Here is a 49,691-nt window from a genome sequence, read left to right as displayed (position 1 = left end):
CCACAGGGTTTGAAGGTTGTGGTGGACTTGTGGGAGCGGGCAAGCCCGCGAAGAGGCCGCCACAGGAGCAGCCCTTCTAGCGGATCAACCCAATCCCGACATCAGAAATGCACGCTGGTGGTCAACAGTGCAGTCCGCCCGGCCGCCTGGTTGGCGAAGTGGGTGGAGAAGGCCTTGTCGTAGTACACCTCGTTGGTCAGGTTCTGCACGTTCAGTTGCAGGTCGACGTTCTTGGTCAGCTTGTAGGCGGCCATGGCGTCGTAGCGTACGTAGCTGTCGACCATGGTGGTGTTGGCCACGCTGCCGTACACGTCATCCACGTAGAACGCACCACCGCCCACGGTCAGCTTTGGCGTGATCGAGTAGGTGGTCCACAGGCTGGCGCTGTTGTTCGGCGTGTTCGGCAGCTGATTGCCGTCGTTGGCCTTGCCCAGCGGGCCGCCGTCGATCTGGCGAGCCTGCATGTAGGTGTAGCCGGCAAACACCTGCCACTTGTCGGTGAGCTTGCCGCTGGCGGACAGCTCGATACCCTGCACGCGGGTTTCGCCGACGTTCTCGTAGGTAGTGGTGTCCACCTGGACGCGGGCGTTTTCCTTCTCGGTGCGGAACAGCGCAGCGGTCAGCGACAGGCGCTGGTCGAGCAGGTCCCATTTGGTGCCGATTTCGTAGTTGGTGGTTTCTTCCGGCTCCATGTCGCTGGCCAGCAGGTTGCCGTTACGGTCCGGGGTGCCACCCAGCGGGTTGCCTTCGGTACCTTCGCCGAGCATGGCGCCTGGTGGCGTTGCGGAGGTGGCATAGGAGACGTAGATGCTGCCGTTTTCGGCCGGCTTCCACACCAGGCCCAGTTGGCCGGTGACGAACTCGCTGACATCTTTGCCTTTGGCGGTGGTGGTGCCAGCGGCGTTGTAGGTCTTGTAGTCGGTGTCAAAGTGGTCGTAGCGCAGGCCCATGTTGACCAGCCACTCCGGGGTAAGCTCCAGGGTGTCGAACACGTAGATTGCACGGGTCTTGCTGTTGGTGGTGGTGCCGGCATAGTTGCGCGAGATGGCACCGTTCCACGGATCATCCGGGTTCGGGTTGCTCAGCGAAGTGCAGTTATAGCCACTGGTGGCGCCGATCATGCCTGGGGTGCAGTTGCTGTTGGCAGACCCGCCTGGCACGGTGTCGGTGTCGACGGTGTAGCTTGAGCGCTCGCTCTCTTCACGGCTCAGTTCGATACCGGTCGAGAAGCTGTTTTTCATGCCGCCAACGTAAAACTCGCCGAACAGATCGGTCTGGTTGGTGGTAGTGGCGGTGTTGCCGACACGGGTGTTGGCGCGGCGCCAGACACTGCCGTTGTTGACGTTGCCCTTGCTGTCGTCGGGCTGGGTCAGGATGTAGTCCTGCATGCTGTTGCCGTGACGCAGGGTGTTCTTGATGGTCAGCGACTCGGTCAGGTCGTGCTCGACGGCGAAGGTTGCGATATCCACTCGGGTCTTGCGGAAGTCGCGGCCGGTCAGGCCGTAGAAGTTGTCACTGTCGCCGCCATCATTCGGCTTGCTCGGGTGTGCCGAGGTGCGCCCGGCGCTGCCGTTGGTCGGGATGGTGTAAGGGATGCCCGAATCCGGCAGGTCGTCGCTTTCCAGGTGGTAGTAGTCAAGGTTGACGCGGGTCGGCGTGCCCAGGCCAAAGGCCAGCGACGGGGCGATACCCCAGCGGTCGTAGTTGACCTTGTCGCGGCCGGCGACGTTGCTTTCGTGGGTCATCAGGTTCAGGCGACCGGCAACGGTATCGCTGAACTGGTAGTTGCCATCGAAGGTGTAGCGCTGGGTCTGGTCGCTGCCCCAGGTCCAGGCGCCGTCCAGCGAGTTGCCCAGATGCGCGCGCTTGCTTACCAGGTTGATGGTACCGCCGGCCGCGCCGCGGCCACCGATGGCCGAGTTCGGCCCCTTGGCCACTTCAACAGATTCGATGGCGAAGATTTCGCGGGTTTGGGCGCCAGTGTCACGCACGCCGTCCAGGTAAGTATCGCCCTGGGCGTCGAAGCCGCGGATGAACGGGCGGTCACCTTGCGGGTTGCCGCCTTCGCCAGCGCCGAAAGTAATGCCGGGCACGGTGCGCAGGGCATCCTGCAGGGTCAGGGCGTTGGTGTCCTTGATCACTTGCTGCGGGATAACGGTTACCGAGCGCGGGGTGTCTACCAGCGGCGCGGTGTACTTCTGCGAGGCGGCCTTCTCCACCTTGTAATCGGTGCTGGCTTGTTCAGCCTTGCCGTTGACGCTGGTGGCATCGAGAGTGATGGCGCTGTTGGCGGCCGGATCGGCGGCATATACCGACGAGGCACTCAGGGCGACACCGATGGCAGACACGATCAGGCGTGGCGAACTCACAGCAGATGGTACGTACTGGCGCATTGCAAAGAACCTTCCCCAAGGTATTGAGGCGGTGGATCTTAATGTAAGCAATTTTGACTAACAATTGAGAGTCGTTACCATTCGTGAAGAATTTACAATCTTTACAATTTGTCTTTACGGTTTCATGCCGCTGAAACGTCTTAAGCGGCGAATGGGGCTTGTGTAGCGTAAAAGGGAATCAATATCATTGCGCCTTTACATTTCCTAACGGTGCTGTTGCCATGCTGCTTCACATTCCAGGCCTGTTCGACGCTGATGAACTGGCCCGTATCCGCGAGGCGCTGGAGCGGGCCGACTGGGCCGATGGCAAGGTTACGGCGGGTTATCAGTCGGCCAAGGCCAAGCACAACCTGCAGCTGCCGGAAGGCCATGCACTGGCCAAGGAAATCGGCACTGCGCTGATCGACCGCCTGTGGAAGACCCCGCGCTTCATGTCGGCAGCCTTGCCGCACAAGGTGTTCCCGCCGCTGATCAACTGCTACCGCGATGGCGGCAACTTTGGTTTCCACATCGACAATGCCCTGCGCCAGCCCAAGGGCAGCCCGGAGCGGGTGCGTACCGACCTGTCTTCCACGCTGTTCCTCAGCGACCCGGAAAGCTACGACGGCGGTGAGCTGGTGATCCAGGACACCTATGGCGTGCAGCAGATCAAGCTGGCCGCCGGTGACATGGTGCTGTACCCCGGCACAAGCCTGCACAAGGTCAACCCGGTGACCCGTGGCCAACGTTATGCCGCATTCTTCTGGACCCAGAGCCTGGTGCGCGATGACAGCCAGCGGGCGCTGCTGTTCGAGATGGACAACGCAATCCAGCAACTGACTGCCGATGTGCCGGACCATCCTTCGCTTTTGCAGCTGACGGGCACCTACCATAATTTGCTGCGCCGCTGGGCTGAGGTCTGAGCCGTGTCCTACCTGCTGCGACGTGAGGAAGTGGTGGATGTGGCCGGCTTGCAGGCCATGCTCGAGGAAACTCCCGGCAAGGCCGCCCAGGCGATTCTGGCGGCAGCGGGGCAGGGTGTGGTCGAGGCGCAGTTGCTGCTGGGGCAGATCCTGCTGGATGGGCGTGGCATCCAGCAGGATGCCACGGTTGCCCGGCGTTGGTTCGGTATCGCTGCACAGGGTGGCAGTGCCATGGCGCACAACATGCTCGGGCGTTGCCTGGAGCATGGCTGGGGTGGCGAGGTGAATTTGGTGCAGGCGGCCGTTCACTACGCCCGTGCGGCCGATTCTGGTTTGGACTGGGGCCTATATAACCTGGGCAACCTTCTGGCGACCGGGCGTGGGGTGCCGGCCAATCAGGTGCAGGCACTGATGTGCTACGAGAAGGCTGCGCAGCTGGGGCATGCCAAGTCGATGAACCTGTATGGGCGTTACCTGGAGCAGGGCATTGCCACGGCGCCCAGCCCGGCGCGGGCGGTGCGCTGGTATCGGCGTTCGGCCGAGGCGGGGGATTTTCGTGGGATGTTCAGCCTGGCGCTGGTGCTGGTCGAGCGTGGGCAGTTGGCCGAGGCAGGGCAGTGGCTGGAGCAGGCCCGGGTTGCGGGGAACATGAATTTCCTGCGTGCTGCGTTGGTAACCCTGCAGGACGCGGGGCCGGTGTTGATGGCCTTTGCGGCGCGGTATGCCGAGGAAATCGATCGGCGCGAAGAGGCCGGTACAGGAGAGCACACATGAAAACGGGGCCTTTCGGCCCCGTCGTGCATTACAGGTAGTAAGCCTTCAGCGGCGGGAAGCCGTTGAATTCCACTGCGCTGTAGCTGGTGGTGTAGGCGCCGGTCGACAGCCAGTACAGGCGGTCACCGATGGCCAGGTTCAGCGGCAGCCCGTACTTGTAGTTCTCGTACATGATGTCGGCGCTGTCGCAGGTCGGGCCGGCGATGACCACTTCCTCGGCTTCGCCTTTCTTCTCGGTCCAGATCGGGAACTTGATGGCTTCGTCCATGGTTTCGATCAGGCCGGAGAACTTGCCCACGTCGGTGTAGATCCAGCGCTCGACGGCGGTACGCGACTTGCGTGCGACCAGCACCACTTCGCTGACCAGGATGCCGGCGTTGGCGATCAGCGAACGGCCGGGCTCGAGGATGATCTCCGGCAGTTCGTCACCGAAGTCTTCCTTGAGGAAGCGGATGATTTCTTCGGCGTAGGTTTCCAGGCTGTTGGTACGGGTGATGTAGTTGGCCGGGAAGCCACCACCCATGTTGATCAGCTTCAGTTCGATGCCGTCTTCTTCTTTCAGACGTTCGAAGATTACCTTGACCTTGGCGATGGCGGCGTCCCACACGCTGATGTCGCGTTGCTGCGAGCCCACGTGGAAGGAGATGCCGTATGGCACCAGACCCAGGTCGCGAGCGAGGATCAGCAGGTCCATGGCCATGTCGGTCTGGCAGCCGAACTTGCGGGACAGTGGCCAGTCGGCAGTGGTGGAGCCTTCAGTCAGAATACGCACATACACTTTCGAGCCCGGTGCGGCCTTGGCGATGTTGCGCAGGTCGGCTTCCGAGTCGGTGGCGTACAGGCGCACGCCCTTCTCGTAGAAGTAGCGGATGTCCTTGGACTTCTTGATGGTGTTGCCGTAGCTGATGCGGTCGGCGCTGACACCGCGGCCCATCACTTTGTCCAGCTCGTAGATCGAGGCGATGTCGAAGCTCGAACCTTTCTCTTTGAGCAGGTCGATGATTTCAACGGCCGGGTTGGCCTTGACCGCGTAGTAGACCTTGGCGAATTCGAAACCGGCGCGCAGGTCGTCGTACGCCTGGCTGATCATCTGGGTGTCGATGAGTACGAACGGGGTTTCCTGCTTGTCAGCGAACGCCTTCATTTTCTGGAAGGTTTCACGCGCGAAATAGTCTTCGACCTGGATCGACATGCTCAGGGACTCCATGGGCAAACTGAAAGATTAAGTGGCTGCAAACTGAACGTCCTCCGTATCCCCACTTTGGTTCGCCTACTCAGTACTTGAGCCGGATGGATCGTTTCCAGCATGGACGTTCGGCGCGCACTTTAGGGCGTGAAGAATGCAGAATCAACAGGCAATCCGGGCGTGATCGACGTGGATCGACGACCAGCCATTTGAATAACCGACTCGTGTGACCGGCTGATGTTCCCTGCGATCTTTCAAGCGTAAAAAATTGTGGAATGGAGCGTGTTGGGCCCTTCGCGGGCAAGCCCGCTTCTACAGGGGATACCCGTTCATTGTGGGAGCGGGCTTGCCCGCGAAAGGGCCGGAGGTGTTCATATTTATGGCCACATTTTCCTGGTACCCCCGTACAGGAAATCGCCCATAAATTTTTTGTTACCGACTGGCGGATTTGCTGCTTTTGATGAGAAACATTACTATTCGCACCCTTATCTGCCTCCCTGATGACCCCCGACCGTGTCCGGACACAAAGGCTTCCTCGACCACTACCATGAGCTGATCGGCACCTGGACGCGCAAGCTGCGCAGTCGTCAGCAGGCCGAGGACCTCACCCACGATGCCTTTGTCCGGGTACTGGAAACCCCGCGCGAGCAGGTTGAGCAGCCACGCGCCTACCTGCATCAGGCTGCGCGCAATATCGCTGTGGATGGCTTCCGTCGCGAAGACCGGCGCCAGGCCCTGGAGCGGGAAGCCTTCGAAGAAGGCGCAACCGGCAGTGGCGACCCGGAAGCCTACGTGCATGCCCTGGAGCTGGCCGACAGCGTTGAGCGGGCCCTGGCCGAGCTGCCTCTCAACTGCCGGCAGGTGTTCATCTGGCAGAAGCTCGAAGGCCTGACCCAGGCCGAGATTGCCGAGCGCATGGGGTTGAGCAAGAACATGGTCGAAAAGTATATGATCCGCACGCTTCGGCACCTGCGTGAGCACCTGGATGTGTCGGCATGAAGAGTCAGGAGGCCTTTTCGATGAAACAGCACGGTACCGATGCCGTCCGCGAGCAGGCGGCCGCATGGTTCGCCCGCGTGCAGGACGCACCTCGGGATGCCGGGCTGCACAAGCAGTTGCATGCCTGGCTGGCGAGCGACGAGCACCACCGGGAAGAATATGAGCATCTCTGCCGCGTGTGGCAGGCCGCCGACTTCATTCCACGCCAGCACCTGGAGGCGCTGTGCCGGCCAGACCCGGTGCAGCAACTGCCACGACGGCGTTTCATGCGCCAGGCGTTGGCCGCCAGTGTCGCGGTAGTGGCGCTGGGCCTGGGCTGGAGCGGCTGGCACCACCTGCAACTGAACCATCAGGGCAGCCTGCAGACGGCCTTCAATGAGCGCCGTCAGGTCGAACTGCCGGATGGCTCGCATCTGGAGCTCAATGGCAACACGCAGTTGCAGGTCGAGTTCAGCGCCGGCCAGCGGCACGTGCGCCTGAACGCTGGTGAAGTGATGTTCAGCGTCGCCCATGACAGTAACCGGCCGTTTGTGGTCGACACTGCCCAGGGCAGTGTGATCGTCACAGGTACCCGCTTTGACGTCCGCCTGGACCCAGCCAGCACCCGTGTGGCGGTGGAACAGGGGTCGGTGCGGGTGCAGGGCAAGGGCGACTCGCCGGCGCAACTGACGGCCGGGCAGGGGTCGCATATAGATGCACAGGGCCTGGTCGCCGCACCCTATGCGGTCAACACCGGCGCCATTACCGCATGGCGACAGGGCAAGCTGGTGTTCGACAACGCAACCCTCGCCGAAGTAGTGGCCGAAACCTCGCGCTACCGTCGCCAGCCATTGCGGGTCGCCCCTGGGAAAGTCGCGCGGCTGCGCCTGTCCGGCACCTTCAGTACCAACGATACAGACGCTCTGCTGCGGGCCTTGCCGAGCATCCTCCCGGTGGCCATCAAAGCCCATGAAGACGGCTCCAGCGAAATAATCGCCAAATAGATTCAGGTTTTTTTTCACTCGTTCGTCTTCCTCGCCAGCTGCAACTGCCAAGCATTTCCATTTGCACGCGGTTGGCGTTTATTCCGCATTCCAGGATGTTTCGACGACGTGAACAACAACAAACCCTTCCCACGCTTTCGCGCCCTGGCGCTGGCCCTGGCGGTCAGCACCGTGGCCGTTGACAGCCAGGCCGCAGAGGCCGGCAATACCCTCCAGATCCAGGCCCAGCCGTTGGATTCGGCGCTGAACCAGCTCGGCCAGCAGACCAGCCTGCAGCTGTTTTTCAGCCCCGAGCTGGTCGCCGGCAAACAGGCCCCGGCGGTATCGGGCAACCTCGCGCCGGTGCAGGCGCTGCAACAGCTGTTGCAAGGCAGCGGGCTCACCTTCGAGATGACCGGGGACACCGTTGTGGTGAAGCCTCTGCCGACTACCCTTGACCTGGGCAGCGGCAGCCTGGAGCTGGCACCCACCGACATCAAGGTGGTCGGTGACTGGCTGGGTGATGCCCAGCAGAGCGTGGTACAGAACCACCCTGGGGCACGCACTGTGGTACGCCGCGAGGCAATGGTGGAGAAGGGCGCAATGAACGTGCGCGACGTGCTGCGCGGCATCCCCGGCGTGCAAGTGCAGGACTCCAACGGGACCGGTGGCAGCGACCTGTCGCTGAACGTGGGCGTACGCGGCCTCACTTCGCGCCTGTCGCCGCGCTCCACGGTACTGATCGATGGCATCCCGGCCGCCTTCGCGCCGTATGGCCAGCCACAGCTGTCGATGGCACCGATTTCTTCTGGCAACCTCGACAGCATCGACGTCGTGCGCGGTGCCGGCTCGGTGCGCTATGGCCCGCAGAACGTGGGCGGCGTGATCAACTTTGTAACCCGGGCGATTCCGGAAAAGGCCTCGGCAGAGCTGTCCACCACCCTGGAGACCTCTCAGCACGGTGGCTGGAAACACACCGAGTCAGCCTTCGTCGGTGGCACGGCCGACAATGGCATGGGCGTGGCGCTGTTGTACACCGGGGTAAATGGCAACGGTTACCGTGAAAGCAACAACGGCAACGACATCGACGACGTTATCCTCAAGACGCATTGGGCGCCAACCGATGTCGATGAGTTCTGGCTCAACTTCCATTATTACGATGGCCGTGCCGACATGCCGGGTGGCTTGACCCAGGCCCAATACGACAGCAACCCGTACCAGTCGCTGCGCGATTACGACTACTTCGCGGGCCGGCGCAAGGATGTGTCGTTCAAATGGCAGCGGCAGCTCGACGATGCCACCCAGTTCGAAGTGCTGACCTACTACACCGACAGCTTCCGCGGCAGCACAATAGCCTCGCGGGACATGAAGACGTTGTCGTCGTACCCGCGCAACTACCACACCTTCGCCATTGAACCCCGTGTGTCGCGCATCTTCTTTGCCGGCCCAACCACCCAGGAAGTCAGTGTCGGTTACCGTTACCTGAAGGAAGCGATGCGCGAACAGTCGACTCGCCTGGCGCTGATCGACAACGTGCCGACGGTGACCCCGACTTCCGACGGCCACGTGTTCCAGGACCGCAGCGGTGGCACCGAGGCCAGCGCCTACTACATCGACGACAAGATCGACGTGGGCAACTGGACCATCACCCCTGGCGTGCGCTTCGAGCACATCAATACCGACTGGCGCGACCGCCCGGTGCTGGACGCCAACAACCGCCCGGTAGCCGAGAAGAAGCGCAGCATCACCAGCAACGAGCCTTTGCCGGCACTGAGCGTGATGTACCACGTTTCCGATGCCTGGAAGGTATTCGCCAACTACGAGACGTCGTTCGGTAGCCTGCAGTACTTCCAGCTGGGCCAGGGCGGTTCTGGCAACAGTACGGCCAATGGCCTGGAGCCGGAAAAAGCCAAGACCTACGAAATCGGTACCCGTTATGACAATGGCGGCTTTGCCGGTGAGCTGACGGCGTTCTACATCGACTTCGATGATGAGCTGCAGTACATCAGCAACGACGTGGGCTGGACCAACCTCGGTGCGACCAAGCACCAGGGTATCGAGGCTTCGGTGCGTTATGACCTGGCCGGGCTGGACCCGCGCCTGGACGGGCTGTCGGTGAGCGGTGGCTACACCTATACCCGCGCGACCTATGAAGGGGATATTCCAGGGTTCAAGGGCCGAGACCTGCCGTTCTATTCACGCCAGGTGGCCACTGCCGGGGTGCGTTACGCAGTTAACCGCTGGACCTGGAACCTGGACGCCTATGCCCAATCGAAGCAGCGTGCGCCGGGAACCGGGATCAATGCCGATGGCAGTTTCAATGGCGACTACATCACCGAGCCGAGTGCTGACGGGCAGTATGGCGATATTCCAGGCTACGTGACCTGGCATGCCCGTGGCGGTTATGAGTTCGGGCCGGACATGTCCAACCTGAAGCTGGCGGCGGGGGTGAAGAACCTGTTCGACAAGCAGTACTTCACCCGCTCCAGTGACAACAATGCCGGCCTTTACGTGGGGGAGCCGCGGACCTTCTACGTGCAGGCCAGTGTTGGGTTTTGATCCGAGACTGTCGGGGCCGCTTTGCGGCCCTTCGCTCGCTCTTGTAGGAGCGGGTTTACCCGCGAAGGGGCGCAAAGCGCCCCCGGCGATTACGAAACCACCGCCTCGGCCGGCGAAACGATACTGCTCTTCGCCCCCCGCGATCTCCCCGAGCTCAGGTACGCGGCAATCGACTCCTGCGTCACCTCGCCCAGGAACACCTGCTCGGCATCCAGCACCGGCAACCACGCGCGGTTGAACTCGTACATGCGCGACAACAGGATGCGCAAATGCTCATCGTGCGACGCGGTGGCATTGAACGGCCGCAGGAAATCGCCACACGTCCCTTGCTGGCGGTGCATGTCGCGCCGGCGCACATAGCCCAGCGCCTTGTTCTGCGCATCGGTCACCACCACGTAGCGGCGGTCGTGCTCATCGAGCAGCTCCAGCGCGTCGCCCACCGGTGTTTCCGGGCTCACCGACGGCGCGTTGTCCGCTGCATCCTCGGCACGCACCAGCAACAGGCGTTTGAGGGTGCTGTCCTGGCCCACAAAGTTGCTGACGAAATCATCCGCCGGGTGCGCCAACAGGGTATCCGGGTGATCCAGCTGCAACAGCTTGCCGGCACGGAAAATGGCAATCTTGTCGCCCAGTTTGATCGCTTCGTCGATGTCGTGGCTGACCATGATTACCGTCTTGTTCAGCGCCCGCTGCATTTCGAAGAACTCGTTCTGGATCATCTCGCGGTTGATCGGGTCGACCGCGCCGAACGGCTCGTCCATCAACAGCACGGGTGCATCTGCTGCCAGGGCGCGAATCACGCCGATACGCTGTTGCTGGCCGCCAGACAGCTCGCGTGGGTAGCGTTGCAGGTACTGCTTGGGTTCGAGCTTGATCATGTGCATCAGCTCGCGAGCCCGCTCGTGGCATTTCTGTTTGTCCCAGCCAAGCAGGCGCGGGACCACGGTAATGTTCTCCTCGATGGTCATGTTGGGGAACAGACCGATCTGCTGAATCACATAGCCGATGTGCCGGCGCAGGGTAACTTCGTCCAGCCCGGTGGTGTCTTCGCCATTGATGAACACCTGGCCCGAGGTGGGCGTGATCAGGCGGTTGATCATTTTCAGCGTGGTGCTCTTGCCGCAGCCCGACGGGCCGAGGAACACGCAGATTTCCCCTTCATTGACGGTGAGGCTTACCGAGTCGACGGCTTTGACGTCCTTGCCGTTGACGTTGAAGGTTTTGCTGAGGTTCTTCAGTTCGATCATGAGCGCAGTCCTTCTGGAGTCAGGGCACGTTGCAGGGTTTGCAGCAGCAGGTCGGCGATGATCGCCAGCAGGCTGACCAGTACGGCGCCGACCAGCAGCATCGACATGTCGCTGCGGCTGATGGAGGTAAGGATCAGCACGCCGAGGCCGCCGGCGCCGATGGTGGCGGCAATGGTCATGACGCCGATGTTCATCACCACGGCGGTGCGCACGCCGGCGAGGATTACCGGTACGGCGATGGGCAGCTCGACCATGCGCAGGCGCTGGCCGAAGGTCATGCCAATGCCACGCGCGGCTTCACGGATACCGGGCTCGACATTGGTCAGGGCCAGGTAGGTGTTGCGCAGGATGGGCAGCAGCGAATAAAGAAACACGGCAGTGATCGCCGGCAAGGGGCCCAGCCCTTGGCCGAACTTGGAGTAGAACGGCAGCAGAAGGCCGAACAACGCAATCGATGGGATGGTCAGCAGCACTGTGGCGCTGGCCTGCAGCGGGCCGGCCACTGCCGGGAAGCGGGTCATCAGGATGCCCAGCGGCACGCCAACGAGGATCGCCAGGCCGACGGCGATGCCGACCAGCATGATGTGCTGCCAGGTCAGTTGCAGCACCTGGGCCCAGTCGAGGTGGGCGAACGTGTCGAGCAGGCTCATGGCTGTACCTCCTTGAGGGGATGCTCTCGCAGGAATGCGGCGGCCACTGCGGTCGGGTTCTGGTGGTCTACGTCAACCTTGGCATTGAGCTGGCGCATGGTCTCGTCATCGAGCTGCTCGGCCAGTGGCTTGAGCAGGGCGACCAGTTGCGGGTTGGCGTCGAGCACGGCCTTGCGCACCACCGGGGCGGCGGTGTAGTCGGGGAAGTAGTGCTTGTCGTCTTCGAGCAGCTTGAGGTTGAACGCGCTCAGGCGACCGTCGGTGGTGTAGACCAGGCCTGCGAACACCTGGTTGTTGTGCATGGCCGTGTAGACCAGGCCCGCGTCCATCTGGCGGATGTTGGCGCGGCCGACCTGCAGGTCGTACATTTCCTTGAGCCCGACCAGGCCGTCGGGGCGGTTGGCGAACTCGGTGTCCAGAGCCACCAGGTGATTACGCTTGCGCTCGTCGCGCAGCACCTGGTTGAGGTCGCTGATCGAGTTGATCTGCGGGTAGGCCTCGGCGACCTGCTTCGGCAAGCCGAGGGCATAGGTGTTGCTGAATTTCGACGGGGTCAGCCAGATCAGGTCTTTTTTGGCATCCAGCTCCTTGACCTTGGCGTAGGTGGCCTCGGCGCTGGGCATACGCTCATCGATGTGGTTGTAGGACACCAGCGACACCCCGGTGTATTCCCACATCAGGTCGAGCTGGCCGGTTTCCTGGGCCTGACGTGCGAGGCTGCTGCCAAGCCCGCCGATGACACGCACATCGAAGCCATTGGCGCGCAGGTACTGCGCGGTGATTTCGGCGAGCACGGTCTGTTCGGTGAACACCCGCGCGCCGATGCGGATCAGCGGTTTTTCCGCTGCCTGGGCAAATCCTGCGAACAGCAGGGCCGCGCCCAGCAGCAAGGCGATTCTCTTCTTCATGCGTTTCCTATCCTTATTGGGCCAGGCCACGTTCCAGCCAGCGCCTGCTGGAGAAACTCACCGCCGCGTCCAGTACCAGTGCCAGTAGCGCGGTGCAGGCGGCCCCCAGCAGCAGCTGCGGCTGGTTGTTCAGGGCGATGCCGGGGAAGATCAGGCTGCCCAGGCTGTTGGCACCGATCAGGAACGCCAGCGGTGCGGTGCCCACGTTCAGCGCCAGGGCCACACGTACGCCGCCGACGATGATCGGCACGGCGTTGGGCAGTTCCACTTGCCAGAGTTGCTGGCGCGGGGTCATGCCAATGCCGGTAGCGGCTTCCTTGAGCGATGCGGGGACGTTTTTCAGGCCTTCGTAGGTGTTGCGCACGATGGGCAGGAGGGACGCGAGGAACAGTGCGAAGATCGCAGGCCCGGCGCCGATGCCCAGGATACTCAGGGCGATGGCCAGAACGGCCAGAGGGGGGATGGTGTTGCCAACGTTGAAGAACTGCATGAAGCGCTCGGCTTTGTCGACCCGGTGCGGTCGACTTAACGCAATGCCGGCGGGGATGCCCACGGCCAGCGCCGCCGCCATCGAAGCCAGCACCAATACCAGGTGCGCTTGCAGGTAGAACCCAAGATCGTCGCGATAACGCGCGATCGTGTCGATGCCGATCCAGTGGACCAGCAGGGCCAGGATGACGAGCACGGCGGCCCATCCCAACAGCCCCTTTCCGTAGCGTTTAGCCACAGGTGGACTCCTTGTGTAGTCGGCGAGCACACTTCTTGGTTGCCGGCCAGTCCTGGCGGCGGGTGGTGTGTTCGCGAGTAGCAGCGTGATGCAAACCGAGGGCTGCGATCAGGCCATGAGCCGAACCCCGTCGGGCCCGAAAATGCTGATGAAACCAGTCCCCAACCGAAGCGGGTTGCAGGGGAGTGGACGTCTCCGTGGGCGTAAAGGTTCCCATCTGAGGCGGCATTTGGCCAGTGTTAATCGCTGGGTTGCGGGTTTTTGGGCGAGAAAAACAGCGACTTGATGTGCTGCAGGCGTTGAAATAACTGCGTTTTGGTTATTTGTCGTGATAAAGCGATTGCCTGTTGGGTTTGTTTTGTTTGTGCCGGCCTCTTCGCGGGTAAACTCGCTCCTACGAAGACTGCACCGCATCCGAACCCTGTGTCGTACCTGTAGGCGCGGGTTTACCCGCGAAGGGGCCGGCACAGGCGCCATTCATTCGGCAGATTTTGGTCCAGGCCCAACTTCAGGTATGATACTGCCCCTTTCAAATCCCCCAGTCAGGCGATTTCCCATGACCAACCAGGCCGCCGAAGTCGCGAAGCGCCGCACTTTCGCAATCATTTCCCACCCCGACGCCGGTAAGACCACCATCACCGAGAAGCTGCTGCTGATGGGCAAGGCCATTGCCGTCGCCGGTACCGTGAAGTCGCGCAAGTCCGACCGCCACGCCACCTCCGACTGGATGGAAATGGAGAAGCAGCGCGGCATCTCCATCACCACCTCGGTGATGCAGTTCCCGTACCGCGAGCACATGATCAACCTGCTCGACACCCCCGGCCACGAAGACTTCTCGGAAGACACCTACCGCACCCTGACCGCGGTGGACTCGGCGCTGATGGTGCTCGACGGCGGTAAAGGTGTAGAGCCGCGTACCATCGCCCTGATGGACGTGTGCCGCCTGCGCGACACGCCCATCGTCAGCTTCATCAACAAACTCGACCGAGACATCCGCGACCCGATCGAACTGCTCGACGAGATCGAAGCCGTTTTGAAGATCAAGGCCGCGCCAATCACCTGGCCGATCGGTTGCTACCGCGACTTCAAGGGCGTGTACCACCTGACCGGTGACTACATCGTGGTGTACACCCCGGGCCACGGCCACGAGCGCACCGAAGCCAAGATCATCCAGAAGCTGGACTCGGACGAAGCCCGCGCGCACCTGGGCGACCAGTACGATTCGTTCGTCGAGCAACTGGAGCTGGTGCAGGGCGCTTGCCACGAGTTCAACCAGGAAGAGTTCATCAACGGTCAGCTGACCCCTGTGTTCTTCGGTACTGCACTGGGCAACTTCGGTGTCGACCACGTGCTCGACGCCGTGGTCGACTGGGCGCCGCGTCCGCTTGGCCGTGTGGCCCACGAGCGCACCGTGGAGCCTGTGGAAGAGAAGTTCACAGGCTTCGTGTTCAAGATCCAGGCGAACATGGACCCGAAACACCGTGACCGTATCGCCTTCATGCGCATCTGCTCGGGCAAGTACGAGAAAGGCATGAAAATGCGCCACGTGCGCCTGAACAAAGACCTGCGTATCGGCGATGCGCTGACGTTCTTCTCCTCCGAGCGTGAGCAGCTGGAAGAAGCCTTTGCCGGTGACATCATCGGCCTGCACAACCACGGCACCATCCAGATCGGCGACACCTTCACCGAAGGCGAAGCGCTGGGCTTCACCGGTATCCCGCACTTCGCGCCGGAGCTGTTCCGCCGCGTACGCCTGAAAGACCCGCTGAAATCCAAGCAACTGCGTCAAGGCCTGCAGCAGCTGGCCGAAGAAGGTGCTACTCAGGTGTTCTTCCCTGAGCGCAGCAACGACATCATCCTGGGTGCGGTCGGTGTGCTGCAGTTTGACGTGGTCGCCAGCCGCTTGAAGGAAGAGTACAAGGTGGAGTGTGCCTACGAGCCTATCACCGTCTGGTCGGCGCGCTGGATCAGTTGCGATGACAAGAAGAAGCTCGAGGAATTCCAGACCAAGGCCATGGAAAACCTGGCCATCGACGGCGGCGGTCACCTGACCTACCTGGCGCCGACCCGGGTCAACCTGGCGCTGATGGAAGAGCGCTGGCCGGACATCAAGTTCCGCGCTACCCGCGAGCACCATTAAGGCCTGAAATCGGGGCCGCCTAGCGGCCCTTCGCGGGCACGCCCGCTCCCACAGGAATCACCAGACCTGGAGGTCATGTGATACCTGTGGGAGCGGGCGTGCCCGCGAAGGGCCGCTAGGCGGCCCCATTTCAATTTCCGGCTTTGATACTGGTCCAGATTCGCGTACGAATACGGTCGATCTTCGCCGGCATCGCCTCCAGCGCATACAGCTTGCCCATCACCTCGTCGCTCGGGTAAATCATCGTATTACCCTTCATCGCCGGGTCCACCAGCCCGTCCGCCTTGAGGTTGCCGTTGGCGTACTGGACGTGGTTGCTGATGTTGGCCATCACTTCCGGCTGCAGCAGGTAGTTCATGTAGGCATATCCGGCCTTTTCATCCGGCGCATCGACGGGCATGGCAACCATGTCGAACCACATCGGCGCGCCCTCCTTGGGTATCGAATAGCCCACCTTCACGCCATTGTTCGCCTCGTCGGCGCGGTTCTTCGCCTGCAGCACATCCCCTGAGAACCCCACTACCACGCAGATATCGCCGTTGGCCAGGTCGCCCGTGTACTTGGACGAGTGGAAATAGCTGATGTAAGGCCGCACTTTCATCAGCAGGTCCTTGGCCTTCTCGTAGTCCTTGGGGTCTTGGCTGTGATGGGGCAAGCCCAGGTAGTGCAGGGCGATCGGCAGCAGTTCGGGGCCATTGTCCAGCACCGCGACGCCACAGCTTTTCAGCTTGCTCATGTACTCGGGCTTGAAGATCAGGTCCCAGGAGTCCACGGGCGCGTTGTCGCCGAGCACCGCCTTGACCTTGTCGATGTTGTAGCCAATACCGGTACTGCCCCACAGGTACGGGAAGCCGTACTGGTTGCCCGGGTCGTTCACCTCCAGCGCCTTGAGCAGCACCGGGTTGAGGTTGTGCCAGTTAGGCAGCTGGGATTTGTCCAGGCGCTTCAAGGCCTTGCCCTGGATCTGCCGGGCCATGAAATGGTTGGAGGGGAACACCACGTCGTAGCCGGAATTGCCGGTCATCAACTTGCCATCGAGGGTTTCATTGCTGTCGTACACGTCATAGGTCGGCACGATGCCGCTGGCTTGCTGGAAGTTTTTCAACGTATCGGGGGCCACGTAGCTGGACCAGTTGTAGATCTTCACCGTTTCAGCGGCGCTGGCCACGCTGGCGGCCAGCATCAGGGGGGCGAGGAGGAAGGTGCGCATGTCGGGTTTACCTTGCTTTGTCTGTTGTTATCGAAGGCAGGCGATCAGCGGATCAGAAAATAAGCACGTAGGTTTTGCGCACGGTCTCCTGGATGTCCCAGGTGCCGGTGCTGTTGGCCGGTAGCATCAATGCGTCTCCGGCTTCTATGACCAGGGGCTCGCCACCGTCGGGGATGAACGTGCAGCGGCCCTTGATGAAATGGCAGAACTCCTGTTGCACGATCTGCCGCCGCCAGCGCCCTGGGGTGCATTCCCAGATGCCGGTTTCAACGCCATCGCTGCGCTCCACGCAGGTGACTGACGTGACTGCCACGGGTTCGCCGAGCGGTACCGCGACCGGGTTGGAGCTGTCGAGCACGGCAAATTCGGTGTTCTTGAACTGGGTGATGCTCATGACCGGTGGATCCTGTACGAGTGAAAAGGGAAGTCAGTGCATGAAGCCTTCCATGAAGTCCGCAACCGAGATGGCCAGGCGCCGCCTCCACGGTGCACTGGCGGGGTTGGCGAGGGTCCGGTCCTCGTGGACGAAGCTCTGGATGATCGCGTTGTAGCCCAGCCAGCGGCAGGGCTCGGGAGGCCAGCTTGCCAGGCTCGATAGCGGGCGGTTGTCGAGCACCCAGGGTTGCGCCGTCAGTTCGTTGTGCTGGTTGAGGATCAGCGCCGCCAGGGTGCGCCCACCCAGGTTGGTAGCCCCGACGCCTTCGCCGCCGTAGCCGCCGGCAAGGGCGATGCCGCGCTGGCGGTCGCAAAGCATGTGTGGGCGGAAGCGTCGCGCCATGCCGAGGTTGCCGCCCCAGGTATGAGTGATGCGTACCTGTTTGAGCTGCGGGAACAGTTCGCCGAACAGGTAGCGGCGCAGTTCGACTTCGTGTTCGTCGAGGTTGAAGTTCTCGCGCAGACGCCCACCGAAGCGATAGCCACCGCGAGCACCGAAGACCAGACGGTTGTCGGCAGTGCGCTGGCCGTAGGTGACCTGGCGGCTGCTTTCACTGAAGGCTTGGCCCTTGCTCAGGCCAATTTGCTCCCAGGTGGCCTCTGGCAGCGGCTCGGTGGCCACCAGCAGGCTCTGTACTGGCAATTGGTGTTTGCCCAGTGGCGGCAGGCTGGCGGCGTAACCCTCCACGGCAGGTACCATCCACTGGCAGCGAATCTGTGCCAGCGGGGTACGCACCTCGCTCGGCTGCCAGTCGATGGCCGGGGTATTTTCGTAGATCGATACGCCCAGCGCCTCCACTGCCCGGGCAAGGCCGCGCACCAGCTTGGCTGGCTGGATGGTCGCCGTGTGCGGGCTGTAGATGGCTCCAAACGCATTGCTGACCCGCAGCTGGCTCCCCAGCTGCTCGGGGCTCAGCCAGCGGTAGTCGTCCTCGGTCATGCCTTGGCGATACAAGTCGTCGAGGTAGGCGCGCAGGCTGCGTTCCTGCTCCGGGTAGCGCGCCGCGCAATAAAGGACGCCGCCTTTGCGGTAGTCGCAGTCGATGCCTTCGCTTTGCAGCACGTGATGCACTTCATCCGGGATGCCGTGCAGCAGGTCGATGCTGGCGCGGCGCTGTTGCGGCGAGAGGGTGCCGAGCAGGCGGTCTTCGCCGAGCAGGTTGCCCATCAGCCAGCCCCCATTACGGCCGGAGGCGCCGAAGCCGGCGATTTGGGCTTCAATCACCGCGATGTTCAGCTGGGGGGCCTGGCGCTTGAGGTAGTACGCGGTCCAAAGGCCGGTATAGCCGGCACCGATGATGCACACGTCAACGTCGAGGTCATTGCGCAGTGCCGGGCGCGCGCACAGCGGCTCGTCGAGCTGGTCCATCCACAGGCTGAGCGTGCGCAGGGGTTGCATCGGGTTTGGCTCCACATCCGTCAAGGTCTGTGGGCGATGCTAGTGGTGTCAGTGGGCGGCTGTCTTACGTGCGTGCACGCAGGGAAATTTGCTTCAGGTAGGCCTTGGGCGTGAACCCGGTGTGTTCGCGGAAGCACTTGTAGAACGCCGACAGCGAGTTGAAGCCGGCACTGAAGGCCAGCTCGTCGATCGTCGCCTCGACGCTGTCGTCGCCGAGGCTGGCCATCAGGTGCTGCAGGCGTGCCTGGTTGACGTAGCGGTAGAAGCTTTGCCCCAGCACCTGGTTGAGCAGGTAGGAAATCTGGTTGCGGCTGTAGCCGCTGGCGTCGGCGACCTGTTGCAGGTCGAGCTCCGGGTCGAGGTAGGGGCGTTGACGCCGGAAGTAATGCTCCAGGTCCTGGGCCATGGTCGACAACTGCCGAGGCGACAAGCCCAGGCGGCTGGTGGCGGGGCGCGGACCGCTGTTGGCGTGGCCTGTGCCGTTCTGGCGGACCAGCGTGGCGTATTCGTTGACCCGCCAGATCAGCCCGTCCCTGACGGTGATCGCCTCGCTGGACTGGAACGCAACCAGGCCGTCACCGCCCTGGACCGTGACCTGATACTGGATGAATGCGGTGCTGCCATCGACGCGGATGCGGTCGCTGTGGACGATGTCCTCGCCGGCTTCATGGGGCAGGCAGGCGCGTACGTAGTCGCGCAGTTCCTGATGGCCGAGCACGCGGTTCTGAAAGAAGTCGTGGTACTGGATATCGGGGTGGTAGAGCGCCATGACACCGTCGAGGTCGCGATGCTTCCAGCAGAGGTGGTAGCGCAGCACGATTTCGGCGGTAAGCGGGGTTTGCTCGGGGCCGTCGGGGAGGGTGGTGGCGATCATGGGTGGATAGTGCATTGCAGAACACCCAGGTGCAAGGGCGTGGATCCTGCATATTGCACGGTTTGCTCAGGCGGCTTGGAGGGTAAGCCTTTGATTCTTATGAATGTAGTTTTTTGATACAACTGGCATGGCGGCTGCACCTTTCTTGTCACCATCGATCAAGGAGAAAGGCCATGCGCTCGATACTGCTTTGGATGATTGGGGTGCCGATTCCGGTGATCATTCTGATCTGGTTCTTTATGCATTGAGATTTTGGGGGCCGCTTTGCGGCCCTTTTGCTACAACTCTTCGCTACAAAAGGCGTGTGCAAGGCAGGGCCCGGATGTCGGGCTTGAGATCAATAAATCCAGTTTGGTGTTCTGATGAACACCAAAGGCCTCGTGACATTTTCTTCGGTATATAAATTGTAGATTTTTGGGGGAGTGTGCCAATGGCGTATTTTTCGCTGCGGGCCTGTAGATATGAGTGCTCATAGTAATGGACTATCAAATCTATCTTGCAAAAGTCATGTTGATATGTTGCCTTGCATGGCAGCATTTGCGGTAGTGGTGAAACTGGAAGTTTTGTAGACGCATCTGCCCGATTAGGCTTGACGGCGTCTGCAGTCAGCAAGCAGGTATCAAAGCATTGAAAATGCCTTGTCCCGTACACAAAAAAACTGACACTCCCCTGATAGTCGAATCCCGGTATCCGTCCGGCCAACACATCTTCCTGACGAAACCGGCGAAGGCCATGGTGTCCACCTAAAAGTGGACACCATTTCTGGCCCATCAAGCGGATTTTCCAGGCATCCTCAGCGCCGTACCTACAATAAACCTTTCAAAGCCCAGAGTGCGACGAGCCCGGCGCCTCCATCGCAAACATCGCCTTGGGCCACAGCCTCAATGGCAACCTCGTCCACAAATGGATTCAGCTCCACAATCAAAAAGCCTTGGCACTTCAGCTGGGCAGCGCAGCAAACTGCTGTTTTTCGCACTGAGGGCTGCCCAGTTTTCTAACAGTTAAAGAAACTGCTCCGCATAGTGGCACGCAACCTGCCGCGTACTCACCTGCCTCAGTGCCGGCACCTCCTTGGCACACCGCTCGGTCGCATACGGGCAGCGTTTGTGAAACGCACACCCATCCGGCGGGTTCAGCGGGTTGGGCAGCTCCCCGACGATACGAATTTTCGGCTTCAACGGGTCTGGATGAATCGCGGGTGTCGCCGACAGCAGCGCCTGGGTATACGGGTGCAGCGGCTTCGCGTAGATGTCCTCCTTCGGCCCCATCTCCGCCGGCCGCCCCAGGTACATCACCAGTACCTGATCCGCCACATGCCGCACCACCGCCAGGTTGTGCGAGATGAACACGTAGGCGGTGTTGAACTCCTTCTGCAGATCCATGAACAGGTTCAGCACCTGCGCCTGAATCGACACGTCCAGCGCAGAGGTCGGTTCGTCGGCCACCAGCACCTTGGGTTGCAGCATCATCGCCCGGGCCAGGGCGATACGCTGGCGCTGGCCGCCGGAGAACATGTGTGGGTAGCGCTGGTAGTGCTCGGGGCGCAGGCCGACCTGCTCCATCATCTTCTGCACTTTGTCGCGGCGCTCGGCCTTGCTCAGCGAGGTGTTGATCAGCAGCGGTTCGGCCAGTTGGTCACCGATCTTCTGCCGTGGGTTGAGCGAGGCGTAGGGGCTCTGGAACACCATCTGCACATCGCGGCGCAGTTGTTTGCGCTCTGCCTTGCTGGCGCCCTTCACCTCGGTGCCGGCAATTTGCAGCGATCCGGACGACGGCTCTTCGATCAGGGTCAGGGCGCGGGCCAGGGTCGACTTGCCGCAGCCCGACTCGCCGACCACGGCCAGGGTCTTGCCGGCCTCCAGTTCGAACGACACGCCATTGAGCGCGCGCACCAGCGCATGGCCCTTGAACAGCCCGCGGGAGACTTCGTAATGCCGGGTCAGCTCCCGGGCGGATAGAACGACGGCCATCACGCCACCTCCTGGTTCAGCGGGTAGAAGCAACGCACCAGGCTGTGGGCCTGAGGGTCGAGGGGCGGGCGCTGGCGCCGGCAATTGTCCTGTACATAGGGGCAGCGTGGTGACAGCAGGCAACCGACCGGGCGGTCGTAGCGGCCGGGGACGATGCCAGGCAGGGTGGCCAGGCGTTCGGCGCCAATGCTGTGCTCGGGGATCGCGGCGAGCAGGGCTTCGCTGTAAGGGTGGGCGGGCACATCGAACAGTTCTGGCACCTGGCCCACTTCCACGGCTTGGCCGGCGTACATCACGCACACCCGCCTGGCGGTTTCGGCGACCACGGCGAGGTCGTGGGTGATCAGGATGAGCGCCATGTTGCGCTCCTTCTGCAGGTTGACCAGCAGTTCCATGATCTGTGCCTGGATCGTCACGTCGAGGGCCGTGGTCGGTTCGTCTGCGATCAGCAGCTTGGGCTCGCCGGCAATGGCCATGGCGATCGCCACACGTTGGCTCATGCCGCCTGACAGCTGGTGCGGGTAAGCGTCCAGGCGGCTTTCTGCGGCCGGGATCTCGACCTTTTTCAAGAGCTCCAGAGCACGCTGGCGTGCAGCCTTGCCTTTCAGGCCCAGGTGCTGTCGTAGCACTTCCTCGATCTGGAAGCCTACGGTGTAGCTGGGGTTGAGCGCGGTCATCGGGTCCTGGAAGACCATGGCGATGTCCTTGCCCACCACCTTGCGCCGCTGACGGCCGCTGAGCTTGAGCATATCAGTGCCGTCGAAGGTCAGTGAGTCGGCGGTGATGCGCCCGGGAGCGTCGATCAGGCCCATCAGGGCCATCATGGTGACCGACTTGCCCGAGCCGGACTCGCCGACGATGGCCAGGATCTCGCCAGCGTCCACTTTCAGGTCCAGGCCGTCTACCACCGGTACTGCATTGGCGTCGCCGAAGCGCACATTCAGGTTGTTGATCTGCAACAGTGACATGGCGTTCTCCTCAGGCGGCATTCTTGAGTTTCGGGTCCAGCGCATCGCGCAGGCCGTCGCCCATCAGGTTGATTGCCAGCACACTGAGCAGGATGGTCAGGCCGGGCAGGCTTACCACCCACCAGGCGCGCTCGATGTAATCCCGGGCCGAAGCCAGCATGGTGCCCCACTCGGGGGTAGGCGGCTGCACGCCGAGGCCGAGGAAACCCAGCGCAGCGGCGTCGAGGATCGCCGAGGAAAAACTCAGGGTCGCCTGCACGATCAGCGGTGCCATGCAGTTGGGCAGCACGGTGACGAACATCAGCCGGGGCAAGCCGGCGCCGGCCAGGCGGGCAGCGGTGACGTAGTCGCGGTTCAGTTCGCCCATCACCGCGGCGCGGGTCAGGCGCACGTAGGACGGCAGGGAAACGATGGCGATGGCGATCACGGTGTTGATCAGGCCAGGGCCGAGGATGGCGACGATGGCCACAGCCAGCAGCAGTGACGGCAGCGCCAGCATCACGTCCATCAGGCGCATGATCGACGGGCCGAGCAACTGCGGGAAAAAGCCGGCCAGCAGGCCAAGGAGAATGCCCGGGATCAGTGACATCACCACTGACGACAGGCCGATCAGCAGCGATAGCCGTGCACCCTGAATCAGCCGCGAAAGCAGATCACGGCCCAGTTCGTCGGTGCCCAGGATGAACTGCCAGGTGCCGCCTTCCAGCCACACCGGCGGGGTCAGCAGGAAGTCGCGGTACTGCTCGCTCGGGTCATGCGGGGCGACCCAAGGCGCGAACAGCGCGCAGAACACCACCAGGCACATGAAGGCCAGGCCCATGACCGCGCCCTTGTTGCGCGCGAAGGCTTGCCAGAATTCTTTGTACGGGGAGGGGTAGAGCAGGCTCTGGTCCACCGGGCTGGCCGGTGACACGGATTTTGGAATCGGGCTAGTCATGGCAAGGGCCTCAGCGCTGATGACGGATGCGTGGGTTGGCCAGGCCGTAGAGGATGTCCACGACGAAGTTGACCAGAATCACCAGGCAGGCGATCAACAGGATGCCGTTCTGGACCACGGGGTAGTCACGGGCACCGATGGCTTCGATCAGCCATTTGCCGATGCCCGGCCAGGAAAAGATGGTTTCGGTCAGCACCGCACCGGCCAGCAGCGTGCCGACCTGCAGGCCGAACACGGTCAGCACCGGGATCAGCGCATTGCGCAGGCCATGGACGAACACCACACGGGCCGGCGACAGGCCTTTGGCGCGGGCGGTGCGGATGTAGTCTTCGCGCAGTACTTCAAGCATCGACGAGCGGGTCATGCGGGCGATCACTGCCAGCGGGATGGTGCCGAGCACGATGGCCGGCAGGATCAGGTGCATCACAGCGTCCTTGAACGCGCCTTCTTCATCGCTGAGCAGGGTGTCGATAAGCATGAAGCCGGTCTTCGGCTCGATGTCGTAGAGCAGGTCGATGCGCCCGGAAACCGGGGTCCAGCCCAGGCTCACGGAGAAGAACATGATCAGGATCAGGCCCCACCAGAAAATCGGCATCGAGTAGCCGGCCAGTGATATGCCCATGACCCCGTGGTCGAACAGCGAACCGCGCTTGAGTGCGGCGATTACACCGGCCAGCAGGCCGACGACGCCGGCGAACAGCAGGGCGGCGAAGGCCAGTTCCAGGGTGGCCGGGAACAGGGTGAGGAACTCGCGCCACACGCTTTCGCGGGTGCGCAGCGATTCGCCAAGGTCACCCTGGGCAAGTTTGCCGACGTAGTCCAGGTACTGGACCGGCAGTGGCTTGTTCAGGCCCAGGCGTTCCATGGCCTGGGCATGCATTTCGGGGTCGACCCTGCGCTCGCCCATCATCACTTCCACCGGGTCGCCGGGGATCAGGCGTATGAGCGCGAAGGTCAGCAAGGTGATGCCGAAAAAGGTCGGTATCAGCAGGCCAAGGCGCCGGGCAATAAAACTCAACATTGTCGGGGTTACCTCATCAGGCCGTGGGGCGATCAGCCCGGTACGGCAGTGCCGCCGGTCCCCGTGTGGGTGGCCGGCGGTCGTTGTTGTTCTACTTCACCTTGGTGGTGGCGAAGTTGTTGTTGGTCAGAGGGTTGATCACGTAGCCCTCCACGTTGTCACGCATGGCGGTGAACATCTTTGGATGAGCCATGCTGATCCAGGGTTGTTCGTCATCGTACACTTTCAATGCCTCGTTATAGAGCCTTGCACGCTCGTCGTTGTCGATCACTTCGCGGGCGCGGCTGATCAGCTCCTGGAACTTGGGGTTGCACCAGCGCGCATAGTTCTCGCCACTTTTCACGGCATCGCAACTGAGCAGTGGGCTGAGGAAGTTGTCCGGGTCGCCGTTGTCGCCGGCCCAGCCGGTGGACACCAGGTCGGCTTCGCCGTTCTTCGCCCGGCGCAGCATCTCGGCCCATTCCATGACGCGGATATCCAGCTTGAGGCCGATCTGTTTGAGATCGGCCTGCAGCATCTCGGCAGACAGGCGCGGGTTGGGGTTGGTCGGGCCGCCGCCGTTGCGGGTGAACAGGGTGATTACCGTGCCCTCGGGTACACCGGCCTGGCTGAGCAGTGCGCGGGCTTTATCGAGGTCGCGCGGTGGGTTCTGGTTATGGGTGTTGTAGCCGATCATGGTGGGTGGGTAAGGGTTTACACCCACCAGTGCGTTGCCTTTGCCAAACAGTTGGTCGACATGGGTCTGGCGGTCGAAGGCCATGTTGATGGCTTTACGCACGCGCACGTCGTTGAGGTATTTGTGCTGGGTATTCATGGCGATGTAGCCGGTGACCAGGGCCTCGATTTCTTCAACCTTGAGTTTCGGGTCTTGCTTGATCGATGGCACGTCATCGGGCTTGGGATAGAGCGCCACCTGGCACTCGTTGGCGCGCAGTTTCTGCAGGCGCACGTTGCTGTCGATGGCGATGGCGAACACCAGCGCATCGGCCGGCGGCTTGCCGCGGAAATAGTCCGGGTTGGGCTTGAAGCGGACCTGGGCGTCCTTGTTGTAACGCTGGAAGATGAAAGGGCCGGTGCCGATCGGCTTGCTGTTCAGCTCGGCGGTCTTGCCAGACTTGAGCAACTGGTCGCCGTATTCGGCGGAGTAGATCGAGGTAAAGCCCATGGCCATGTCGCGCAGGAACGGCGCTTCCGGTCGGCTGAGGGTAATCACCACGGTGTGCTCGTCAGCCTTGCTGACCGACTTGAGCAGTTCCTTGAACCCCATGCTTTCGAAGTACGGGTAGCCGACGCTGGTCTTGTCATGCCAGGGGTGGTTCGGGTCGAGCTGGCGATTGAGGCTCCACAGCACGTCATCGGCGTTCAAGTCACGGGTGGGCTTGAAGTAGTCGGTGGTGTGGAACTTCACCCCCTGACGCAGATGGAAGGTGTAGGTCAGGCCGTCGGCTGAAATGTCCCAGCGCTCGGCCAGGGCTGGCTGGATCTCGGTGGTGCCGGGTTTGAAGTCGACCAGGCGGTTGAACACTGTCTCGGCCGAGGCATCGGCGGTGACTGCGGTGGTGTACTGGACGATGTCGAACCCTTCCGGGCTGGCTTCTGTACACACCACCAGCGGCTTGGCCGCCAGTTGCGTGGCGCCGCCCAGAAGCAGCGCGACCAGGGCTAGGCGCAACGGCCGCGATTTCATGAAAGCTCTGTGCATGTGTTGAAAACTCCCTGCTTGCATTGGTTCCAGCGTAGCCGCCCCGGCCCGCAGCGAAACGGGCCAGGGCGCCGACGGTCAGAGAATGTTGAACGGAATGGTGGTGACCACGCGGAACTCATCCAGGCTGCCATCGCCCTGGGCCTTGCTGGCGCGATGGGTGGTGTAGGTGGCGCGGATGCTGGTGTCTTTCAGCGGCCCGCTCTGCAACGCGTAGCTGGTGCCGATACCCCACTCATAGTGGGTTTCGCCATCCAGGCCATTCACGTCGTAGGCAGTGCCGCGGTAGTGGGTGCCGTCGATACCCCAGCCGCGGGCGTTGTACAGGTTGAACTTCAGGCCAGGCACGCCATAGGGCGCCATGTTCAGCACATAGGAAAGCTGCAGCGATTTCTCGTTGGGGCCGTTGAAGTCCGACAGCAGCGAGTTGGCCAGGAAGATGCCGTTGGTTTCGTGCAGGTAGTCGAAGTACTCATTGCCGTTGACCTGCTGCCAGGAGGCGCTGAGGGTGTGGGCTTGATGGGTCAGGCCCAGTGACAGGCTGTAAGTGTCGTTGTCGATCTTGCCCATTTTCTGGCTGCCGGCGTCGACGGTCTTGTAGTAGTTCAGGCCGGTGCTCAGGCTGAGCACTGCGCTGTCGCCGAGCACATGGTTGGCGCCGAAGTAGTACTGGTTCCAGAAGTCCTCGACCTTGGTGGCGTACAGGCTGGTACTCAGGCTCTTGAACGGCTGGTAGTTGATGCCGGCGGTGCTGGCACGGTCGGTTTCCACGCCGGTGGCGCTGTACTCGCTGCGGAACTTGCTGAGGCTCTGTTCGGTACGTGGCGAGACGCGGTCGAAGGTGCCCAGGTCGATGCTGAGGTTGTCGAATTCAGCGCTGTGCAGGAACGCGCCCTGGAAGCTCGAGGGCAGGGCGCGGTTGCCGATGTAGGCGATCATCGGCGTGTCCACCGACTGGCGGCCAAGGGTAAGGGTGGTGTTGGACACGCGCGCCTTGATATTGCCCAGGCCCAGTTTGCTCCACTGGCCGACGGGGTCGCCATCGCTGTGGGTGAGGGTGCGGTTGTTGGGGCCGGCGATGGCTTCGCGGCTCTGCTGCAGGGCGATGGCGTTGTAGCCGGCAGCCTCGACGGCGAAGCCCACGGTGCCCTGGGTGAAGCCGGAGCTGTAATTGAGGATGGTGCCCTGGACCCAGTTTTCACGGCTGTGGGTGTCGTGGCGGGTGCCGTCGTTCTTGTAGTACTTCCACAGCGGCGCGCGTGCGGCACGTTCGCGGGCATACCAGTTGCGGGTGCTACCGGACAGGCTTTGGCCGTCGATGAAGCCGCTGGCTTGCGCTTGCTCGCTGCTGCTTTTGAGGGTGAGCGGGAGGTAGTCCTGGCTCTGCGGATCTGCCTGGGCCACCGTGGAAAAGGCACTGATGGATAACGCCAGTGCGGTCAAGGTGAATACTTTCAAGGTTAAAGCTCCCTTTCTTTTCTAGTTATGGCCGGCCTTGTGGGCCGGGTGATTGCTGCGGTGTTGCCAGGGGTGCCGCGGGATCGCCGGGCAGAATCGGGGCGTTGTGTTGGCCGTTCTGGCCTCTTCGCGGGCAAGCCCGCTCCCTCAGGTAGGGCGCAGTGTCCGAACCTGTCGAGATCCTGTGGGAGCGGGCTTGCCCGCGAAGAGGCCGGTACTGGCTAACGCTTAATCAACACTCACACCGGAAAAATCATTGCGCCCAAACGGGCTGACCTTGAACTGGGAAACCTTGACGCTAAGCGGCTGGCTCACGGTGGAATGCGCCACCGGCGTAATCGGTACCTGCTGCTTGAGCCGCTGCTGGGCCTGCTGGTACAGGGCGGTGCGTTGCGTACGGTCGGTCACTTGCTTGGCCTGCTTGACCAGGCTGTCGTACTGCGGATCGCACCACTGCGAGTAGTTGTTGCTGCCGATGGCATCGCAGCTGTAGAGGGTACCCAGCCAGTTGTCCGGGTCGCCGTTGTCACCGGTCCAGCCGATCAGGGCGATGTCGTGCTCACCGTTTTTCATGCGCTTGAGGTATTCGCCCCATTCGTAGCTGACGATGCGCACCTTGAATCCGAGCTTGCTCCAGTCCGCCTGGAGCATTTCGGCCATCAGCTTGGCATTGGGGTTGTACGGGCGTTGCACCGGCATGGCCCACAGGGTGATCTCGGTGCCAGGTTTGACACCCGCCTGCTGGATCAGCTGTCTGGCCTTTTCCGGCGCGTACGGGGCGTCCTTGATGCTGTCGTCATAGGACCACTGGGTCGGTGGCATGGCGTTGACCGCCCGTTGGCCGGCGTCCTGGTACACCGCCTGGAGGATGGCTTCCTTGTTGACCGCCATGTCCATTGCCTGGCGCACTTCCAGGCGGTCGAATGGCGGGTGCTGGGTGTTGTAGGCGATGTAGCCGAGGTTGAAGCCTGGTTGCTGGAGCACCTGCAGCGTGCTGTCGGCCTTGAGCGCCGGCAGGTCGGCCGGGCGTGGGTGCAGGGTCACCTGGCATTCATTGCGGCGCAGCTTCTGGATACGCACCGACGGGTCGGTATTGATCGAGAACACCAGGTTGTCGATCTTCACCTCGTTCGCTGCCCAATAGTCCTTGTTGCCCTTGTAGCGGATCTGCGAATCCTTCTGGTAGCGCTGGAACACGAACGGCCCGGTACCGATAGGCTGCTGATTGATGTCGCTGGGGCGTCCACTGGCCAGTAGCTGCTCGGCGTATTCAGCGGAGAGGATGGAGGCGAAGCTCATGGCCAGGTTCTGGATGAACGCGGCATCGACGGTGTTCAGGGTGAACACCACGGTCAATGGGTCGGTCTTCTCGACACGGGCGATGTTCTTGTCCAGGCCCATGCCGTTGAAATAGGGAAACTCGGTAGGGTAGGCCTGACGGAACCGATGACCCTTGTCGAGCATGCGGTTGAAGGTGAACAGCACATCGTCGGCGTTGAACGTGCGGCTCGGGCTGAAGGCCTTGTTGCTGTGGAACCTGACCCCTTCACGCAGGTGGAAGGTGTAGCGCAGGCCGTTGTCGGACACCTCCCAGTGCGTCGCCAGGGCCGGATGCACGGCGGTGCCGCCACGTTCGAACTCGACCAGGCGGTTGTAGATGGGTTCGGCGGCGTCGTTGTCGGTGGCGCTGGTGTACTGGGCGGTGTCGAAACCGGCGGGGCTACCTTCAGAGCAGAACACTAGGTTGTTGGCGAGCAGGACCGGGGATTGGCTGACCAGGCCCAGGGCCAGCAGCGCGGAAAGGCAGGTAACGTGGCGCATGGCAAATCCTTTTTCATCTGTTCGCGCCGCCTCCGGGTACGACTGACGGCAACAGTTCGCCGACCCCGTAGCGTATGGCCGCAGGACGACATGAAGGGGTAGCGGGGGTGAAGGGCACCCGCGATTCAGCGGGTGCCTCAGTCAGCCTATTTGTCCACGCTGACGCCGTAGAAGGAATTCAGCGCGAACGGGCTGATCTTGAAGTCCTTCACCTTGGCGCTCATGGGCTGGTAGACAGTGGAGTGGGCGATCGGGGTGATCGGTACCTGCTCCTTGAGTATATGCTGCGCCTTCTGGTACAGCTCGGTGCGCTTGGCCTGGTCGGACGTGGCCTTGGCCTGCTTGATCAGGTCGTCGTAGGGCTTGTAGCACCACTTGGAGAAGTTGTTGCCATCGACGGCATCGCAACCGTAGAGGGTACCCAGCCAGTTGTCCGGGTCACCATTGTCACCGCTCCAGCCAATCAGCATGGCACCCTGTTCGCCACCTTTGGAGCGCTTGATGTACTCGCCCCATTCATAACTGACGATCTTCGCCTTGATACCGATCTTGGCCCAGTCGGACTGGAGCATTTCAGCCATCAGTTTGGCATTGGGGTTGTACGGGCGTTGCACGGGCATGGCCCACAGGGTGATTTCGGTGCCTTCCTTGATGCCGGCTTCCTTGAGCAGTTGCTTGGCTTTCTCGGGGTCAAAGGCGGCGTCCTTGATGCTGTCGTCATAGGACCACTGCGTGGGCGGCATGGCGTTGACCGCCAGCTGGCCGGCGCCCTGGTACACCGACTCGATGATCTTTTTCTTGTCCACGGCCATGTCCAGCGCCTGTCGGACTTTCAGCTGGGCCATGGGGTTGGCCTCGTTGCTGCCCTTGATCTTGTCCATCACGTTGTAGGCGATATAGCCGAGGTTGAAACCGGCCTGCTGCGGCATTTGCAGGTTCTTGTCGGCTTTTAGCGGCTCGATGTCGGCCGGGCGTGGGAACAGGGTGACCTGGCACTCGTTCTTCTTGAGCTTCTGCATGCGCACCGAGGCGTCGGTGGTGATGGCAAAGATCAGGTTGTCGATCTTCACGTCCTCGGGCTGCCAGTAGTCCTTGTTGCCCTTGAAGCGGATCTGCGCGTCCTTCTGGTATTTGCTGAACACGAACGGGCCGGTGCCGATCGGCTTCTGGTTGATGTCGGCGGCCTTGCCGTTCTTTAGGAGCTGGTCGGCGTATTCGGCGGACTGGATCGAGGCAAAGCTCATGGCCAGGTTCTGGATGAACGCGGCGTCAACCTCGTTGAGGGTGAACTTCACCGTGTGCTCGTCAAGCTTCTCCACCTTGGCAATGTTCTTGTCCATGCCCATGTCGGTGAAGTATGGAAACTCGGTGGGGTACGCCTTGCGGAACGGGTTGTCCTTGTCGAGCATGCGGTTGAAGGTGAACAGCACGTCGTCGGCGTTGAACGGGCGACTGGGCTTGAAGTAGTCGGTGGTGTGGAACTTGACCCCTTCGCGCAGGTGGAAGGTGTAGGTCTTGCCGTCGTCGGACACTTCCCATTTGGTCGCCAGGCCCGGGATGACCGCAGTGCCGCCGCGCTCGAACTGGGTCAGGCGGTTGAACACGGTCTCTGCCGAGGCATCGAAGTCGGTCCCGGTGGTGTACTGCCCCGGATCGAAGCCGGCCGGGCTGCCTTCGGAGCAGAACACCAGGTTGGATGCGGCAACGGCCGACGGTGCGCCGCTGAGCAAGCCTGCACCCAGCAGGAACGGAATGACTGCGTGTTTGAGCATGGTGGCCTCATTGTTGTCATTTTTTGGATGAGGTGGCCTCGTGAGCCGACCTGCGGATACTTATGCAGGGGGCGTTCCCATTGCAACAGGTACAAGGATAGTTGACGCCGGGAAAGTGGTACGAACGTACATGGATGTCGCATCGGTATAACTTTTGGCGAAGTTAAACGTTTGCGTAGGCAAAATGATGGCGTTTTGCGCGATGTTTCTAGGTAGGGGAAAGCGTAGGATGCATCCTAATGGTGCGTAAGAAATGTCTGAAAATAAAGAAAATGACGCAGTCACCCGTAGGAGCGGGTTTACCCGCGAACACGGGCGAAGCCCGTGCCATCCACCGCCGTGTCTTGCTCGCGGGCTCCCACAGATGATGCGTGGACGCCTTATGGCATCTGCACTTCGATCAGGCCATCGGCATTCATGCTCACTTCACTGGTGCCTGCCTCGATATCTGGCGCCGGTGCTGCTTCATCAGCCCCCATGGCCTTCATCGCCATCGGCGCGCTACGCAAGTACGGGCGCGGGTAGCCGCTGCTGTTGAGGTTCAGGCTCACCACTTTGTAGCCTTTGCCACCCAGCGCTTCGGTCGCCAGTTGCGCGCGTGCCTTGAAGGCATCGACCGCATCCTTGAGCAGAGCATCCTCGCTGGCCTTGCGCGTGGCCGGGGCGATGGAAAAGTCCATGCCAGCCATTTTCAGCTCTTGCAACAAATCGGCGGTAAGCTGGGACAAGGCCGGGAAGTTGGCGCTTTCAAGGCGCAGTTCGGCGCGCTCGCGCCAGCCGGTAATTTTCTGGCCCTTGCTGTCATACACCGGGTAGCTGTTGCGGCTGCCTTGGCTGATCTTCACGTCCTTGACCTGGCGCGACTGCTGCACGGCCTTGTTCATGGTTTCGGTAATCTGCTTGGCGAGCTTGCCCGGGTCGCTGTTCTGCGCTTCGCTGTACAGGGTCACGACCATCAGGTCGCGCGCCACTTCCTTGCTGACTTCGGCACGCAGCGATACCTGGTTGAAACGCGGTTCATCGGCAGCCAGTGCCGGCAGGCTGGCGAGCAGGCCGCAAGACATGATCAGGGCGGCGCCGCGACGTGGGATTTGCATGTGGTACTCCTTGGCATTTGAAGGCGTGGGGGCTGGTCATCCATTCCACGCATGGCCCATAGGACCGGCAACAGTGTAGTGGGTTCAAAAGTGCCATCATGAACCTGTGACAAAGTGTGGCGCTTTGCCGCATCGCTGCAGCGAGGCGCCCGGCTTCGGTATACTCCAGCCGATTTTTCTGGAGCACTCATCAGGAGAGCTCATGCTCGCCGCCGTACAACCGTTGTCCGCTACCCGCCAGAACCTTTGGCGCCTGACCGTCATTCGGGTCCTGGTCCTGGCTGCCCAGGCCGGCTCGGTGGGCGTTGCCTACTGGACCGAACTGCTGCCGTTGCCCTGGCTGTCACTGGCCGGCACCTTGGCCTTGTCTTCGTTGCTGTGTGCCTTCACGGCCCTGCGCCTGCGGCTGTCGCTGCCCGTCACCGAAATGGAGTACGCCCTGCAGCTGGCCTGTGACCTGCTGATCCACAGTGCCTTGCTGTATTACTCCGGCGGCTCGACCAACCCGTTCGTGTCGTATTACCTGGTGCCGCTGGCGATCGCTGCGGTGACCTTGCCGTGGCTGTATTCGCTGATCCTGTCGGGCATTGCGCTGACGGCCTACAGCTTGCTGCTGGTGCAGTTCTACCCGCTCGAAGGGCTGCCGATGGCGCGGGACAAGATGCAGGTCTACGGCATGTGGCTGAGCATTGCCCTGGCGGCGGCTGTGATCACCTTTTTTGCCGCGCGCATGGCCGAAGAGCTGCGCCGCCAGGAGCAGCTGCGTTCAGAGCGGCGTGAAGAAAGCCTGCGCGACGAGCAACTGCTGGCTGTGGCTACCCAGGCCGCCGGTGCCGCCCATGAACTGGGTACGCCGCTGGCGACCATGAGCGTGCTGATCAACGAAATGCGCCAGGACCACACCGACCCGCTGTTGCAGGAGGACCTGCAAATCCTCCAGGACCAGGTAAAGCTGTGCAAAGAGACTTTGCAACAGCTGGTGCGCGCAGCCGAAGCCAACCGGCGCCTGGCCATCGTGGAGCAGGATGTGACCGCCTGGCTGGACGAGGCGCTCAACCGCTGGCACCTGATGCGCCCGGAAGCCAGCTACCGCTTCCAGCGCCTGCGCGACGGCAAGGTGCCGCGTCTGGCGCCGCCGCCAGACCTGACCCAGGCGTTACTGAATCTGCTGAACAATGCCGCCGATGCCTGCCCTGATGATCTGGAAGTTCGCCTGGACTGGGACGCCCAGGACATCGTCATCAGTATCCACGACCATGGTCCTGGTGTACCGCCAGCCATTGCCGAAGCCATTGGCAAACCTTTTATTACCACCAAGGGCAAAGGCTTCGGCCTGGGCCTGTTCTTGAGCAAGGCCAGCGTGACCCGTGCGGGCGGCTCGGTGAAACTCTATAGTCATGAACAGGGTGGCACCCTGACCGAACTGCGCCTGCCCTATGGCAAGCGAGGAGATGAATGATGAGCGAAGAAAACCAGGTCGAAAGCGAAGAGCTGCCGCACCTGCTGCTGGTGGATGACGATGCCACCTTCACCCGGGTCATGGCCCGGGCCATGAGCCGTCGCGGTTTCCGTGTGAGCACTGCCAGTTCTGCCGAAGAAGGCTTGATTCTGGCCCAGCAGGACCTGCCGGACTACGCCACGCTGGACCTGAAGATGGATGGCGACTCCGGCCTGGTGCTGCTGCCCAAGCTGCTGGAACTGGACCCGGAAATGCGCGTGGTGATCCTGACCGGGTACTCGAGCATTGCCACCGCAGTGGAGGCGGTCAAGCGCGGTGCCTGCAACTACCTGTGCAAGCCGGCTGACGCCGATGACGTGTTGGCAGCACTGCTGTCGGAGCACACCGACCTGGATACCCTGGTGCCGGAAAACCCGATGTCGGTCGATCGCCTGCAGTGGGAACACATCCAGCGCGTGCTGAACGAGCATGAAGGCAATATCTCGGCCACCGCACGGGCGCTGGGCATGCACCGACGGACGTTGCAGCGCAAGCTGCAGAAGCGGCCGGTTCGGCGCTGATTCCTTATCGATGATGTTGGCCTGTTCGCGGGGGAATCCGCTCCTGCAACTGTGAGCGCGGGCTTGCCCGCGAAGGGCTGCAAAGCAGTCCCAATCAAGGCGAGCTCGATGAAGGTACTGTTGGTCATCCTTGCGCTGGTTGCAGGTAGCGCCAAAGCTGAAGACTGGCCTGACCCGCAGTGGCAGAACGACCCTGCCACCCTCGACTGGCAGGCCGTCGATGCCTACGCCTTTCCTGCACGCTCCCCCTCGGAGCGCAACGGCATCCGCACGGACGCTCTGCTGATCATCCGCGACGGGCGTATCCTCCACGAGCGCTACACCGCGCCCACCCGCGCCGCCACCGCGCACCTGACCTGGTCGGTAAGCAAGAGCGTACTGGCCACGGTAATGGGCGTAGCCCAGGGCGAAGGCCGCTTCCAGCTGCAAGACCCGGTCAGCCGCTTCTATCCACCCATGCGCGCCCACCCAGGCGTGCGCGTTGCCGACCTGCTGCACTGGGCCAGTGGCCTTGAGTGGCAGGAAGACTACGAATACGCGCCGCTGAAGTCCTCGGTGGTGGCCATGCTGTATACCCGTGGCCGCGCAGACATGGCCGCCTACGCGGCGGCCCGGGGTGCCGCCGCCAGCCCCGGTCAGCGGTTCCTCTACTCCAGCGGCGACAGCAACCTGCTGGCCGCCGCGCTGCGTGGCATGCTCGATGCCGGGCAGTACCCCGACTACCCCTGGCACGCACTGTTCACCCCGTTGGGTATCGGCAGTGCGGTGTGGGAGCGTGACCGGGCAGGCACCTATGTAGGCTCTTCCTATCTCTACCTCAGTGCCCGCGATTTGGCCCGTATTGGCCTGCTGATGCAGCGCGACGGGCGCTGGCAGGGCCGACAATTGCTGCCCAAAGCCTGGGTAGCTTTCAACCGCACCCCGTTTGCCCAGGCCCAGGCGCTGCCTGGCGAGGCCATTCCGGGTGGCCACTGGTGGCTCAACCAGCCGCTGGCTGGCGCCGAACGGCCTTGGCCCAGTGTACCGGCAGACACCTTCGCCGCCCTTGGCCACTGGGGGCAGGCTTTATATGTGCTGCCTGAGCAAAAGCTGGTGATCGTGCGCTACGCCGATGACCGCGACGGCAGCTATCGACACGACGAACTGCTCAAGCGGGTGCTGGCGGTACTGGCCGGGGAGGGGGCATGAAGCGGCTATTGCTGCTGGCGCTGGCAGGGCTCCTGTTCTGGGCATGGCAGGAACGCCAGGCGCTGGCGGACTTCCCCGGCATACTCTCGGCCTACTCGGCCAAGGAATACTGCTCCTGCCGCTTTGTCATGGGCTTCGACAAGGTGTACTGCCAAGGGTACGTGAAGCAGTGGCTGCCACTGAGCCTGCTGGAGGAAAACAGCCAGCAGCAGCGAGTCACCGCTGAAGGCCTGGGGCGGCGCAGTCAGGCGGCCTGGCAAGGCGCGCGTGAGGGCTGCCGCTTGCTGCCATGAATGCAGGCGGGTAAGGTTGGCGGCCTGGTTTCACGAGATCTGTCATGTTCAAGTTGCCCCGTCTGCTGTCTGCCTTATTGCTGGCTCTGTGCCTGCCCGCTCATGCCAATTGGCACCTGGATGGCGAATCTTCACGGCTGTCGTTCATCACCGGCAAGAACGGCGACACCGCCGAAGTGCATCGCTTTCTGGTGTTGCATGGCACGGTCGATCGCAAGGGTATGGCCGGGTTGAGGATCGAGATGGACTCGGTGAGCAGCGGTATTCCGCTGCGTGACGAGCAAATGCGCGACAACCTGTTCGAGGTCGAGCGCTTCGCCGAGGCCACAGTGAAGGCACAGATCGACCTGCAGCCGATCAATGACCTGGCCGACGGTGCGCAGATCGAATTGCGCCTGCCGCTGACGGTCACCCTGCATGGCCAGTCGCACAGCTACAATGTCCTGTTGCTGGCCACCCGCCTGGATGCGCGGCGCTTCCAGGTGGTGACCCTTGAGCCTCTGGTGCTGCGCGCCGAAGATTTTGGCTTGCTGCCGGGGCTGGAAAGCCTGCGCAAGTTCGCCAGGTTGAAGTCCATCAACCCGTCGGTACCGGTTAGCGCGGTGCTGATCTTCACTGCGCGCTGACATGGCGGGGCCGGTCTTCCCTTGGCGGGATGGCAATCAGTTCGAACTGCTTATCGACGGCCCTGCGTTCTTTCCGCGCATGCTCCTGGCGATCATGCGTGCCGAGTTTCAGGTTGACCTGGAGCTGTACCTGGTCGAGGCCGGTGCCTGTGCCGAGGCGGTGGTCGACGCGCTGGAGCAGGCTGCCCGGCGTGGCGTGCGGGTGCGGTGCCTGTTCGATGACTACGGTTCATTGGCCTTCAACAGCGCGTTGCGTCAGCGCCTGCTGGACGCTGGCGTGTACTTGCGCTGGTATAACCGCCTGCGCTGGAAGCGTGGCCTGCGTAACCTCTACCGTGATCATCGCAAATTGCTACTGGTTGACGAACGTTGGGCAGTGGTGGGGGGAACGGGCGTTACCGACGAGTTCTGGACGCCGGGTGAGGCGACCAGCGAATGGCACGAAGTGATGGTGCAGATGCAGGGGCCGGTGGTGAGCGACTGGCAGTTGCTGTTCGACCGTCAGTGGCAAGCCAACAACCGCCGCACCGCCTGGCGCCCTGCTGAAGGCTTTGGCCTGCCGCGTCTGCCCAAGGTGCCTGCGCAGGGGCAGGGCATGGGCCGGGTCGCTTATGCCGACGCCCGCCAGCACCAGGACATCCTGCACGCGCTGGTACGGGCGCTGAACAGCGGCCAGAAACGGGTGTGGCTGGCCACGCCGTACTTCTTGCCGACCTGGAGCGTGCGCCGGTCGTTGCGCCGGGCTGCCAGCAAGGGCCTGGACGTGCGTCTGTTGTTGACCGGCCCGCGTACCGATCACCCCTCGGTACGCTACGCCGGGCATCGTTACTACCCGCGTCTGTTGCGCGCGGGCGTACGGATTTTCGAGTACCAGCCGTGCTTCCTGCACCTGAAGATGGCTGTGGTAGACGACTGGGTCAGCGTCGGTTCGTGCAACTTCGACCACTGGAACTTGCGCTTCAACCTTGAAGCCAACATCGAAGCGCTCGACCCGCCGTTGACAGCGGCGGTGGTGGCCAGCTTCGAGCGCGACTTCGCCCAGAGCGAAGAGGTCGACCTCGCCCACTGGCATGCGCGCCCTTTGTGGCGCAGGGTGAAGCAACGGATCTGGGGCTGGCTCGATCGGCTGGTGGTCAACTTCCTCGACCGCCGTGACTGACAGCGGCTATCGTGCAGTGACTATTCACAGTTAACCGAAGGAGTGGGCGAGATGACGGCGAAGAAAATTCTCATGCTGGTGGGCGACTACGTCGAAGATTACGAAGCGATGGTGCCGTTCCAGGCCTTGAGCATGGTGGGCCACACGGTGCATGCGGTGTGCCCGGAAAAGCTGGCGGGGCAGACCGTGCGTACCGCGATTCATGACTTCGAGGGTGAGCAGACCTACAGCGAAAAGCCTGGGCACAATTTTGCCCTGAATTATGATTTCGTGCGGGTGCGGCCCGAGAGTTATGACGCGCTGCTGATCCCGGGTGGCCGGGCGCCGGAGTATCTGCGCCTGAATGAAAAGGTGTTGGACCTGGTGCGGGCGTTCGACCAGGCCGGCAAGCCGATTGCGGCGGTGTGCCATGGTGCCCAGCTGCTGGCGGCGGCAGGGGTGCTGGAGGGGCGTGAGTGCAGCGCGTACCCGGCATGTGCGCCAGAAGTGCGCCTGGCGGGTGGCACGTTCATCGACATCGCGGTGGACCAGGCGCATGTGGATGGCAATCTGGTGACCGCACCGGCATGGCCCGCGCACCCGGCCTGGCTGGCGGCGTTCCTTAAAGTGCTGGGCACGCGTATTGTCTGACAGGCTTGATTGAGTTGGCAGCGGGTTGCTTCAGGCAACCTGCTCCACCCAGTCATTGAGGTTGTAGTAGTTGGTCACCCGGGCAATCTTGCCACAGTGAATATAGAAGAACGCCCCTGCCGGCAGCACATAGGTCTGGCCGTTTGCTGTCGGCAACCCTTCGTCATCGGCCAGGTATTGGCCATGCACGGTGAACTCCGCCGCCGCGCGGCTGCCATCGGCGTTCTGCATCACCACGATGTCGGCCAGGCGCTCGCGGTAGCAGCGGTTCATCTTTTCCATGAACGCGGCGAACCTGGCCTTGCCCATCTGGCGCTCGCCCTGGTTGATGTCGTGGATCACGTCTTCGCTGAGCAGCGCCAGAAACGCCGGCATGTCACCCGCGTTGAAGGCGGCGTAGTAAGCATTTACCAGTTCGGTTGCGGTCATGGAACATTTCCTGTCGTGTAGGGAAAAGGCGGGTCGTTACCTCGGATGATAGGGTTTCCCCTCAAGCCCGGCTTAGCCGAGCGCGTCATCCACATCGACAAAACGACCGCCAAACATGGAAATACGCCTGTTGCACGGTGCCGCTATCGCGCCTTACATCGATGACCTCGCTCGCCTGCGCCTTACTGTGTTCCGCGAGTTCCCCTACCTTTACGACGGCACCCCGGAGTACGAGGCCGACTACCTGGCCAACTATGCCCGCTCCGGGCGCAGCCTGGTTGTGCTGGCGCTGGACGACGGCAAGGTGGTCGGCGCCTCTACCGGCCTGCCGCTGGTGGATGTCGCGCCCGAATTCCAGCAGCCATTCCTGGCCCAGGGGCGCGACCCGGCCAGTGTGTACTACTTCGGTGAGTCGCTGGTGTTGCCGGCATACCGCGGACAGGGCCTGGGGGTTCGCTTCTTCATCGAGCGCGAGTCCTACGCACACAAACTGGCCGAGTTCGATTACTGCGCGTTCTGCGCGGTCGAGCGACCCGGTGCGCACCCGCGACGGCCAGCCGAGTACAAACCCCTGCACGGCTTCTGGCGCAACCGCGGCTTCCTGCACGACCCATCGCTGCGTACCACCTACGCCTGGCGCGACCTGGACGAGCAGGAAAGCTCCGACAAGCTGATGTCGTTCTGGCTCAAGGCACTGCCGGTATGATCCGCCTGGCAGCCTGCCAGTACGCCATCGAGCTGCACGAAACCTGGGACGCCTACGCCGACCACCTGCAAGGCCTGTGCGCCGAAGCGGTGGAGGCGGGGGCACGCTTGCTGCTACTGCCTGAGTACGCCGGGCTGGTGCTGAGCGGCCAGCTGAGTGCCGGGCAGCGGGAAGACCTGAAGGCTTCGATTGCCGGCATCCAGCCGCTGATCGAACCCTGGAAAGCGTTGTGCGAGAGCCTTGCCCGACGTTGGGGGATCTACCTGCAACCGGGCAGTGTGCCGGTGCTGGACAACGATGGGCGCTACCGCAACCGTGCCTGGCTGTTCGGCCCCCAAGGTGTGCTGGGTTATCAGGACAAACTGATGATGACCCGCTTCGAGCGCGAGCAGTGGGACATCGCTGCAGGCCAGGGGCTGCAGGTGTTCGAAACCGAACTGGGGCGCTTGGGCATCCTGATCTGCTACGACAACGAGTTCCCGATGCTGGCCCGCCGCCTGGCCGAGTGTGGTGCCGACCTGATCCTGGCGCCAAGTTGTACCGATACCGAAGCCGGTTACCACCGGGTGCGTATTGGCGCCCAGGCGCGCGCCCTGGAGAACCAGATTGCCGTGTTGCAGAGCCCTACGGTGGGGGTGGCGCCCTGGTCGCCGGCATTGGACGAGAATATCGGCCGGGCAGGCTTGTTCGTACCGCCGGATCACGGGATGCCGGGGGATGGGGTGGTAGCGTTGAGTGAGCAGTTGAACCCGGACTGCAGCCAGTGGCTGGTGTGTGAGGTAGATCTACAGGAAGTGCGACGGGTGAGGCGGGAAGGGCAGGTGTTTACCTGGCGGGACTGGCCGGAGCAGTTCGAGAGAGTCCTGTGATGACTGTGGCGGCCTCTTCGCGGGCAAGCCCGCTCCCACAGTCAAATGCGTAGCCTTCTGGCTTGCGCTGTACGTGTGGGAGCGGGCTTGCCCGCGAAGCAGCCGCCGCAGTTACATCAGGTTACTTCACTTCGACGGCCAGGCTTTCGGCAATCTTGCTCTGCCACAGGGCAGGGCCAGTGATGTGTACCGACTCACCGTTGCTGTCCACGGCGACGGTCACCGGCATGTCCTTGACCTCGAACTCGTAGATCGCTTCCATGCCCAGCTCGGCGAAGGCCAGTACCTTCGACTTGCGGATGGCCTGGGCGACCAGGTAGGCAGCGCCGCCAACGGCCATCAGGTACACGGCCTTGTTGTCCTTGATCGCCTCGATGGCGGTCGGGCCACGCTCGGACTTGCCGATCATGCCCAGCAGGCCAGTCTGCTCAAGGATCTGGCGAGTGAACTTGTCCATACGGGTAGCAGTGGTCGGGCCGGCTGGGCCTACCACTTCGTCACCCACCGGGTCGACCGGGCCGACGTAGTAGATGAAGCGGCCTTTCAGGTCTACCGGCAGCTCTTCGCCACGGTTGAGCATTTCAACCATGCGCTTGTGCGCGGCATCGCGGCCGGTCAGCATCTTGCCGTTGAGCAGGATGGTTTCGCCCGGCTTCCAGCTGGCCACTTCTTCCGGGGTGATGTCGTCGAGGTTGACGCGACGGGCGCTCGGGCCGGCTTCCCAGACGATTTCCGGGTAGGCGTCCAGCGACGGCGCTTCCAGTTCTGCCGGGCCGGTGCCATCGAGCACGAAGTGGGCGTGGCGGGTAGCAGCGCAGTTGGGGATCATGCACACCGGCAAGGACGCGGCGTGGGTCGGGTAGTCCATGATCTTGACGTCGAGCACGGTGGTCAGGCCACCCAGGCCCTGGGCGCCGATGCCCAGCTGGTTGACCTTGTCGAACAGCTCCAGGCGGATTTCTTCCAGGCGGTTCTGTGGGCCACGGGCTTTCAGTTCGTGAATGTCGATGGACTCCATCAACACTTCCTTGGCCATGACCGCGGCCTTCTCGGCGGTACCGCCGATGCCGATGCCGAGCATGCCAGGCGGGCACCAGCCAGCACCCATGGTCGGCACGGTCTTCAGTACCCAGTCGACGATCGAGTCGGACGGGTTGAGCATGGCCATCTTCGACTTGTTTTCCGAGCCGCCGCCCTTGGCTGCGACATCGACTTCCACCTTGTCGCCGGGGACGATGGAGTAGTGGATCACTGCCGGGGTGTTGTCCTTGGTGTTCTTGCGGGCACCGGCCGGGTCGGCCAGGATCGAAGCGCGCAGGACGTTTTCAGGCAGGTTGTAGGCGCGACGCACACCTTCGTTGATCATGTCGTCGACGCTCATGGTGGCGCCGTCCCAGCGCACGTCCATGCCCACGCGGATGAACACGGTGACGATACCGGTGTCCTGGCAGATTGGACGATGGCCGGTGGCGCACATGCGCGAGTTGATCAGGATCTGGGCGATGGAATCGCGTGCAGCAGGCGATTCCTCACGCAGATAGGCCTCGTGCATGGCCTGGATGAAATCGACGGGGTGGTAGTACGAGATGAATTGCAGGGCGTCGGCGACGCTCTGAATCAGGTCGTCTTGCTTGATCACGGTCATGCAGCGCGCTCCTCTTAAAGACGGGAACATTCAAAAAGACGCTCGACATAGCCGACCAGCACGTCGAAGCGCCTTGCAAGGCGCCGGCAGGTCAGGCCGACGGAAAAAGGCGCGGCAGTATAGCGCGCATCCGTGCCCGGCACACCTGCGGCCGGTCTGGACCATGGTCGGCAGCGCGCAGGCATCTATTTTGCTGGTGTGCTCTGCTTGGCTTACAGTGAGCCTTGGACAGCAGGAGATGTACCGAACATGCCCGAAATTTGCGTGGGCGAGCGCCGCTGGCTGGTGCCCATTGGCAGCAACCTGCTCGATGCCCTCAACGAGGCGGGGCTGAATGTGCCTTACAGTTGCCGCGCCGGCAGTTGCCACGCCTGCCTGGTGCGCTGCCTGGAAGGGCAACCGGCAGACGCTTTGCCCGAGGCATTGGCATTGGAGAAACATGCCCAGGGCTGGCGTCTGGCTTGCCAGTGCCGGGTGGTCGAGGACCTGCGTGTGGCGTTGTACGACCCCCAGCAGGGTGGCGTACCGGCGCAGGTCTGTGCGTTGGACTGGTTTGGCGATGTGTTGCGCCTGCGGTTGCGCCCCGATCGGGTGGTGCGTTACCAGGCGGGGCAGCACGTGGTGCTGTGGCTAGGCGCGGTTGCTCGGCCTTATTCCTTGGCCAGCCTGCCGGGCGAGGATGATTTTCTCGAGTTTCATATCGATTGCCAGCGGCCTGGTGCCTTTTGCGACAAGGCGCGTGGTCTGCAGGTCGGCGATGAGATGCGTTTGGGGGAGTTCAGAGGCGGAGCCCTTCATTACGACCCTGATTGGCAGGAGCGGCCGCTGTGGTTGCTGGCTGCGGGAACCGGGCTGGCGCCGCTCTGGGGTATCTTGCGCGAAGCGTTGCGCCGGGGGCATCGGGGCGAAATCCGGGTGATACATGTGGCGCGGGATCCGGCTGGGCACTATCTGGCGGAGAAGCTGCTTAAGCTGCCTGGGGTCAGTGTCGAGCTGGTGCTGGTGGAGCATGTGGATGAAGCGTTGGCCGGGATGCGGCTGTTGTCGCGACAGACGGTGGCGCTGCTGTGTGGGGCACCGGGGAGTGTCGAGCGGTTTGCCCGACGCATGTTCATGGCAGGGGTACCGCGGGGACAGGTGTTTGCTGATGTGTTCGTCGAGCATGCCTGAGTAGCATTTGAAGTGCGAAGGGCCGCAAAGCGGCCCCTCTTTCATGCGGCGCTGCGCTCGGCGACGGGCACCTCGGCCAGCCCCCGCCGATAGAGAACCAGGTAATACGACCCCAATCCGATCAACCAGCAGAACACTGCCGTCCACACATTGTGCGACAGGAAGTGCGCCCCCTGCATCATCCTGCCCACCGACAGTATCGACCCTGCTGTCAAGGCCACTACAAATGCCACTCGCGCCAGGCGTGGCTTGCGATCACGCAGCAGGAAGAACAAGGCGAACAGGCAGAAACCGGTCGCTGCATGCCCGCCCGGCCAGCACAGCCCAGGCTTGTCGGTAGGCGGCCGTGGCTCCAGCAGCTTGCTGTAGGTTTCGGTGCCGCCAAACTGGGTCAGGCTCCAAGGGCACTGCACCTGGGTGACTTTTTTCAGCGGCGTGACAAACGCCGTGGACAAGCCCAGTGCCAGCACCAGGCAGCCCAGTTCACGGCGCCAGCCAAACAGGCGCTTCCAGAAAAAGCTCGCGGCAAAGGTCAGCAGCGATATCACCCCCAACAGGATCACCACTTGCTTGACCCGGTCATGCAGGATGTTTTCCAACAGGTAACTGTGGCGGCCAATGAACTGCCCGGCAGCGGGGTCGAAGAACAGGTTGGCGACATCCATGTCGACTGAAGTCAGCTCCAGCAGGATCAAGGCCACCGCAGTCGCCAGGGGAATCCCCAGGTACAGCCAGTAGTTGATCGGGCGAGGGCGGGTGCGTTGCTGCATGACGGCTCCAGGGCGCGAAAAAGATCGGGCATTGTCGACCGCCCGCTATCCTGTGTCCGTGAAGGATCAGTGAAAAAACCGTCAAGTGCGGTGAATTTTCCCCAGGGCTGGCACCGTGCAGGCATAGGCCTTAAGCTGCGCCTGCCGCGCACCACAGCGAGAAGCGCCGCACAGGAGAAACCGATGCGCATTCTTTTGGTTGAAGACAACCGCGATATCTTGGCCAACCTGGCCGATTACCTGGGCATGAAAGGCTACACCGTCGACTGCGCCCAGGATGGCCTGTCCGGGCTGCATCTGGCCGCCACCGAACACTACGACCTGATCGTACTCGACATCATGCTGCCAGGCATCGATGGCTACACCCTGTGCAAGCGCCTGCGCGAAGATGCCCGCCGTGACACGCCGGTGATCATGCTCACTGCCCGTGACCAGCTGGACGACCGCCTGCAGGGCTTCCGCTCGGGTGCTGACGATTACCTGCTCAAGCCATTTGCCCTGTCGGAACTGGCGGCGCGCATCGAAGCGGTGCTGCGCCGTGCCCAGGGCGGTGGGCGGCGCACCCTGCAGGTGGCTGACCTGAGCTACGACCTCGATACCCTCGAGGTAACCCGCCAGGGTCGCCTGCTGAAGCTTAACCCGGTCGGCCTCAAGCTGCTGGCGGTACTGATGCAGAAAAGCCCGCACGTATTGCGCCGCGAGGTGCTGGAAGAAGCCTTGTGGGGCGACGACTGCCCCGATAGCGACAGCCTGCGCAGCCATGTGCATCAGCTGCGCCAGGTGATCGACAAACCGTTTGAGAAACCGTTGCTGCATACCGTCCATGGCGTCGGCTATCGCCTCGCCGAGGGCCGCGATGGAGTTTAAGCAAAGCCTTGCCCAGCGCATCATCATCGCCTTTGCCCTGATGAGTGCGCTGGTGGCCGGGGCCTTCGCATTCGGTATCGTCGGCACGGTGCACCTGGTCGAAGAGCGACTGATTTCCTCGGTACTGGGCGGTGACCTGCAGCGCCTGCTGCGTATGGACAGCGTCAGTGACTGGAGTCATCGGCCTCGCCCAGACCAGCTGTTCTATTTCAGTGGCGGGCGTGACGACTTCGAGCTGCCCAAGGACCTGCGGCACCTCGACCGCGGTTTCCACGAAGTGTTCCGAGACCAGCTGTCCTACCACGCCATGGTCGAGATCGTCGATGGTCGCCGTTATGTACTGCTGCAGGACCAGAGCGACTTCGAGGAGCGCGAGCGCGTACTGTTTGCCGTGGTTGTGGTGGGCTTCGTGCTCAGCCTGGTGCTGGCGGTCATCCTTGGCTGGCTGGTTGCACGTCGGGTAATGGCACCGGTCATTCGCCTGGCGCGTCAGGTGCGCCACCGCGATCAACTACTGGGCCTGGCCCCGCCGCTGGCTCCGGATTATGCGGCAGACGAAGTCGGCCAGCTTGCAGTGGCTTTCGACGACACCCTGGGTCGCCTGCGTGATGCGCTGACCCGTGAGCGGCTGTTCACCAGCGACGTCAGCCACGAGCTGCGCACGCCGTTGATGGTGTTGGCTACCTCGTGTGAGCTTCTGATGGAAAACCCTGGCCTCGATGCCCGCGCGCGTAGCCAGGTGGAGCGCGTGGCGCGGGCCACCGAAGAGATGCGCGAGCTGGTCAAGACCTTCCTCATGTTGGCCCGCGCGCAGCGTGATGAGGGGGCAGTGGCGTCACGGGCGACCCTGCGCGAAGTGGCCGACGAGCTCATCGGGGTGTGGCGCGACACCATCGAACAGAAAGGCCTCACCCTGTATTTCGATGGCCGCGTGAGCGCTAGCCCTGTGCTGTACAACGCCACCTTCCTGCAGTCGGTAATGGGCAACCTGCTGCGCAATGCGGCGCACTACACCGACAGTGGGTATATCCGCCTGAGTCTGGAAGCCAACGGTTTCAGCGTAGAGGACAGTGGCGTAGGTATCCCCGAAGAGCAGCGTGAGGCCATGTTCAGACCGTTCGTGCGGGGCGATGAACGGCGTGGCGAGGGCCTGGGGCTAGGGCTTTCGCTGGTGCAGCGGATCTGCGACGACCAAGGTTGGCGTGTCACCCTGACATCTACCTTGCCGCATGGCTGCCGCTTCCAGGTGGACCTGAGCAACACCGTGGCCAAAGGCGACCCGGACGCCCTGGTCGAGTAATTTCTTGTATCAGGTCAACGGGTGCCCAACGTTTTTTTCACATTGGCATGACCTGATTCCAACGCTTGCATGACTAGTGTGGGCGCAATGGAGTCAGGAGATGCCCAATGCGTAGCCCCATCAAGCTTGAATTTTCCGAGAAGTACGACAAAGACCATGCACGCGAGTACTTTCTCAAGCACCAGGACGGCCTGGCGCGACGCCTTTCCCACAAGCGAGATGAGCAGTTGGCGCGCCGCGCCTTGGCGTTGGCGGGCGAGCCTGGCCTGGTACTCGACCTGCCATGCGGAGCGGGCCGTTTCTGGCCGCTGTTGGCGGAAAAGCCCAATCGGGTAATCATCGGTGCCGACAACTCCGAGGCCATGATCGAGACAGCCTGTGCGGCGCAACCGCCAGAAGTGGTGGCACGGGTACGGCCTTTGCAGACTTCGGCATTTGCCATCGATCTGCCAGACAACGCCGTGGACAGCATTTTCTGCATGCGCCTGTTCCATCACATTGGCGAGTCGGCGCACAGAAAGACCATTCTTTCGGAATTTCAACGGGTTAGCCGTGATAGTGTGATCCTGTCACTGTGGGTGGATGGCAACTTCAAGGCCTGGCGCCGGAAAAAGCTGGAGCAGCGCCGTAGCGCCAAGGCCGAGCAGGATAATTACCAGAACCGTTTCGTGTTACCTGCCGAAACGGTCGAAGAAGAATTCAGGGCTGCCGGCTTCAGAATCCAGGAACGCCTCGACTTCCTGCCGTTCTATGCCATGTGGCGGGTCTATGTATTGCGTAAGGGGTAGTGTTTGATGGCTGTAGCCCATAAAGGGGAAGCGCAGTTCGATTTTTACTGGCGCCAGCAAGGCGAGTGGGTCGAGGAGCCTAACCAGCGCCGCGGCGGCGAGAGTGGCGTGCAACGCCTTAACGATGCCGATGGCAAGCTGTTGTATGCCAAACGCCAGGTCGGGCATATCTACCGCAGCCTGTTGCACCCTTTTGGTCGGCCGACCGTGTTGCGTGAACTCGATGCGCTGAACAGTTTCGAGCAGTTGGGCGTGCGTGTACCGCGCATCGTCTTCTGTGGCGCGCAGCGCGATGCCGAGCACCAGTGGCGCGCGCTGCTGGTCAGCGAAGCGCTGGACGGTTTTGTCGAACTCGACACCTGGCATGCCGAAGGTGCCCGCGAGCGTTACCCGCAGGTGGTGCATGAGCGCATGCTCAAGGACCTGGCGGACAACCTGGCGCGGATGCACCTGGGGCACTGGCAGCATGGCTGCCTGTACGGCAAGCACGTATTCATCAAGGTAATCGGCGAGGGCGAGCAGGCTCGCGTCGAAGTGGCGCTGCTGGACCTGGAAAAGTGCAGGCGGCGTATCAGCTGCCAGCGGGCGGCCGGCAATGACTTGCGTCAGCTACGCCGCCATTCGTCGCTCAATGACGCGGAATGGCGGACGCTGCTCTACTTTTACAAGATGGCGTTTGGCAGCGCTGTCAAAGGGTTAGAGTAATGAAACTAGAAATTGCTCGAGCTTTGTTCCTGGTAGCTGGCCTGGCGGTGACCACCGTGGCGGTGGCTGCCTGGGAAGAGCCGAGGCCAACCGTGTTCAGCAAGGCTGAGATGGCAGACCAGTGCGCGTTGCCGCGGGATGCAAAACCGCAGCAGCAGGCCCGGAGCGAGCCGGACCAGGACCTTTTGCTGTTCCTGTTTGGCCTGCGTCAAGGGTTGCGGCCATTTGGATGAACCCTGCGTTAGCTGAAAAAGCCAGAGGCCTCGCGATTGCGGGGCCTTTGGCTTTTTGCGTCTGCGTTGCCGGCCTCTTCGCGGGCAAGCCCGCTCCCACAGGTCGGTTCAAGCGATTGCAGGTGCCTTGGCGCTCGCCTTGTGCGCCAGCAGGGTGTAGATGCACGGCAACACAAACAAGGTAAACAGCGTGCCAATCGACATCCCGGTGGCAATCACCATACCGATGTCAAACCGGCTGACCGCTCCCGCCCCGCTTGCCAGAATCAGCGGCACCATGCCGAACACCATAGCCGCAGTGGTCATCAGCACCGGCCGCAGGCGAATGGCCGCTGCTTCCTCGATCGCTTCGCGCACACTCAGGCCACGCTCATCGCGTAGCTGATTGGCGAACTCGACGATCAGGATACCGTGCTTGCTGATAAGCCCGATCAATGTCACCAGCCCGACCTGGGTGTAGATGTTCATGCTCGACACACCCAGGAACAGCGGCAAAAGCGCGCCACAGATGGACAACGGCACTGTCACCAGAATCACCAACGGGTCGCGGAAGCTTTCGAACTGTGCAGCCAGTACGAGGAAAATGATCGCCAGCGCCAGGCCGAAGGTGACCCACAATGCGCTGCCTTCCTGTACATACTGGCGGGCCGCGCCGGCGTAGTCGAAGGCAAAGCCTTCCGGGGCCTCTTCGCGAGCGATGTCCTGCACGGTCTTGAGCGCCTCGCCCAGGCTGACCATGGGCACGCCCTGAATGATCGCAGCGTTCAGTTGCTGGAACTGGTTGAGCTGGCGTGGGCGAGCGCGGTCGGTGAGGGTGATCAGGGTCGACAGCGGTAGCAACTGGCCCTGGTCGTTCTTCACGTAGTAGTTGTTCAGCCAGCCGGGGTTGTCGCGGTAAGGCCGTTCAACCTGGGCGATCACCTTGTAACTGCGGCCTTCAAGGGTGAAACGGTTGATTTCCGCCTCGCCCAGCAGGGTCGCCAAGGTGCCGCCGAGGGTGTCCATCGACACCCCCATCTGCGCCGCCTTTGCCCGGTCGATGTCCACCACCACTTCGGGTTTGTCGAAGGCAAGATCGATATCGAGGAAGGCGAACTTGCCCGATTCCTGAGCGCGCGTCTTGATGCGTTGGGCCACGTCCAGCAGTGCCGGGTAGTCGCCAGCGGTATTGATCACGAACTGGAATGGCAAGCCCTCGCCAGTGCCGGGTAACGAAGGCAGGTTGAAGCCGAAGATCTGCAGCCCGCTGATTTCCTCGAGTTTGGCCTGCACCAGCGGCAGTAGCTCCATCTGCGTGCGTTCGCGCTCGTTCCAGGGCTTGAGCAAAAAACCACCGATACCGGTCTGCACGCCGTTGAAGCCGTTGATCTGAAACGACGAGTAATACTCGGGGAAGGCCTTGAACAGCGGTGTGAACTGGTCGGTGTAGGCGTTGAGGTAGTCGAGGTTGGCCGGTTGAGGCGAGCTGCTCATCATGAAGATCACCCCCTGGTCCTCGTTGGGCGCCAGTTCGTTCTGGGTGAATTTGAGCAGCACCGGGATCAGGCACAGGATGATCACGGCAAACACCAGCACCACCGGCCGGCTGTCGAGGGTGGCGTGCAGCAAACGCTGGTAGCGCCCTTTCAGGCGTTCGAACAGCTGATCGAGGCGGTGGGCCAGGCCGCTCGGGTTCTGCTCCCGGCGCAGCAGCAGGGCGCACATCATCGGTGACAGGGTCAGGGCAACGATTCCGGAAATGATCACCGCCCCGGCCAGCGTCAGGGCAAACTCCTTGAACAGCGCGCCGGTGAGCCCGGTGAGGAAGCCGATCGGTGCATACACGGCGGCAAGGGTGATGGTCATGGACACCACTGGCATGGCAATTTCGCGCGCGCCTTCCAGGGCTGCATCGAACGGCGACTTGCCTTCTTCCATGTGCCGGTGAATGTTCTCCACCACCACAATGGCATCGTCCACCACCAGGCCGATGGCCAGCACCATGGCGAGCAGGGTCAGCAGGTTGAGCGAGTAGCCCATCATCTGCATGAAGAACAGTACACCGATCATCGACAGCGGTATGGTCACCACCGGAATCAGTACCGAGCGCAGGGCACCGAGGAACAGGAACACCACGACGATGACGATCAGAACCGCTTCGCCCAAGGTCTTGATCACTTCGTCGATCGAGGCCTGGATGAACC

At 62.3% G+C, this 49,691-nt stretch carries 44 protein-coding genes (1 of these 44 running past the window's edge); 21 read left to right on the top strand and 23 right to left on the bottom strand.

Annotated elements, in window-relative coordinates; genetic code table 11:
• Positions 1-101: 101 nt before the first annotated feature.
• Positions 102-2,393: a TonB-dependent receptor gene (locus tag ACF8FB_RS02410; protein WP_392510965.1), complete on the bottom strand. Its 2,292-nt coding sequence runs from the start codon at positions 2,391-2,393 to the stop codon at positions 102-104.
• A gap of 221 nt (positions 2,394-2,614) precedes the next feature.
• On the opposite strand from ACF8FB_RS02410, the gene ACF8FB_RS02405 reads away from it, so the two are divergent.
• Both ACF8FB_RS02405 and ACF8FB_RS02400 read left to right on the top strand, forming a co-directional pair.
• A complete protein-coding gene (locus ACF8FB_RS02405) occupies positions 2,615-3,295 on the top strand; it encodes a Fe2+-dependent dioxygenase (protein ID WP_003248502.1) in 681 nt (226 codons plus the stop codon).
• A gap of 3 nt (positions 3,296-3,298) precedes the next feature.
• Positions 3,299-4,069, top strand: coding sequence for a tetratricopeptide repeat protein (locus ACF8FB_RS02400; RefSeq protein ID WP_010952075.1), 771 nt, complete (start codon positions 3,299-3,301; stop codon positions 4,067-4,069).
• 28 nt (positions 4,070-4,097) lie between these two features.
• Here the strand turns inward: ACF8FB_RS02400 and ACF8FB_RS02395 are convergent, their stop codons facing one another.
• The gene (locus ACF8FB_RS02395; protein WP_003248498.1) at positions 4,098-5,261 is read right to left on the bottom strand and encodes a type III PLP-dependent enzyme; all 1,164 of its coding nucleotides are present in this window, start codon (positions 5,259-5,261) and stop codon (positions 4,098-4,100) included.
• Positions 5,262-5,768: 507 nt separating this feature from the next.
• Here ACF8FB_RS02395 and ACF8FB_RS02390 point away from each other — a divergent pair.
• The 3 genes from ACF8FB_RS02390 to ACF8FB_RS02380 all read left to right on the top strand — a co-directional run bounded on the left by ACF8FB_RS02390 (position 5,769) and on the right by ACF8FB_RS02380 (position 9,775).
• Positions 5,769-6,254: an RNA polymerase sigma factor gene (locus tag ACF8FB_RS02390; RefSeq protein WP_003248496.1), complete on the top strand. Its 486-nt coding sequence runs from the start codon at positions 5,769-5,771 to the stop codon at positions 6,252-6,254.
• Between the two features lie 20 nt (positions 6,255-6,274).
• Complete coding sequence (locus ACF8FB_RS02385; RefSeq protein WP_049586482.1) at positions 6,275-7,237, top strand: FecR family protein; 963 nt, start codon at positions 6,275-6,277, stop codon at positions 7,235-7,237.
• Between the two features lie 108 nt (positions 7,238-7,345).
• Positions 7,346-9,775, top strand: coding sequence for a TonB-dependent siderophore receptor (locus ACF8FB_RS02380; protein ID WP_010952078.1), 2,430 nt, complete (start codon positions 7,346-7,348; stop codon positions 9,773-9,775).
• A gap of 89 nt (positions 9,776-9,864) precedes the next feature.
• Here ACF8FB_RS02380 and ACF8FB_RS02375 read toward each other — a convergent pair whose 3' ends face one another.
• The 4 genes from ACF8FB_RS02375 to ACF8FB_RS02360 are packed head-to-tail and all read right to left on the bottom strand — an operon-like array spanning position 9,865 to position 13,307.
• The gene (locus ACF8FB_RS02375; RefSeq protein WP_010952079.1) at positions 9,865-11,022 is read right to left on the bottom strand and encodes a betaine/proline/choline family ABC transporter ATP-binding protein; all 1,158 of its coding nucleotides are present in this window, start codon (positions 11,020-11,022) and stop codon (positions 9,865-9,867) included.
• Complete coding sequence (locus ACF8FB_RS02370) at positions 11,019-11,672, bottom strand: ABC transporter permease (protein WP_010952080.1); 654 nt, start codon at positions 11,670-11,672, stop codon at positions 11,019-11,021. The genes ACF8FB_RS02375 and ACF8FB_RS02370 overlap by 4 nt, the downstream gene beginning before the upstream one ends.
• Positions 11,669-12,580, bottom strand: a complete 912-nt coding sequence (locus ACF8FB_RS02365; protein WP_049586430.1) for a glycine betaine ABC transporter substrate-binding protein — start codon at positions 12,578-12,580, stop codon at positions 11,669-11,671. Before ACF8FB_RS02365 ends, ACF8FB_RS02370 begins: the two co-directional genes overlap by 4 nt.
• Positions 12,581-12,593: 13 nt before the next feature.
• Positions 12,594-13,307 carry an ABC transporter permease gene (locus tag ACF8FB_RS02360; protein ID WP_003248483.1) on the bottom strand — a complete coding sequence of 238 codons (714 nt, stop codon included), beginning with the start codon at positions 13,305-13,307 and terminating at the stop codon, positions 12,594-12,596.
• A 556-nt stretch (positions 13,308-13,863) separates the two neighbouring features.
• Here ACF8FB_RS02360 and ACF8FB_RS02355 point away from each other — a divergent pair.
• A complete protein-coding gene (locus ACF8FB_RS02355; RefSeq protein WP_003248481.1) occupies positions 13,864-15,447 on the top strand; it encodes a peptide chain release factor 3 in 1,584 nt (527 codons plus the stop codon).
• A 130-nt stretch (positions 15,448-15,577) separates the two neighbouring features.
• On the opposite strand, the gene ACF8FB_RS02350 is transcribed toward ACF8FB_RS02355, so the two are convergent.
• From ACF8FB_RS02350 to ACF8FB_RS02290, 13 genes are all read right to left on the bottom strand, one after another.
• Positions 15,578-16,657 (bottom strand): polyamine ABC transporter substrate-binding protein, encoded by a 1,080-nt coding sequence (locus ACF8FB_RS02350; protein ID WP_003248478.1) that lies wholly within the window; start codon positions 16,655-16,657, stop codon positions 15,578-15,580.
• A gap of 52 nt (positions 16,658-16,709) precedes the next feature.
• Complete coding sequence (locus ACF8FB_RS02345) at positions 16,710-17,051, bottom strand: cupin domain-containing protein (protein ID WP_010952084.1); 342 nt, start codon at positions 17,049-17,051, stop codon at positions 16,710-16,712.
• Between the two features lie 33 nt (positions 17,052-17,084).
• Positions 17,085-18,491, bottom strand: a complete 1,407-nt coding sequence (locus ACF8FB_RS02340) for an FAD-binding oxidoreductase (RefSeq protein WP_049586433.1) — start codon at positions 18,489-18,491, stop codon at positions 17,085-17,087.
• 64 nt (positions 18,492-18,555) lie between these two features.
• The gene (locus tag ACF8FB_RS02335) at positions 18,556-19,380 is read right to left on the bottom strand and encodes a nuclear transport factor 2 family protein (RefSeq protein WP_010952086.1); all 825 of its coding nucleotides are present in this window, start codon (positions 19,378-19,380) and stop codon (positions 18,556-18,558) included.
• Positions 19,381-20,366: 986 nt separating this feature from the next.
• Complete coding sequence (locus tag ACF8FB_RS02330) at positions 20,367-21,335, bottom strand: peptide ABC transporter ATP-binding protein (RefSeq protein ID WP_010952088.1); 969 nt, start codon at positions 21,333-21,335, stop codon at positions 20,367-20,369.
• On the bottom strand, positions 21,335-22,303 hold the full coding sequence (locus ACF8FB_RS02325; protein WP_010952089.1) for an ABC transporter ATP-binding protein: 969 nt from the start codon (positions 22,301-22,303) through the stop codon (positions 21,335-21,337). The genes ACF8FB_RS02330 and ACF8FB_RS02325 overlap by 1 nt, the downstream gene beginning before the upstream one ends.
• 10 nt (positions 22,304-22,313) lie before the next feature.
• Positions 22,314-23,240, bottom strand: coding sequence for an ABC transporter permease subunit (locus ACF8FB_RS02320; RefSeq protein WP_009685150.1), 927 nt, complete (start codon positions 23,238-23,240; stop codon positions 22,314-22,316).
• 10 nt (positions 23,241-23,250) lie between these two features.
• Positions 23,251-24,261, bottom strand: coding sequence for an ABC transporter permease subunit (locus ACF8FB_RS02315; protein WP_003255257.1), 1,011 nt, complete (start codon positions 24,259-24,261; stop codon positions 23,251-23,253).
• Between the two features lie 91 nt (positions 24,262-24,352).
• Positions 24,353-25,963 carry an ABC transporter substrate-binding protein gene (locus ACF8FB_RS02310; protein WP_172835036.1) on the bottom strand — a complete coding sequence of 537 codons (1,611 nt, stop codon included), beginning with the start codon at positions 25,961-25,963 and terminating at the stop codon, positions 24,353-24,355.
• A gap of 78 nt (positions 25,964-26,041) precedes the next feature.
• Complete coding sequence (locus ACF8FB_RS02305; protein ID WP_010952091.1) at positions 26,042-27,421, bottom strand: OprD family porin; 1,380 nt, start codon at positions 27,419-27,421, stop codon at positions 26,042-26,044.
• 228 nt (positions 27,422-27,649) lie between these two features.
• Positions 27,650-29,242 (bottom strand): ABC transporter substrate-binding protein, encoded by a 1,593-nt coding sequence (locus ACF8FB_RS02300; protein ID WP_392509188.1) that lies wholly within the window; start codon positions 29,240-29,242, stop codon positions 27,650-27,652.
• 146 nt (positions 29,243-29,388) lie between these two features.
• Positions 29,389-31,014 (bottom strand): ABC transporter substrate-binding protein, encoded by a 1,626-nt coding sequence (locus ACF8FB_RS02295; RefSeq protein ID WP_010952093.1) that lies wholly within the window; start codon positions 31,012-31,014, stop codon positions 29,389-29,391.
• Positions 31,015-31,394: 380 nt separating this feature from the next.
• Complete coding sequence (locus ACF8FB_RS02290) at positions 31,395-32,111, bottom strand: SIMPL domain-containing protein (RefSeq protein WP_003255248.1); 717 nt, start codon at positions 32,109-32,111, stop codon at positions 31,395-31,397.
• 202 nt (positions 32,112-32,313) lie between these two features.
• Here ACF8FB_RS02290 and ACF8FB_RS02285 point away from each other — a divergent pair, with 202 nt between their 5' ends.
• The 7 genes from ACF8FB_RS02285 to ACF8FB_RS02255 all read left to right on the top strand — a co-directional run bounded on the left by ACF8FB_RS02285 (position 32,314) and on the right by ACF8FB_RS02255 (position 38,026).
• Positions 32,314-33,570 carry an ATP-binding protein gene (locus ACF8FB_RS02285; RefSeq protein ID WP_014589781.1) on the top strand — a complete coding sequence of 419 codons (1,257 nt, stop codon included), beginning with the start codon at positions 32,314-32,316 and terminating at the stop codon, positions 33,568-33,570.
• Entirely contained in the window at positions 33,570-34,130 is a 561-nt protein-coding gene (locus ACF8FB_RS02280; RefSeq protein ID WP_003255244.1) for a response regulator transcription factor, read from the top strand. Before ACF8FB_RS02285 ends, ACF8FB_RS02280 begins: the two co-directional genes overlap by 1 nt.
• A 108-nt stretch (positions 34,131-34,238) precedes the next feature.
• Positions 34,239-35,318: a serine hydrolase domain-containing protein gene (locus ACF8FB_RS02275; protein ID WP_392509187.1), complete on the top strand. Its 1,080-nt coding sequence runs from the start codon at positions 34,239-34,241 to the stop codon at positions 35,316-35,318.
• Positions 35,315-35,611: a hypothetical protein gene (locus ACF8FB_RS02270; protein WP_019750532.1), complete on the top strand. Its 297-nt coding sequence runs from the start codon at positions 35,315-35,317 to the stop codon at positions 35,609-35,611. Before ACF8FB_RS02275 ends, ACF8FB_RS02270 begins: the two co-directional genes overlap by 4 nt.
• A gap of 44 nt (positions 35,612-35,655) precedes the next feature.
• Entirely contained in the window at positions 35,656-36,237 is a 582-nt protein-coding gene (locus ACF8FB_RS02265) for a YceI family protein (protein ID WP_010952097.1), read from the top strand.
• Between the two features lies 1 nt (position 36,238).
• Positions 36,239-37,396 carry a phosphatidylserine/phosphatidylglycerophosphate/cardiolipin synthase family protein gene (locus ACF8FB_RS02260; protein ID WP_104886652.1) on the top strand — a complete coding sequence of 386 codons (1,158 nt, stop codon included), beginning with the start codon at positions 36,239-36,241 and terminating at the stop codon, positions 37,394-37,396.
• Positions 37,397-37,447: 51 nt separating this feature from the next.
• Positions 37,448-38,026, top strand: coding sequence for a DJ-1/PfpI family protein (locus ACF8FB_RS02255; RefSeq protein WP_049586441.1), 579 nt, complete (start codon positions 37,448-37,450; stop codon positions 38,024-38,026).
• 30 nt (positions 38,027-38,056) lie between these two features.
• On the opposite strand, the gene ACF8FB_RS02250 is transcribed toward ACF8FB_RS02255, so the two are convergent.
• Positions 38,057-38,455 carry a nuclear transport factor 2 family protein gene (locus tag ACF8FB_RS02250; RefSeq protein WP_010952100.1) on the bottom strand — a complete coding sequence of 133 codons (399 nt, stop codon included), beginning with the start codon at positions 38,453-38,455 and terminating at the stop codon, positions 38,057-38,059.
• Positions 38,456-38,570: 115 nt separating this feature from the next.
• Here ACF8FB_RS02250 and ACF8FB_RS02245 point away from each other — a divergent pair, with 115 nt between their 5' ends.
• Both ACF8FB_RS02245 and ACF8FB_RS02240 read left to right on the top strand, forming a co-directional pair.
• Complete coding sequence (locus tag ACF8FB_RS02245; protein ID WP_010952101.1) at positions 38,571-39,161, top strand: GNAT family N-acetyltransferase; 591 nt, start codon at positions 38,571-38,573, stop codon at positions 39,159-39,161.
• Positions 39,158-40,030 (top strand): carbon-nitrogen hydrolase family protein, encoded by an 873-nt coding sequence (locus tag ACF8FB_RS02240; RefSeq protein ID WP_003255234.1) that lies wholly within the window; start codon positions 39,158-39,160, stop codon positions 40,028-40,030. The genes ACF8FB_RS02245 and ACF8FB_RS02240 overlap by 4 nt, the downstream gene beginning before the upstream one ends.
• Positions 40,031-40,151: 121 nt before the next feature.
• Here ACF8FB_RS02240 and ACF8FB_RS02235 read toward each other — a convergent pair whose 3' ends face one another.
• Entirely contained in the window at positions 40,152-41,675 is a 1,524-nt protein-coding gene (locus tag ACF8FB_RS02235) for a fumarate hydratase (RefSeq protein WP_003255232.1), read from the bottom strand.
• Between the two features lie 249 nt (positions 41,676-41,924).
• Here ACF8FB_RS02235 and ACF8FB_RS02230 point away from each other — a divergent pair, with 249 nt between their 5' ends.
• Positions 41,925-42,845, top strand: coding sequence for an iron-sulfur-binding ferredoxin reductase (locus ACF8FB_RS02230; RefSeq protein WP_392509186.1), 921 nt, complete (start codon positions 41,925-41,927; stop codon positions 42,843-42,845).
• Positions 42,846-42,886: 41 nt separating this feature from the next.
• Here the strand turns inward: ACF8FB_RS02230 and ACF8FB_RS02225 are convergent, their stop codons facing one another.
• The gene (locus tag ACF8FB_RS02225) at positions 42,887-43,615 is read right to left on the bottom strand and encodes a phosphatase PAP2 family protein (protein ID WP_010952105.1); all 729 of its coding nucleotides are present in this window, start codon (positions 43,613-43,615) and stop codon (positions 42,887-42,889) included.
• Positions 43,616-43,798: 183 nt separating this feature from the next.
• Here ACF8FB_RS02225 and colR point away from each other — a divergent pair, with 183 nt between their 5' ends.
• The 5 genes from colR (at position 43,799) to ACF8FB_RS02200 (ending at position 47,508) form a co-directional block, all read left to right on the top strand.
• Positions 43,799-44,482 (top strand): two-component system response regulator ColR, encoded by a 684-nt coding sequence (gene colR, locus ACF8FB_RS02220; RefSeq protein WP_003255215.1) that lies wholly within the window; start codon positions 43,799-43,801, stop codon positions 44,480-44,482.
• Positions 44,472-45,782: a HAMP domain-containing sensor histidine kinase gene (locus ACF8FB_RS02215; RefSeq protein ID WP_012051288.1), complete on the top strand. Its 1,311-nt coding sequence runs from the start codon at positions 44,472-44,474 to the stop codon at positions 45,780-45,782. Before colR ends, ACF8FB_RS02215 begins: the two co-directional genes overlap by 11 nt.
• Positions 45,783-45,889: 107 nt before the next feature.
• Positions 45,890-46,570, top strand: coding sequence for a class I SAM-dependent methyltransferase (locus ACF8FB_RS02210; RefSeq protein WP_010952107.1), 681 nt, complete (start codon positions 45,890-45,892; stop codon positions 46,568-46,570).
• Positions 46,571-46,576: 6 nt separating this feature from the next.
• A complete protein-coding gene (locus ACF8FB_RS02205; protein WP_049586448.1) occupies positions 46,577-47,275 on the top strand; it encodes a lipopolysaccharide kinase InaA family protein in 699 nt (232 codons plus the stop codon).
• Complete coding sequence (locus ACF8FB_RS02200) at positions 47,275-47,508, top strand: hypothetical protein (RefSeq protein ID WP_185279689.1); 234 nt, start codon at positions 47,275-47,277, stop codon at positions 47,506-47,508. The genes ACF8FB_RS02205 and ACF8FB_RS02200 overlap by 1 nt, the downstream gene beginning before the upstream one ends.
• A gap of 108 nt (positions 47,509-47,616) precedes the next feature.
• On the opposite strand, the gene ACF8FB_RS02195 is transcribed toward ACF8FB_RS02200, so the two are convergent.
• Positions 47,617-49,691, bottom strand: the 3' portion of a protein-coding gene (locus tag ACF8FB_RS02195; RefSeq protein ID WP_350298266.1) for a multidrug efflux RND transporter permease subunit. Its footprint extends 970 nt past the window's final position; 2,075 of the gene's 3,045 nt are visible here — the last part of the coding sequence; its start codon lies beyond the right edge, outside the window — the gene reads right to left on this strand; its stop codon occupies positions 47,617-47,619.

Source organism: Pseudomonas sp. yb_2 (assembly GCF_043103905.1).
Lineage (GTDB): Bacteria > Pseudomonadota > Gammaproteobacteria > Pseudomonadales > Pseudomonadaceae > Aquipseudomonas > Aquipseudomonas alloputida.
This window is presented reverse-complemented; position numbering and strand designations above follow the sequence as displayed.

Coding starts and splice junctions, on each gene's coding strand:
- ACF8FB_RS02410 (WP_392510965.1), bottom strand. CDS start 2,393: ATGCGCCAGTACGTACCATCTGCTGTGAGTTCGCCACGCCTGATCGTG.
- ACF8FB_RS02405 (WP_003248502.1), top strand. CDS start 2,615: ATGCTGCTTCACATTCCAGGCCTGTTCGACGCTGATGAACTGGCCCGT.
- ACF8FB_RS02395 (WP_003248498.1), bottom strand. CDS start 5,261: ATGTCGATCCAGGTCGAAGACTATTTCGCGCGTGAAACCTTCCAGAAA.
- ACF8FB_RS02385 (WP_049586482.1), top strand. CDS start 6,275: ATGAAACAGCACGGTACCGATGCCGTCCGCGAGCAGGCGGCCGCATGG.
- ACF8FB_RS02375 (WP_010952079.1), bottom strand. CDS start 11,022: ATGATCGAACTGAAGAACCTCAGCAAAACCTTCAACGTCAACGGCAAG.
- ACF8FB_RS02370 (WP_010952080.1), bottom strand. CDS start 11,672: ATGAGCCTGCTCGACACGTTCGCCCACCTCGACTGGGCCCAGGTGCTG.
- ACF8FB_RS02365 (WP_049586430.1), bottom strand. CDS start 12,580: ATGAAGAAGAGAATCGCCTTGCTGCTGGGCGCGGCCCTGCTGTTCGCA.
- ACF8FB_RS02355 (WP_003248481.1), top strand. CDS start 13,864: ATGACCAACCAGGCCGCCGAAGTCGCGAAGCGCCGCACTTTCGCAATC.
- ACF8FB_RS02350 (WP_003248478.1), bottom strand. CDS start 16,657: ATGCGCACCTTCCTCCTCGCCCCCCTGATGCTGGCCGCCAGCGTGGCC.
- ACF8FB_RS02345 (WP_010952084.1), bottom strand. CDS start 17,051: ATGAGCATCACCCAGTTCAAGAACACCGAATTTGCCGTGCTCGACAGC.
- ACF8FB_RS02340 (WP_049586433.1), bottom strand. CDS start 18,491: ATGCAACCCCTGCGCACGCTCAGCCTGTGGATGGACCAGCTCGACGAG.
- ACF8FB_RS02335 (WP_010952086.1), bottom strand. CDS start 19,380: ATGCACTATCCACCCATGATCGCCACCACCCTCCCCGACGGCCCCGAG.
- ACF8FB_RS02330 (WP_010952088.1), bottom strand. CDS start 21,335: ATGGCCGTCGTTCTATCCGCCCGGGAGCTGACCCGGCATTACGAAGTC.
- ACF8FB_RS02325 (WP_010952089.1), bottom strand. CDS start 22,303: ATGTCACTGTTGCAGATCAACAACCTGAATGTGCGCTTCGGCGACGCC.
- ACF8FB_RS02320 (WP_009685150.1), bottom strand. CDS start 23,240: ATGACTAGCCCGATTCCAAAATCCGTGTCACCGGCCAGCCCGGTGGAC.
- ACF8FB_RS02315 (WP_003255257.1), bottom strand. CDS start 24,261: ATGTTGAGTTTTATTGCCCGGCGCCTTGGCCTGCTGATACCGACCTTT.
- ACF8FB_RS02310 (WP_172835036.1), bottom strand. CDS start 25,963: ATGCACAGAGCTTTCATGAAATCGCGGCCGTTGCGCCTAGCCCTGGTC.
- ACF8FB_RS02300 (WP_392509188.1), bottom strand. CDS start 29,242: ATGCGCCACGTTACCTGCCTTTCCGCGCTGCTGGCCCTGGGCCTGGTC.
- ACF8FB_RS02295 (WP_010952093.1), bottom strand. CDS start 31,014: ATGCTCAAACACGCAGTCATTCCGTTCCTGCTGGGTGCAGGCTTGCTC.
- ACF8FB_RS02290 (WP_003255248.1), bottom strand. CDS start 32,111: ATGCAAATCCCACGTCGCGGCGCCGCCCTGATCATGTCTTGCGGCCTG.
- ACF8FB_RS02285 (WP_014589781.1), top strand. CDS start 32,314: ATGCTCGCCGCCGTACAACCGTTGTCCGCTACCCGCCAGAACCTTTGG.
- ACF8FB_RS02280 (WP_003255244.1), top strand. CDS start 33,570: ATGAGCGAAGAAAACCAGGTCGAAAGCGAAGAGCTGCCGCACCTGCTG.
- ACF8FB_RS02275 (WP_392509187.1), top strand. CDS start 34,239: ATGAAGGTACTGTTGGTCATCCTTGCGCTGGTTGCAGGTAGCGCCAAA.
- ACF8FB_RS02270 (WP_019750532.1), top strand. CDS start 35,315: ATGAAGCGGCTATTGCTGCTGGCGCTGGCAGGGCTCCTGTTCTGGGCA.
- ACF8FB_RS02265 (WP_010952097.1), top strand. CDS start 35,656: ATGTTCAAGTTGCCCCGTCTGCTGTCTGCCTTATTGCTGGCTCTGTGC.
- ACF8FB_RS02260 (WP_104886652.1), top strand. CDS start 36,239: ATGGCGGGGCCGGTCTTCCCTTGGCGGGATGGCAATCAGTTCGAACTG.
- ACF8FB_RS02255 (WP_049586441.1), top strand. CDS start 37,448: ATGACGGCGAAGAAAATTCTCATGCTGGTGGGCGACTACGTCGAAGAT.
- ACF8FB_RS02250 (WP_010952100.1), bottom strand. CDS start 38,455: ATGACCGCAACCGAACTGGTAAATGCTTACTACGCCGCCTTCAACGCG.
- ACF8FB_RS02245 (WP_010952101.1), top strand. CDS start 38,571: ATGGAAATACGCCTGTTGCACGGTGCCGCTATCGCGCCTTACATCGAT.
- ACF8FB_RS02240 (WP_003255234.1), top strand. CDS start 39,158: ATGATCCGCCTGGCAGCCTGCCAGTACGCCATCGAGCTGCACGAAACC.
- ACF8FB_RS02235 (WP_003255232.1), bottom strand. CDS start 41,675: ATGACCGTGATCAAGCAAGACGACCTGATTCAGAGCGTCGCCGACGCC.
- ACF8FB_RS02230 (WP_392509186.1), top strand. CDS start 41,925: ATGCCCGAAATTTGCGTGGGCGAGCGCCGCTGGCTGGTGCCCATTGGC.
- ACF8FB_RS02225 (WP_010952105.1), bottom strand. CDS start 43,615: ATGCAGCAACGCACCCGCCCTCGCCCGATCAACTACTGGCTGTACCTG.
- colR (WP_003255215.1), top strand. CDS start 43,799: ATGCGCATTCTTTTGGTTGAAGACAACCGCGATATCTTGGCCAACCTG.
- ACF8FB_RS02215 (WP_012051288.1), top strand. CDS start 44,472: ATGGAGTTTAAGCAAAGCCTTGCCCAGCGCATCATCATCGCCTTTGCC.
- ACF8FB_RS02210 (WP_010952107.1), top strand. CDS start 45,890: ATGCGTAGCCCCATCAAGCTTGAATTTTCCGAGAAGTACGACAAAGAC.
- ACF8FB_RS02205 (WP_049586448.1), top strand. CDS start 46,577: ATGGCTGTAGCCCATAAAGGGGAAGCGCAGTTCGATTTTTACTGGCGC.
- ACF8FB_RS02200 (WP_185279689.1), top strand. CDS start 47,275: ATGAAACTAGAAATTGCTCGAGCTTTGTTCCTGGTAGCTGGCCTGGCG.